Below are 57,671 nucleotides of genomic sequence, written 5' to 3' on the forward strand. Positions count from 1 at the left end.
ACGCCCGTGGTGGTCAGCCGGAGCAATTCTTCACGATCCCGCGCCGACAACGTGACCGGCCGCTTCAACTGGGAGGCCATGACAACAGCCTCCCATCCAAAGACTCCATAACTAAGCAGCGACACGCTACTAGTGGTGCGGCCCGGAATGTTGCCGGGGGAATTCGCGGTCAGACGGGCGCATCGTGGTGCCGCCCCCACGTCCTCATACCGGAGTCGTATGGGGGCGTGGGGGCGGTGCCGCGAGGCGCCCTGCTGAGCGTGAATTACCTCGCCAACATCCCGGGTCGCGCCACTAAAGCGCATAGACCCGGCGAGCAGTGCCCGAGAAGATCTCGGCCTGCTCGCCGGTCGACAGCTCGGAGACCAGCTCCCGAGCCGCACCGAGCCACTCCTCGTAGGTGGCCGCCAGCAGGCACACGGGCCAGTCCGAGCCGAACATCAGCCGCTCAGGCCCGAACGCGTCCAGCACGACCTCGAAGTACGGCCGCAGCTGAGCCACGTCCCACGACTTCCAGTCGGCCTCGGTGACCAGGCCGGACAGCTTGCACGTCACGTTCTCGTGCGCCGCCAGCGCCCTGATCAGCTCGGCCCACTCCCCCGGATCCGACCCGATCGCGGGCTTCGAGCAGTGGTCCACCACGAACTCGACCTGGGGCAACGCCGCCACGGTCCGGCGTGCGGCCGGCATCTGGTGCGGCAGCGTCAGCAGCTCGTAGACCAGGCCGTGAGCGCCCACCGCCGCGAGCCCGTTCCAGACGTCCTTGCGGCACAACCACTCCGGATCCGGCTCGCTCTGGACCTGGTGCCGGATCCCGCGCAGCCACGAACCGTCGGGCCGGTCCACCAACGCCGCCAGCTCGTCACCTACGGCGGGCGACGTCAGATCGGTCCAGCCCACCACCGCACCGACGACGCCCGAAGACGCGGCGATGGCCAGGAACTCCGGCGTCTCCTCCGCCACGCACACCGTCTGCACCAGCACCGATGCGGAGACCTCGGGTGCGGCGGCGACGAAGTCCGGTTCCAGGAACGACCGGCGGATCACGCCCATCGGCGGGTCGGTGATCCAGTCCTGGTCCCGGACGGACAGGTCCCACAGGTGGTGGTGAGCGTCGACGATCACGGCGTCGGCACCTCCGGGTCGATGAGGTTCAGGGTCTTCAGCTCGTTCCACAGGTCCTCGGGGACCGAGGCGGAGAAGTACGCGGCGTTGGCGGTCATCTGCTCCGCCGTCCGTGCGCCGACCACCACCGACACCACCGCGGGATGACCCAGCGCGAACTGGATCGCCGCCTCGGGCAGCGTCACGCCGTGCCGCCCGCACACCCCCGCGATCGCCCGCGCCCGCTCCACCAGCGCAGAGGGCGCTTCCTCGTAGTTGTACTTCGCGTCGGCGGCCACGACCGGCTTCGACAGCAGCCCGGAGTTGAAGACCCCGCACGCCACCACGGAAACACCCCGTTCGACGCAGGCGGGCAGGAACGAGACGAGCGAAGGCTGTTCCAGCAACGTGTACCGCCCGGCCAGCATCACCACGTCGATGTCGGTCTCGCGGACGAACCGCTCCGGCATCTCCCACTGGTTCATGCCGACGCCGATGGCACCCACGACCCCTTGAGACCTCAGCTCCTCCAGAGCCGGGTAGGCCTCACCGAAGGCCGCATCCCAGTGGTCGTCCGGGTCGTGGATGTAGACGATCTCCACCCGGTCGGTCCCGAGACGCTCCAAAGAGGACTCGATCGACCGCTTCACCCCGTCCGCCGAGTAGTCCCGCACCCGCCGGAAGTGCCGCGGCACCGCGAAACCCTCGTCGTCGAGACCTTCGCCGTCGAACGGCTCCAGCAACCGGCCGACCTTCGTGGAGATCACGTACTCGTCGCGCGGCCGCCCGGCCAGGGCAACCCCGATCCGACGTTCCGACAGCCCGAGCCCGTAGTGCGGCGCGCTGTCGAAGTAGCGGACGCCGTTCTGCCACGCGGCTTCCACCGCGCCGGACGCCACCTCGTCGGACACCTCCCGGTAGAGGTTGCCGATCGGCGCGCCGCCGAAGCCAAGACGAGAAACAGCAACCTTCACGGCAGCTCCCACACGAGTCGCACAGCGGGTTCGGCGCCGGAGTAGTCGTCCTCGACCTCCAGCAGTTCGGCCATCTGAGCCTGCCACGGAACGTTGGCGGGGTGCTCGGCCAGATGCGCGCGCATCACGCGGTAGTCATCCACCTCGACGAGGTGGAACAGCTCGCGCCCAGAACGCCAGATCCGCCACGACCACACCCCGGCCTCGCGCAACGCCAGGTCCAGTTCCGCCGGAATCGTCGCGTGGATGCGGTCGTAGTCTGCCTCGCGTCCCTCGCGAAGCCGGGTGTGCAGCGCAACGGTCTCCAACACTCACTCCTGCTTCTGCCCGGTGGCGAACCGCGTCACGATCAACGCCAGGATGATCACCGCACCGTACGAGGCCTTGATGTAGAAGCCGGACACACCCTGCAACCGCAGGATCTGCTCCACGAGCCCCAGCATCAGCACGCCGGACAACGCGCCGAACAGCGTGCCCTTGCCGCCCTGCAACGAGATCCCGCCGATCACCGCGGCGGCGAAGACCTGGAAGATCATGCCCTCGCCCTGCGTGGCGGCCACGGACCCCAGTCGTCCGGTCATCAGGATGCCCGCGATCACGGCCAGCACCGAACCGATGATCAGCACGGTCCACACCACGCGGTCGACCCGGATGCCGGCGGCCCGCGCCGCCTCCGAGTTGCCGCCGATCGCGTACAGCGAACGCCCGGCGCGCAGGTACTTCAGCACGAAGATGCCCGCCGCGTAGCAGACGATGCAGATCCACACCGCCGCCGGCAGCCCGAGCCACGTCGTGGAACCCAGGTACAGGAACGACTCCGGCACGTCGATCAGCGACTTGCCCTCGGTGATCGCGAGCTGCAGACCGCGCAGCATCGTCAGCATGCCCAGCGTCACCATGAACCCGGACAGCCCGACCTTGAGGATCAGGAACCCGTTCAGACCACCGATCGCGACGCCGATCAGCAGGCACAGCGGCAACGCCAGCCACGCCGCGAACCCGATGTCGAGGCCACCGGCCGACGACGGGATGATCAACGCGACCGCCAGCGCGGGCGCGAGACCGACCGTCGACTCCAGCGACAGGTCCATCTTGCCGACGATCAGGATCATCGCCTGGCCCAGCACCAGCAACGACAGCTCGCTCTGCTGGGTCAGCACGGCGATCAGGTTGTTCGGCGTGAGGAAGATCGGCGACAGGACCGCCCCGATGATCAGCAGGAGGATGATCACCGGGACCAGTGCGAGGTCCTGGTACCGAGCCAGCCGGAACTTCTGCTTCTCCGCGGGAGCGGACGCCGAGACCGGCGGAGTCATGGCCTTGGTCATGCTGTGCTCATTCCTTCGATCGCCGCAATGAGTTCCTGATCGCGCCAGCCGCGTGCGAACTCCCGCACGACCTGGCCGTGGAACAGCACCAGGACACGGTCGCAGACCCGCAGGTCGTCGAGCTCGTCCGAGACGACGATCGCGGCCTTGCCCCGGCGCGCCTGCGCGTCGACGACCCCGAGCAGTGACTCCTTCGACTTCACGTCGACGCCCGCGGTCGGGTTGATCAGCACCAGCACGGACGGGTCGCCGGCCAGAGCCCGCGCCATCACGACCTTCTGCTGGTTGCCGCCGGACAGGTCCGAGACCGGCTGGTCCGGACCGGCGGCCTTCACGTCGTAGGACGCGATCGCCGTGCTGCCCGCCGACCGCTGGGCCGCCGGCCACACGAACGCACCGGCCGTGCTCATCGTCGCGTTCTCCGCGATCGACAGGTCCAGCACGAGCCCCTGGTGGTGACGATCGCGTGGCACGCAACCGATTCCAGCTTTCAAAGCGGCCGGAACGTCCCCGCCGCGCACCGACGCGCCGTCCACCGAGATCGAGCCGGACGACGGCTTGCGCAGCCCGTAGACCGTCTCCGCGAACTCGTGCTTGCCCGACGACGCACTGCCCGCGAGGCCGATGACCTCACCACGTGTCGCCGACAACGAGATGTCCGAGAAGTGGTCCCCGCTCAGCGAGGACACGGTCAGCACCTCCTCGGCGGACGACGGCCTGTCGTCGCCGCTGGGCACGTTCAGCCCGCCGGCCTCGCCGGTCATCGCCTCGATCAGGTCGGGCTTCGACATCTCGGCCACCGGCGCGGTGACGATGTGCCGCGCGTCGCGGTAGACCGTCACCGTCTGGCAGACCTCGTAGACCTCCTGCAGGTGGTGGGAGATGAACAGGAACGTCACCCCCTTGTCCTGCAACGACCTCATGCGGTCGAACAGCCGCTCGATCGCCGGTCCGTCGAGCTGCGCGGTCGGTTCGTCGAGGATCACGAACCGCGAGCCGATCGACAACGCCCGCGCGATCTCGACCAACTGACGCTGTTCGACGGTCAGCGTGGACACCAGCGCGTCCGGATGCACCGCGACGTCGTAGGTCTCCAGCAGCGCGGAGGCCTCGGCACGCAGCTTCTTCCACTTGATCAGCCCGCCGCCGAGGTCCTGCCGGTTGATGAACAGGTTCTCGGCGACCGAAAGCTCCGGCACGACCGTCGACTTCTGGTACACGCACGCGACATGCCGGCGCCACGCGGCGCTGTCGGCGACGGGCGGCGCGGGTTCGCCGAAGAAGGTGACCTCGCCCGCGTCCGGCGTCTGCATGCCGGTGAGGATCGAGACCAAGGTCGACTTGCCCGCGCCGTTGCGACCGACGAGCGCGTGCGACTCACCGGCCCGGATCTCGATGCCCACGTCGTCCAACGCGAGCGTCCGCCCGAACGTCTTCGTGACGCCACGCGCGGCTGCTGCCAGATTGTCGGCACCGCCGACGGAAGCGAATTCGTTCATCAGATCTGGTTGCCCCAGAACGCCTTGTCGTCGACGTTCTCCTTGGTGATCAGCGGCGCGGGCAGCTGGTCCTCGAGACGGCCACCGCCGGTGTCCACGATGACGGAGTCGTGGTCGGTCTTGCCGGGAGAGAACGTCTTGCCCTCAACAGCGGCCTTGGCGTAGAAGAGCGCCCACTGCGCGTAGAGGTCGGCCGGCTGCGAGACGGTCGCGTCGATCTCGCCCTTGCGGATCGCCTCCAACTCCTGCGGGATGCCGTCGTTGGAGACGATGAAGATGTGCTTCGGGTCGGTCGGCGGGACGATGAGGTTCTTCTGCCGCAACACCTGCAGCGTCGGCGTGAGGAACGCGCCACCGGCCTGCATGTAGATGCCGTTGATGTCCGGGTGCTGGTTCAGACGGGTCTGCAGGGCCGCGGACGCCTTCGGGCCCTCCCAGTCGGTCGGCTCCTCGAACACCGTGATGCCGGGGTAGTTCTGCTTCATGCAGGCGGCGAACGCCTCGGAGCGGTCGCGGCCGTTGACCGACGCCAGCGCGCCCTGGAACTCGACGACCTTGCCCTTGCCCCCGAGCTTGTCGCCGAGGAACTTGCAGGCCTTCTCGCCGTACGCCTTGTTGTCCGCCCGGACGACCATGTAGGTCTTGCCCTTGTCGGGACGGGTGTCGACGGTGACGACGGGGATGTTCGCCTTCTCCAGCCGGTCCAGGGTGGACGCGATCGCACCGGTGTCCTGCGGCGCCATGATGATCGCCTTGGCGCCCAGCGACTGCAGCGACTGGGCGTTGGCCACCAGGTTCTCGACCTTGTTCTGCGAGTTGGTGGGGTTCAGCAGGTTGACGCCGAGGTCCTTGGCCTTGTCCGGGAAGTACTTGATGTAGGAGTTCCAGAAGTCGGTGTCGGCGCGGGGGTGGTCGGCGCCGATCGGGCCGACGCCGCCGGCACCGGTACCGGTGGCACCGCCGCCGCAGGCGGACAGTGTCAGTGCACCGGCGAGCGCGAGGCACACCGCGGCGGTGAGGTTGCGACGCTTCATCGTTGAATTGCCTTTCATGACTGCTGGGGACGCAAGCGCAGGCCGTGCATGCCACCGTCGACCGCGAGGATCGCGCCGGCGGTGGAACCCGAAAGCGGGCTCGCCAGGTAGGCGATGGCTCCCGCGACCTCATCGGCGGAGACGAGCCGGCCGTGCGGCTGGCGTGCCTCCAGCGCGGCTCGTTCGGCTGCCGGGTCGGGCGCCGAGTCGAGCAGACGGCCCACCCACGGGGTGTCCGCCGTGCCGGGTGCGACCGCGTTGACGCGAATGCCTTCACGGACGTGGTCGGCGGCCATCGCGAGCGTCAGCGAGTACACCGCGCCCTTGCTGGCCGAGTAGAGAGCGCGCTGCGGGAGCCCGGCCCAGGCAGCGATGGAGCAGGTGTTGACGATCGCCGCGGACGGCGAGTTCCGCAGGTGCGGCAGCGCGGCCCGCGAGACGCGGACCATGCCCAGCACGTTGACGTCGAGCACCTTCGCCCACTGGGCGTCGTCGTTGGCCGTGACGTCGCCCTGTGCGCCGATGCCGGCGTTGTTCACCACGACGTCGAGCCGTCCGAACCGCTCGACGACCTCGTCGATGGCGGCCTTGACGCTCTCGTCGTCCGACACGTCCGCGCGGATCCCGGTGAGCGGGTCCTTCACGTCCGGGTTGAGGTCCAGCGCCACAGCCGTGGCACCGCGCGACGCCAGCAGGTTCGCCGTCGCGAGGCCGATGCCGGACGCTCCGCCCGTGACGACGGCGACGAGCCCTTCGAAGTCAGTCATCCTCGCCCTCCAGTGCCGTCCACACAGGACCGTCGGGGTACACGTAGTCGGCCAGCGTCTGTTCCTTGAGCTGGGCGGAGAACCCCGGCTCGGCCGGCGCCAGGTAGCGGCCGCGTTCGACGACGGCCGGGTCCAGGAAGTGCTCGTGCAGGTGGTCGACCCACTCGATCACGCGCTCGCCGACCTCGCCGGAGACCGCGACGTAGTCGAAGAACGACAGGTGCCTGACCAGCTCGCACAGGCCGACGCCGCCGGCGTGCGGGCACACCGGGATGTCGAACTTCCTGGCCAGCAGCAGGATCGCGATGTTCTCGTTGACGCCCGCGACGCGGCAGGCGTCGAGCTGCAGCACGTCGATCGCGCCGGCCTGCAGCAACTGTTTGAAGATCACGCGGTTCTGCACGTGCTCGCCGGTGGCGACCCTGATCGGGGCCAGCGCGTCGGCGATCGCGCGGTGTGCCAGCACGTCGTCCGGGGAGGTGGGCTCCTCGATCCAGTACGGGTTGTACGGCGCCAGCTCGCGCATCCAGCGCACGGCCGTGCCGACGTCCCAGCGCTGGTTCGCGTCGACCGCCACGCGGGTGTCCTCGCCGACGACCTCGCGAGCGAGCTTCATCCGGCGGACGTCGTCGTCGAGGCTGCCGCCGACCTTGAGCTTGATCATGTCGAAGCCGTCGGCGAGGGCCTGGCGGGCGAGTCCGGCGAGCTTCTCGTCGGAGTAGCCGAGCCAGCCCGGTGACGTCGTGTAGGCCGGGTAGCCGTCGCGGGTGATGGTCTCCGCGCGCTCGGCCTTGCCGTGCTCGACCTCGCGCAGGATCCGCAACGCCTCGTCGGGCGTCAGCGCGTCGCTCAGGTACCGGAAGTCGACGAGGCTCACGATCTCCTCGGGCGTCATCCGGGCGAGGAACCGCCAGACCGGCAACCCGGCGCGGCGGGCGGCGAGGTCCCAGGCCGCGTTGACGACGGCGCCGATCGCCATGTGCGCGACGCCCTTTTCGGGGCCGAGCCAGCGGATCTGCGAGTCGCCGATGAGCTCGAAGTACAGCTCCGCCAGCGCTTTCGCGTCCTCCGGCACGTCCTTTCCGACGACGTGCGGTGCGAGCGCCTTGATACCGGCGGCCTGCACGTCGTTGCCGCGGCCGATGGTGAACGCGAGCCCGTGGCCCTCGGGTCCCTCGTCGGTCCGCAGCACCACGTACGCGGCGCTGTAGTCCGGGTCTGGGTTCATCGCGTCGGAGCCGTCGAGCTCGCGCGAGGTCGGGAACCGGATGTCGAGGACGTCCAGTGCGGTGATCTTCGGCATGGGCTCAGGCCTGTCCGAGGATCTGGCGCTGCCTGCCGAGGCCCTCGATCTCGAGCTCGACGACGTCACCGGCGCGCAGGTACGGCTTCGGCTCCGGCTGGCCGAGCGCCACTCCAGCGGGTGTACCTGTGTTGATGACGTCACCCGGACGAAGGACAAGGAACTGGCTGAGGTAGCGCACGATCTCGCCGACCGGGAAGATCATGTTCTTGGTGGACGAGTTCTGCTTGATCTCGCCGTTCACCCAGAGCCGCATCTCCAGACTCTGTGGGTCGGTGATCTCATCGGCAGGCACGAGGAAGGGGCCGAGCGGGTTGAACGTCTCGCAGTTCTTGCCCTTGTCCCACGTGCCGCCGCGCTCGATCTGGAACTCGCGCTCGGAGACGTCGTGCGACAGCACGTACGCGCCGACGCACGCCAGAGCGTCCTCCTCGGACTCCAGGTAGCGGGCGGTGCGCCCGATGACGACGCCGAGCTCGACCTCCCAGTCGGTCTTCACGGACCGGCGCGGGACGAGCACCTCGTCGTACGGGCCCACGATGGTGTCGGGGGTCTTGAGGAACATCACCGGCTCGCCCGGGATGTCCGCGCCGGTCTCCTCCGCGTGGTCGCGGTAGTTGAGGCCGATGCAGATGACCTTGCCTGGATGCGCGAGCGGTGCCCCGACGCGCACGCCCTCCGTGCTCAGCACCTCGAGCTCACCGCTTTCGAGGGCGGCGCGCACGCGGTTGACGCCGTCGTTCGCGAGGAACGACCCGTCGACGTCCGGGGTGATCGGCAGGAGGTCGTATGTGGTCCCGTCGTCGGTCCTGACTGCAGGACGCTCGTCACCGACCGGCCCCAGGCGCAAGAACTGCACGGCCGTTCCTCCTCTGCTCACACCTACGAAATACATCGGATGTATAGCCCTGCAATACCGCCTGCGTCTAGGGCTCAGCGAGAAGTCGTCCGATGAATAGCGGGAGTTGATCATGAATTTGCTGACCGCGGTACTCCTGGCGGGCGTCTTGCTAGCGCCGGTCGGCCCAGTCGAGACCGTAACCGTTTTCGTCGAGCTGACCTCGGCCGCAGCAGTCGAAGCGCGCTCCGCCGCGCAGGCGCGTTCAGCACGGGACCGGACCTCCGAGCACGTCTCCCGGGTCGTCTCCCGATCCGGTGGCCGCGAAGTCGCCCGAACGACCAACGCGGTGCCCGGCGTCGTGCTGTCGGCGGACAGGTCGCGCCTGGCGGCGCTGACGCGCATGCCCGAGGTGCGGGCGGTCCACCGGATGGTCCCCAAGCAGCTCTCCAACGCGCATGCCGTCCGGCTCACCCGGACGTCCGACGTGTGGAAGTCGCTCGGCAGGTTCGGCGACGGCGTGCGGATCGGCGTGATCGACACCGGCATCGACTACCGGCACGCGGACTTCGGCGGCGGCACCTTCCCGAACGCCAAGGTCGTCGGCGGGCACGACTTCGCGGGCGACGCCTACACCGGCACGACAGGGGCGATCCCGGAGCCGGACGCCGACCCGGTGGACTGCGACGGCCACGGCACGCACGTCGCCGGCACCGCGGCCGGGTACGGGGTCAACGCCGACGGCACCACCTACCGCGGTTCGTACTCCTCGATCGACCTGGACGCGATGAGGATCGGCCCCGGCACCGCCCCGAAAGCGCAGCTCTACGCGTTGAAGGTGTTCGGCTGCAAGGGCGGCACGAACCTCACCGCGCAGGCACTGGACTGGGCGCTCGACCCCAACGGTGACGGCGACTTCTCGGACAAGCTCGACGTGGTGAACCTGTCGCTGGGCAGCGACTTCGGTGCTCCGGACGACCCCGACTCGCTGTTCGTGCGCAAGCTCGTCGAGCACGGCGTGGTGGTGGTCGCGGCGGCCGGCAACGGCGGCGACTTCTACGACGTGTCCGGCTCGCCGGCCAACACCCCCGAGGCGATCTCCGTCGCGAACAGCCGCGACTCGTTCTCGATGCTGGACGGGCTGGAGGTCGCCGGCCAGCGGTACGCGGGCCAGTACAGCCAGAACTTCAAGGACTCCTTCGACCTCACCCTGCCCGTTGTGCGGCTTTCGTCCGCCGTGGACGGCTGCCAGCCGATCTCGGAGCCGCTGGCCGGGAAGATCGTCTGGCTGGAGTGGGACGACAGCGACGCCACCCGCGCCTGCGGTTCGGGTGCCCGCACCGACAACGCCTGGAAGGCCGGGGCGGCCGGGGTACTGCTGCCGACGACGTTGCCGGTGTTCGCGGCCGGGATCGCCGGAAACGCCCACATCCCGGCGTTCCAGCTGACGGCGCAGGCGTCGTCCGCGCTGCGACCGGCCCTGGAGGCCGGGACGCTGACGGCCCACCTGACCTCGGCGTTGAAGGTCGCGGTGCCCTCCGTCGAGCCGTCGATCGCGGACACGATCACGCCGTCGTCGTCGCGTTCGCGCTCGTCGATCGCGGTGGCCGCGCCGGGTGACACGATCTTCTCCGCCGCCTCCGGGACGGCCTCTGACGGCGTGTCGCTGGGCGGCACGTCGATGGCGTCACCGCACGTGGCGGGCATCGCCGCACTGCTGCGCGAGGTCCATCCGGAGTGGACGGTCGCCGAGGTCAAGGCGGCCCTGATGAACACCGCCTCCGGCGTGATCAGGGATGCGAAGGGCGTGCGCGAGGCGCCGATGCGGGTCGGCGCGGGCCGGGTGGACGGGCTCGCCGCCCTGTCGGCGGACGTGCTGGTGCTGGGCGACGCGTCGTTCGGCACGGTCGAGGCAGGCGATGCGGTGCGGATGAGCCGCACTCTCGAGCTGGTCAACAAGGGCTCCCAGACCGTCCGGCTGCGCACCGGCTACGAGCCGATCACCAGCGTGCCCGGCGTGTCCTTCCACGTCACCGAGCCCTCCGTCGTGCTGCGGCCGGGCGGTTCGGCCTCGGTGGCGGTGCAGCTGCGGATCTCCAACACCCGCGCACTGCGCAAGACGCCCGATCCCACGGTCTCGCTCGACGAGGGCCGCCAGTTCCTGGCGGAGGCGTCCGGCCTGGTGACGTTCACCGGCGACCGATCGCTGCGGGTGCCGGTCTACGCGGCGCCGAAGCCGGTGTCGCGCCTGACCGTGGCCGGTGACCGCGTCAGGGGGCACGGCCTCGACCAGCCCGGCTACCAGGCTCGGATGACCGTGCTGCAACTCGGCGCGAGCTCCGACCGCCTGCCCGACTGCGGTCCCGGTGTGCAGGACGACTGCGCCGTGAACCGCACCGCGCGCGGCGGCGACCTGCGGTACGTGGGCGCGACGGCCACCCCCGACCTGCTGGCGTTCGGCGTCGCGACGTGGAGCACCTGGGCGAACATCGGCAGCATCACCAAGCCGGAAGTGCGGTTCTCCGTGGGCGGCAAGGACTTCGTGACCACCGCCGAGAAGCAGACGAGCTCTGGGGGCGACGTGACGGCCGACGTCTGGCTCGCCCGGACGGTGGTGGCCGGCACCGAGGACGTCGTGGACGAGCAGCCGCTGAACGGCTTCGACGGCTCGTCCGACACGAACGTGTTCGACAGCGACGTCGTGGTGCTGCCGGTCGCGCGGTCGGCTCTGCCGTCCGGGCAGGTGACCTACACCGCCGGGGTGCAGAGCCGCTACACCGCGCCCGCCGACACCGACGACCTGGTCGACGTCGTCCCCGCGGCCACGTTCGACTACGGCCTGATCGTCCCCTCACTGTCCACAGTGGTACGTCCGGGTGATCCTGTTCCGGCCGGATCGCTGGTGCTCTTCCACCACAACGCAAGCGGTAACCGCGCTTTCGTGAGGTGATACCCGGTTGGGTGTGCCTCAGCCGATCGTCTCTCGGCAATACTCGGTCGCTATGGATCTGGTCGTGGGACTCGACGCTGGCGGCACGTCCACCAGGGCCCTGGTGCTCGGACTCGACGGCGCCCGCCTGGGTCAGGGCCTGGCGGGCGGCGCGAACCCGAACTCGCACCCGCCCGACGTGGCCGCCGCCCACATCGGCGAGGCGCTGGCGGAGGCGTTGGACGGCCTCGACTCCCGCAAGGTCCGCTCCGGCGTCCTCGGCATGGCGGGCGCCTCCCGCATGACCGACCCCGTCGTCTTGGACCTCTTCCAGGGAGCGTGGGAACGCGCGGGTCTGCACTGCCCGATGCGCGTGATCACCGACTGCGAGGCCGCCTTCGCCACCGGCACCTCCTCGGCCGACGGCACGGTTCTGGTGGCGGGCACCGGCTCCATCGCGGGCCGCATCTCCGGTCACCGCATGGTCGGCCAGTCCGGCGGCTACGGCTGGCTCATCGGCGACGACGGCTCGGCGTTCTGGCTGGGCCGCGAAGCCGTCCGCGCCACGTTGAAGCTGCTCGACCTGGACGCACCGCTGGAAGGCCTGGCCACCGCCGTGCTGACCGCCGCGGGCGCCCGCACCCGGAGCCAGCTGATCACCGCCGTCAACGCGGCGGCGCCCATCGAACTCGCTCAGTTCGCGCCTCTGGTGAGTTCCGCCTACCACCACGGCGATCCCGAGGCGCTGACGATCGTGGCCTCCGCCGCCCGCCTGCTCGCCGACACGGCCACGGCGGTCCGCGAGCCGTCCGACACCTCACCGATCGTGCTGGTCGGCAGCCTGATCAAGACCCCGGTCGGCACGCACCTGAAGCAGGAGCTGCTCACCCGCTGCAACGCTCAGGTGATCATGGCGACGGAGGGTGCGGCGGGCGCGGCCTGGCTCGCGGCGGTCGACGTGCTGGGGCCGGACGCGCCGAGGCCCACCGGGTCATGACGCCAGCAGCCGGCCCGAGTGCGGCGTCCGCTCGTGGTAGGCGCGCAGCAGGCCCGCGTGCACGTCGTCCACGTGTTCGGCGGCATCGGTGTTCCACACCAGCGTGATCCGCCGGTGCAGCGGGTTGCCGATGATCGGCTTGAGCAGCACGCCCGGCAGGTCGTGACCGGGGAAGAACCCCGCCACGGCACCGGTCGACCGCACCAGGTCGGCCGCGACGACCGGGTCGACGCCGAAGTGCGCGCACCTCGGCGTGAACCCGACGGCCTCGCAGGCCAGGTCGAGGTTCAGCCGCCCGCCGTGGTTCTCGTCCGGCACCACCCACTCCTCGCCGGCGAGTTCGGACAGCAGCACCTCGCTGCGGCCGGACAGCCGATGACCGACCGGGACGCCGATCAGCATGCGTTCCGTGATGACGCGGCGCAGGCCGACCGCCTCCGGGAACCGCAACGGGCTGCGCGGGAACTCCACCACCAGGGCCAGGTCCAGGTCGCCGGTGCGCACGAGCTCCAGCACGGTGTCGCCGCCGCGTTCGATGTGCGTGGTCTGCGGCAGGCTCGGCAGCACCTCCCTGACCACCCCGACCAGCAGCGCGGTCGGCGAGCCGGCCACACCACCGAGGCGGATGCCGGAGTCGCCGCGCCCGGCCAGCTTGTGCGAGGTGACGAGCAGGTCGTCGAACCGTTCGACCAGGTCCTGGGCCCGCAGCACGACGTGGCGGCCCAGCTCGGTCAGTTCGACGCCGTCGTTGCGGCGCAGGAACAACGGCCCGCCGAGACTCGCCTCGATCCTGCGCACCTGGGCGGTCAGGCCGGCCTGGGCGATCTTCATCTGGGAGGCGGCGCGGCTGATGCTGCCTGCCCGCGCCACCGTCAGCACCACGTGCAGATGCCTCAGCTCCATTCGCACTGAGGAAGCCTAGGACAGTTGCCCACCAACGAACACGGCCACGTGGGTGTCACCAGATGACGCTCCGTCGCCGTTGCAAGGGCGACTGCTCTGACAGGCCCATAACGCCGGAATTATCGGCACGTCACACCTGCCGCTGCGCGCGCGGACTGCTCCACGCTGCTGTTGACACCAAACGATCGCAGAGAGTGGGAGCGCCATGAGGAAAGCGTTGCGGCTGCGACGCCTTTCCCGTCCGCACGACGACCGGTACCTCTTCGTGCCGTTGGATCACAGCGTTTCGGACGGTCCGGTGGTGCCGCGGGACCGGTGGCAGGACCTCGTCCACGCCGTCGTGCTGGGCGGAGCAGACGCCATCATCGTCCACAAAGGACGAGTGCGCACCATCGATCCCGCCGTGCTGGGCGGATGCGCGTTGATCGTGCACCTGAGCGCGGGCACGGCGCACATGTCCGACGTCAACGCCAAGGTGCTCGTCGGCGAGGTCGACGAGGCGTTGCGGCTCGGTGCCGACGCGGTGAGCGTGCACGTCAACATCGGCTCCGACACGGAGTCCCGCCAGCTCACCGACCTCGGCACGGTCGCGGCCGCGTGCGACTCGTGGAACGTCCCGCTGGTCGTGATGGCCTACGCCCGCGGCCCGCGCATAGTCGACCCCAAGGACCCCGCCCTGCTGGCGCACGTCGTCAACATCGCGGCCGACCTCGGCGCGGACATCGTCAAGACCAACCTCGCCGACGACATGACCGAAGTCGTTGCCAGCTGCCCGATCCCGGTGATCGTCGCAGGTGGCCCCGCCTCCGCGCACAGCCTCGCCGGGCACGCCCGCGTGGCGATGGACGCGGGCTGCGCGGGCCTCGCCGTCGGACGGCGGGTCTTCACCTCGCCGGCGCCGATGCACCTGGTCGCGGAGCTGGCGTCGATCGTGCACGCGCCCACCGACGCAAGTCTCATCCACGCCTTGACCGCCACCTTGGAGAACCGGTGAAGTTCGCCTGGATCGACCTCAGAACCGTCCCGGAAGCGTACCGGACCGCCGTGATCGACGCGGCCGTGCACAGCCGGATCGCCGGAGTCGTCACGGACGACCCGTCGCTGCTGGACGGCCTGCCGCCGACGATCACCCGCGTGCTGATCGCCACGGAACCGGCTGACAGCCCCCACCTCGTCACCGTGGCGGTGCACGACCAGGACCAGCTCGACCGGCTGCTCTCGGGTTCCGCGTTCGTGACGGTCAGCGACGACCGCACGCTCAAACTCGCCTGCGCCGCGGCAGAACGGCTCGACCACACCGTCGTCGCGTTCACCGACCCGACCAAGATCCCGCTGGAGATCGTGATCGCGGCCGCCGACGGCGCACCCGGCAAGCTGGTCACCGTCGTCACCGACCTGGTCGAGGCCGCGATCGTCCTCGAATGCCTGGAACACGGCTCGGACGGCGTGCTGATGGCCCCGCGGGACGCGACCGACGTGTTCAAGCTGGCCCGGTTGCTGGAAACCACGTCCCCGCCGCTGACCCTGACCACGCTCACCGTGGAGGCGTTGACCCACAACGGCCTCGGCGACCGCGTCTGCGTCGACACCGCCTCGCACTTCCGCGAGGACGAGGGCATCCTCGTGGGCTCGTTCTCGTCGGGCTTCATCCTCTGCTGCAGCGAGACGCACCCGTTGCCGTACATGCCGACGCGGCCGTTCCGGGTCAACGCGGGCGCGCTGCACTCGTACGTCCTGGGCCCGGCGAACCGCACCAACTACCTGTCCGAACTGCGTTCCGGCAGCAAGGTCCTCGCCGTGGACGCCGACGGCCGCACCCGCGAACTCAGCGTCGGCAGGGCCAAGCTCGAGTCCCGCCCGATGCTCACCATCACCGCGCGCTCGCCGGAGAACGTCGTGGTCGACCTGATGGTGCAGGACGACTGGCACGTCCGCGTCCTCGCGCCCGGCGGCAAGGTCCGCAACGTGACCGAACTCCAGCCCGGCGACGAACTGCTCGGCTACATCGCCTCAGAGCAACGGCACGTGGGCCTCCCCATCGGCGAGTTCTGCAAGGAGTCCTGAAGTGCGTTCGTTCATCACCGAACTGTTGCACCGCCACGGTGACGAGGTGCCGATCCTCAGTCACCGCAGCACAGTCACCCACGGCCTACTGCGCGCCGACGTCACCGCTCACGCACTTCGTTTCGCCGCAGTCGGAATCGGCGACGGCAGCACGGTCGCCGTCCAGGTACCGCCGAGCTTCAGCCAGTTGGAGGCCGTGCTCGCGTTGTGGAGCCTCGGCGCGCAGGTGATCTCCATCGACCACCGCCTGCGCCCGGCCGAAGCCCACGTCCTGCACGAGCTGACGCGCCCGGAGTTCCTCGTTCACCCCGGCGGCACCCCTGCTCAGGGCTTCCAGGAGCGGTACGGACTGGTGGCCGAACGGGTCGAGGGCCTTCCGGCGGCTTCTCCACACCGGTTGGTCCAGTTCAGCTCCGGCTCGACCGGCCGCCCGAAGGTGATCGGCCGCAGCACGCCGTCACTCGTCGACGAGGTGGACCGCTTCTCCGCCGCCGACGGCATGGTGCGACGAGGCGAACGCCTGCTGCTGCTCAACTCCCCCGCACACAGCTTCGGCCTGATCGGTGGCCTGCTGCACTCTCTCGCGGCAGGCGCACACCTCGTGTTCGCCGCAAGCCCGACCGCAGAAGACATTCTCTCCTGCGCACGAACTCATGAGGTCGACTTCGTCACCGGCCTGCCGTTCCACTTCGACCTGCTGGCCTCCTCACCCGACCGCGACGCCTTGCGCACGGTCCGCGGCGCGTTCGCCGGCGGCGAGATGATGCCGCAGGACGTGGCCGACAGGTTCCTCGCCGCCTATGGCTTCCCGGTCGGCGAGTGCTTCGGCACCACCGAAACCGGCGGACTCACCATGGCCGTGTCCGGCACGGTCCGCCCGTCCGTCGGCAGGCCGATGTCCGGCATCACCGCGCGAGTGCGCAACGGCCTGGTTGAAGTGGCCCTGCCGGAAACCCCGTACCTGGCCGAGAACGACCCGGCACGCTTCTCCGGCGGCTGGTTCCGCACCGGCGACCGGGGCGAGTTCACCGCCGACGGCGAACTCCGCCTGCTCGGCCGAGCCGACTCGCTGGTCGTGGTGCGCGGCAACAAGGTCGACCTGACCGAGGTGGAACACGTCCTACGTGGACACCCGCAGGTGACCGAGGCCGTCGCGGTGGGACGGACGGAGATCCGGGCCTACGTGGGCACTGCCAGCAGCACGCTCACCGCACAGGCGCTGTCGGACTGGTGCACGGAACGGCTCGCGGAATTCAAGCTCCCACAACACATCCACGTCATGGACGTGTTGCCGAGGACGTCCAGCGGCAAGATCATCCGAAACATGGAACCGCTCCATGCGTCCTACCTTCAGGCACATTCGGCCGGAAACAATGGCACGAAATGACTTGCCGGGCCTAACTTTCCGGCATGCCCAAAAGATCCTCCAGCGTGGCGGGACGGGAGTTCGGTGCCGGTGTGCGCGCCGTCATCGCTCGTACCGGGCTCACCCACCGACAGCTGGCCGAACGCATCGGCTGGCAGGAAGCCAAACTCTCGGACATGACCCTCGGCAAGGGCGGCGTGTCCGAGGTCGAGGTCCAGATCCTGCTCGCCTACTGCCAGGCCACGGTCGAGGAACGCGAGTACCTGCTCGCTCTGTTCCGCGAATCGGGCAAGGCCTGGCTCCAGATGCCGGAAGACGGCCTGCCGGACCAGGTCCGCACGCTGATCGACCAGGAACGGGACGCGGAAGAGATCATCTGCTGGTCGATGATCGTCGTCCCCGGCCTGCTGCAAACACACGAATACGCTTACGTCGTCGCCGAGCACTCGACGGTGATCAAGGCGGAGGATGTGCCCAGGGTCGCCGCCGCAAGGGCCGCACGAGCGGACATCTTGGAGCCGGGCAAGAAGTTCACGTTCTTCGTGCACGAGCAGGCCTTGTTGCTACCAGCCGGCGGAACCGAGGTGTGGCGCGAGCAGTTGGCTCACCTGCTCAGGATGTCCGTGCGGAAGTACATCAGCCTGCGGATCATTCCTCGCGCTGCCGGAATGCACGCAGGCATATGCGGCGACTTCAGGGTGATGAAGTTCCCGAAGTACCCGTCCGTCGTCTACATCGACAGCATCAATTCCTGCCTGTTCTTCGACGACGCGGACACCGTCAAGGTGTACGAGGACATCCTGACGGCCCTCGCAGCCGTCGCCCTGGCTGAGGAAGAATCAAGGGCGGTGATCGACAACATCTTGGAGGGTCTCTGATGACCACCTGGCGGAAGAGCAGCTACAGCGCCAGCAGCGACAACTGCGTCGAGGTAGGCCGTGGCGTCGGCATCCGCGACAGCAAGGCCCCGAGCACTCACATCCCCGTTTCGCCGGCCGCCTGGTCGGCCTTCCTCAAGTCCGTCGTCTGAGGGTGCCGGAAACCGGGGTGGTCTGCTGGTAGCGCTCGCTTCAGCAGCCATCCCGAGACCAGGATGCAGACGATCTGCAACGGCCACGACAGCGCCACCCGGAGCGTGGCCAGCCAGAAGATCTGGGCGTCGAGCCACAGCGGCGTGAAGACCGCCACCCGCAGCGCGTACTGAGCGACCCACGGCCACGAGGCGATGGAGTAAGCGCGCAAAAGGGCAGGATCTCGGCGCCACCGGGTCTTCTGCCCGAGCAGCGTCCCCACCACCACGCCGAGCAACGGCCAGCGCACCGCGATGGAGCCTGCCCAGACCAGGGCCGAGGCCACGTTGGACAGCAGCTGGATGAGGAAGAAGTCCTCCACACGGCCCGTGTAGAGCGCGATCAAAGAAGCCGCCACCACGGCGAGGACCGAGAACACGACGGCACGGGGCTTCTCGCCTCGCACGAAGCGGAAGACGCCGATCGCGACGCCGCACAGGACGGCGACCAGGGCTCCCGCGCCGATCGAGTGACCCCAGAGCAGCCAGCCCGCGACGAACGCCAGAGGCGGCAGGGAGGCGTCGAGGGCGCCCCCTCGACCTCCCAGCAGTGATGCGAGCGACTCCTGGCGCACGTCGGTCATGGTTCCAGGGTGCCTTAGGCGAACCTAACTCAGGTAACGGACCCATATCGGGGATTGACCCCGGTGAACCAGGTCACTACCGTCTGGCGAAATCGTCTGGAAAGTTAACAGACAGGAGCGGACCTAATGCGTGCCGGAAGCCCACGACTGTTGCGGGAGATCAACGACCGCGCAGCCATCGAGGCTTTGCTGCGCAACGGGCCGCTGACCAGGTCGGAGTTGGAAGGTCTGATCGGCCTCTCCAAGCCGGCGACCGCACAGTTGCTCACGCGCCTGGAGGCCGGTGACTCCGTGGTCCGCAACGGACTGCGGGGTGGTGGCCGCGGGCCGCGTGCCCAGCTGTGGTCGGTCAACGGGGCGCTTGCGCACATCGCCGCTGTCGATCTCACCCCCGAGACGGTCGACATCGCGATCGCGGACATCTCCGGTGCCGTGCTCACCGAGCACAAGGCGCCGATGCCCGCGAAGCACGGCGTGCTGGAGGCGTTCGTCAGCGCGGTCGGCAAGGCCTGCGGGCAAGCAGGCCTGAGCGCCGACCAGTTGCTGCACGTCGTGGTGGGCTGTCCGGGAGCGGTGAACCCCGCGAACGGTGAGCTCGCCTACGCACCACACCTGCCCGGCTGGAGCGGTTTCGACATGCCCGGCCGGTTGCGGGAGCAGCTCGCGACGTCGGTGAGCGTCGAGAACGACGTCAACCTCGTCGCGCTGGAGGAGATGGTCGCCGGACGGGCCACCAGGGTGAACGACTTCGTCGTCATCTGGCCCGCGGATCTCGTCGGTGCCGCCGTCGTCGTCAACGGATCGCTGCTGCGCGGCGCTTCCGGAGGCGCGGGCGAGATCGACGGCCTGATGATCCCGGACCGCGCGGCGGCCGACACCGACACGGACCGCTCCGGCGGCACGTACGGCGAACTGCTCAGCAGCACGTCGATCTGCAAGCTCGCACGCGCCCACGGGCTCGCCGCGCGCAACGGCCACGGTGCCGTGCGCAAGGCGCTCGCCGCGGGTCCGGCGGGCCGTGAGTTCATGGTCGATCTCGCCAAGCGCATCGCCACCGGCGTGGCTAGCGTCGTCGCGGTGCTCGACCCGGAACTCATCCTCCTGTCCGGCGACATCGCGCAGGCAGGCGGAACCACGCTGAACGACCTCGTTGCCGCGGAACTGCGGCAACTGGTGGTGCCGCGAACACCGATCCAGCTGGCCTTGGTGACCGGGAAACCAGTGCGCAGCGGCGCACTGCACTCGGCGCTGGCCGTTGCCCGCGAACAGGTGTTCGGCCTCCCGGCAGCCACCACGGCTCCATTCCGCGGCCCAGTGGTCGCCGGGTCCCCACGTTGATCGAGAAGGAGTGCACATGCGCAAGCACACCCGTGCTGCCTTGCTCTGTGTCGCCGCAGCGCTGACCCTCACCGCATGTGCGGCGGGCAAGGGTGGCGGCGCGAGTTCCGATGCCGCCGCTGCTCCTGGCAAGGACGACAAGCTGACGCTCACGGTCTGGAGCAACTACTCCGACCGCGAGTTGGTGGAGGTCACGAAGGCCCTCAAGACCTTCAACAAGAAGTTCCCGAACATCGAGATCAAGCACGAGGGCTCGCAGGACGACGACAAGATCACCGCGGGCATCCGTTCGGGCAACACGCCGGACGTCGCGCTGTCGTTCACGACCGACAACATCGGCCAGTTCTGCTCCTCCGGCGCGTTCCAGCCGCTGAAGGCGTACATCGACCGCGACAAGGTCGACCTGAACCAGCTCTCCCCCGCGGTTCAGCAGTACACCGAGTACAAGGGCAACCGCTGTGCGATGCCCATGCTCACCGACGTGTACGCCATGTACTACAACAAGGACCTGCTGTCGGCGGCCGGCGTCACGAACGCGCCGAAGACGCTGGACGAGCTGTACGACGCGGCCGTGAAGGCGACCAAGAAGGCGCCGAACGGTGACATCGAGGTGGCGGGTTACCTGCCCACCATGGGCTTCTACGCCAACCGCCCGACCATCCTCGCGCCGACGTTCGGCGCGGAGTGGGAGAAGGACGGCAAGTCCGGCCTCGCGAGCTCGCCCGGCTTCACCGAGATGATGACGTTCCAGAAGAAGCTCGTCGACTTCTACGGTTACGACGCGCTCGAGCGGTTCCGCGCGGGTCTCGGCCAGGAGTACTCGGCCGACCACGCGTTCCACCAGGGCAAGATCGCGATCATGATCGACGGCGAGTACCGCACCGCCTTCCTCAAGGCGCAGGCGCCGCAGATCAAGTTCGGCACGGCTCCGTTCCCGACCTGGAAGCCCGCCGACTACGGCACCGCGTTCACCACCGGCACGATCATGGGCATTCCCAAGGGCGCCAAGAACGCCGGCGCCGCGTGGGAGCTGATCAAGCACCTGACGTTCGACACCGACACGATCGTCGACCTGTCCAACGCCATCAAGAACGTCCCGAGCACCAAGGCCGCCATGGAGAGCCCCAAGCTCGAGGTGGACGAGCAGTTCAAGACGTTCATCGACCTGGCCAAGAGCGACAAGCTCAAGGGCAACCCGGTCACCCCCATCGGTGACGCGCACATCAAGGCCGTCACCGACTTCTCGGTCTCCTACCAGTCCGGCAAGGTCCCGGACCTGGCGGCAGGCCTCAAGGAAGTCGACAAGAACATCGACGACCAGATCGCCAAGAGCGGCAAGTAGGGATTCGCCAAGATGACCGCCACGCTCGGCGCGCGGCCCGCCCCCGGCAAGGGGCGGGCACGTGCCCGCCACCGTCTCGCCGTGCTCGGGTTCATGGCCCCGGCACTCATCGGCTTCGTCCTGTTCTTCGTCTACCCGTTGGTCGCCACGGTCATCTTCAGCTTCACGAAGTACGACCTGATCAACCCGCCGGAGTTCAACGGACTCGCCAACTACGAGTTCATGTTCAAGGATCCCTTGCTCACCAAGGCGATCGCGAACACCTTGTGGTTCGTCGTCGTGCTCACGATCGCGCGGACGGTGTTCGCGCTGGGCGTGGCATCGGTCATCGCACGTCTCAAGTCGGGCGTCGGGCTGATCCGGACGCTCTGCTACCTGCCCTCACTGGCACCGCCGGTGGCCGCGACACTCGTGTTCTTCATGGTGATGCGTCCCAACGGCGGCCCGCTGGACAGCGTGCTCGGCTGGTTCGGGGTCGACGCACCGCTGTTCTTCTCGGACCCGGCGTGGGCCAAGCCCGGCATCACCGCGATCATGCTGTGGATCTCCGGCGACCTGATGATCATCATCCTCGCCGCGATCCTCGACGTGCCGCAGGAGCAGTACGAGGCCGCCGAGCTCGACGGCGCAGGCCCGATCCGGCGCTGGTGGCACGTCACGCTTCCGACGATCTCCCCGGTGCTGCTCTTCGGCATCGTGAACTCGGTGATCCTCGCTCTGCAGCTCTTCACACAGGCGGTCGTCGCGGGGTCGGCCGGCTCGGGAGCGGCGGACGCGACGGGATCGACCAAGTACCTCGGTTTCCCGGACAACTCCACGCTGACGTTCCCGGTTTACCTGTACACGCAAGGCTTCCGCTACTTCGACATGGGCTACGCGGCCGCCATGGCCACGGTCCTGTTCATCATCTCGTTCGCCGTGACCATCGTTCTGGTGCAGCGGATGCGCAAGAACTCCACCGCTGAGGAAGGGGGTCCGGGAGCATGACCGCCACGCTGACCAAACCACCGGTCGACGTCCCCGCGGAACCGGAGCAGCCGCGCCGCAAGCGCGACGTCGCAGGCATCCTGAACTGGGTCGCGACGCATGCGATCGGGCTCGCGCTCGGCCTGATGTTCGCCACGCCCGTCGTGTTCGTCTTCCTCACCGCGGTGATGTCGGACGACCAGGCGTTCACCTCGAACCTCTGGCCGCGCGAATGGCACTGGGAGAACTTCGTCGAGGTCTTCGACAAGGCCCCGCTGTTCCAGTACCTGATCAACAGCCTCACGTACTCGCTGCTCGCGACCCTGGGCATGCTGATCTCGTCGATCCCGGCCGCCTACGCGCTCGCGAAGCTCAAGTGGCGCGGCCGCAACGTGGCCTTCATCCTCGTCATCGGCGCGATGATGCTGCCGCCGCAGGTCGTGGCCGTGCCGCTGTACGACACCTGGTCCTCGCTGGGCCTGACCGGCACGCTGGTGCCGCTGATCGCGCCGTACTTCCTGTTCGACGCGTTCAGCATCTTCCTGCTGCGCCAGTTCATGCTCACCATCCCGCAGTCCTACGTGGACGCGGCACGGGTGGACGGGTGCTCGGAGTTCCAGGCGCTGGTCCGGATCATCATCCCGATGGCGAAGCCCGGCATCGCGGCCACCGCGCTGTTCTGCTTCCTCTTCACCTGGAACGACTACTTCGGCCCGTTGCTCTACACCGGCGAGGTCAAGGACCAGTGGACGTTGTCGCTCGCGCTGGCGACGTTCAAGGGCATGCACATCGTCCAGTGGAACTCCTCGATGGCCGTCACGTTCCTGACGATGATCCCGGCCGTCGTCCTCTTCGTCTTCGCCCAGAAGTCGTTCGTCAAGGGCATCACTTTCACAGGAGTCAAGGGATGAAACTCACCGTCGTCGGTGGCGGGTCCACCTACACACCGGAGCTGATCGACGGCATCGCCGGCCGTCGCACCAGCCTGGCGGTGGACGAGATCGTCCTGGTCGACCCGGACGAGCACCGCCTCTCACTGATCGGCCCGTTCAGCCAGCGGCTGCTGGAGCACGCGGGTCACCCGGCGAAGGTGCGCACCACCACGTCGCTCGAAGAAGGCATCGAGGGCGCGTCCGCGGTTCTGCTGCAGCTGCGAGTCGGCGGGCAGAAGGCGCGCGCCTCGGACGAGACGTTCCCGCTCACCTGCGGGTGCGTCGGCCAGGAGACCACCGGCGCGGGAGGCCTCGCCAAGGCCCTGCGGACCGTGCCGGTGGTCCTGGACATCGCCGAGAAGGTGCGCAGGATCGCGGGCCCCGACACGTGGATCGTGAACTTCACGAACCCGGTCGGCATCGTGACGCGCGCGCTGCTGCAGGAGGGCCACAAGGCGATCGGCCTGTGCAACGTGGCGATCACGTTCCAGCGCTGGACGTCGGCCCTGCTCGGCGTCGATCCGTCCACCGTGGAGCTGGAGCACGTCGGCCTGAACCACCTCACGTGGGAACGCGGCGTGTACGTGGACGGCGTCGACCGCCTGCCGGAGCTGCTCGCCGACCACGTCGAGGGGCTGGCGGAGCACATCGGCATCGACGGTGGGCTGATGCGGCGCCTGAACATGGTGCCGTCGTACTACCTGAACTACTTCTACAACCACGACGCCGTCGTGAAGAAGCAGCTCACCGAACCGCCGCGCGCCGAGGTCGTGGCCGCGGTCGAGAAGGAGCTGCTCGACATCTACGGCGACCCGTCGGTCGTGACGAAGCCGGAGCAGCTGTCGCAGCGCGGCGGCGCGTACTACTCCGAGGCGGCCGTGCAGCTGGTGCACGCGCTGACCGGCGGCGAAGGCGCTGAGAAGCACGTGGTGAACGTGCAGAACAACGGCTCGCTGCCCTTCCTGCCCGACGACGCCGTGATCGAGGTGTCGTCCACTGTGGACGCGAACGGCGGCAGGGCGCTGCCCGTGCGTCCGGTGGAACCGTCCATCTCCGGCCTGATCTCGCACGTCACCGCGTACGAGTACCTGGCGCTGGAAGCGGCCAGGCACGGTGGCCGCGACCGAGTGGCGAACGCGCTGCTCGCACACCCGCTGATCGGCCAGCACGCCATCGCGGACCAGCTGGCCGACGAGCTGATCGCGCAGAACCGCGACCTGCTGCCGTGGGTGAAGGGAAACTGACAACGATGTCCGACCGGGTGCTCGCCATCGATGGCGGGAACAGCAAGACCGCCGTGCTGCTGGTCGACGCGGACGGCAAGGTGCTCGCGCAGGTGCGCGGGCCCGGTGCCCCGCCTCAGACCGTGGGCATGAAGCGCGGACTCGACGTGTTCGAGGGACTGGCACGCGAGGCCGCGGCTCAGGCGGGACTGTCCCCCGACGAGCCGATCGCCTCGCACACGTCCGCCTACCTCGCGGGTGCGGACCTGCCCCGCGAGGAGGAGGACCTGACGCGGGCGATCACCGAGCGGGGCTGGTCGGCCACGACGTTCGTCGGCAACGACACCTTCGCGTTGCTGAGGGCAGGTACCGCCGCCGCCGGGGGTGTGGCGGTCGTCTGCGGTGCGGGCATCAACGCGGTGGGCGTGGCCAGGGACGGCCGGACCCACCGCTTTCCCGCCCTGGGCGCCATCTCCGGCGACTGGGGTGGCGGCGGACAACTCGGCAACGACGCGCTCTGGCACGCGGTGCGCGCGGAGGACGGCCGGGGGAAGCCGACCTTGCTGCTGGACGCGCTCCTCGCGCACTACGGCGAGAAGTCCATCTTCAAGGTGGTCGAGAAGATCCACTTCGAGGAGATCGAACTGGACCCGCACGCCCTGTGCCCGTTGGTGTTCGAGGTGGCCGCACAGGGTGATTCCGTTGCCCTGGAACAGGTCGACCGCCTGATCGAGGAGATCGTGGTGCTCGCCACGGTCTCCATGCGCAAGCTCGACCTGATGAACGAACCCGTGGACGTGGTGCTGGGCGGCGGGGTGCTGACGCACACCGGCGACACGGTGGTCGGCCCGGTTCGTCAGCAGATCCTGGAAGCCGCACCGCTCGCCCAGGTCCGCCTGGTCGACGTGCCACCCGTGGTGGGTGCGGCGCTCCTCGGCCTCGACCACATCGGGGCCTCGCCGAGCGCGGAGCTGAGGCTGCGCTCGGCCTACACCGACCACGTCCCGGCAGCCGTCCTCGACGTCGCGGCGAGCGGCTAGTCCACCAGACCCCGTCTCAGGGGGTAGATCGGCGGCGGCGCCCCCTGAGACGGTCCCAGTCCCACTGCTCGGGGCGAATCGGCGGCGGTGTCCCGAGCAGTGGTCCCACCCCTTTCCGGGGGGCAAGTCCGGCGGCGGCGCCCCTCGGAAAGGCCCAACGACCCCCGCAGCGACCTCACGCGCCGAGGTCGTTGCGGGGGTTTTCGGCGTTCAGGGCACGAGGGGGCATCACCGTCGTCCCGACCACGCTTTCCCGGGGCGACTCGACCTCCGGGGTGACCACGGGGTTGGAGTGCGGGGGTGGCGTGACCACGAGGTGACCGCCGGCTCCGGGCGACGCGGGACCGCTCAGGGCGACCCAGGCCAGCACCAGTGCTGTGAGAAGCGCGACACCCAGGGAGACGACCGGAAGCGGCAAACCAGAACGCACCCGGCAAAACTAGCGATCCAATGGGACGAATTCCCCGGATCACCCTCCAGCTTCCCTCTATCGAGTGGTAAAAGAATCGTCACCCATAGCGACAAAACCTACGATGCCGTAACCGACGGTGGCGTAACCAAGGGTTCGTTGTGCATGCTAACTAGTCGCCTTCGGACGGGAGCCCGCAGGCGGCCGGCAGGCGAGGTCGTACGAACAAGGGGGATGTTGTGCTGCTGCGATGGAACAGTCTCGTGTCCGTGGGGGACAGCTTCACCGAGGGAATGGACGACCCGGGCCCCGGCGACACCTACCTGGGCTGGGCGGACCGCCTGGCGGCCATGATCGCCCAGCAGGCGCCTGAGTTCAGGTACGCCAACCTCGCGGTCAGGGGCAAGATGCTGCAGGAGATCATCGACGACCAGGTGTCGCTCGCGATCTCGCTCAAGCCGGACCTGGTGACGTTCTGCGGCGGTGGCAACGACATCATGCTGCCCAACAGCGACCCGGACGCACTCGCCGAGGTCTACGAGGTGGCCGTGGCCGACCTCAGGTCCGCGGGCTGCGACGTCGTGATCTTCACCGGGTTCGACACGCGCTCGACGCCGCTGCTGCGGAGCATCCGCGGCAAGGTCGCCATCTACAACACGCACCTGTGGTCGATCGCCGAGCGCTACCACTGCCGGATGGTCGACCTGTGGGCCATGCACCCGCTGCACGACCGTCGCGCGTGGAGCGCGGACCGGCTGCACCTCTCGCCGGAGGGGCACCAGCGCGTCGCCCTCAAGGCCGCCGAGGTGCTCGGGCTGATCGACGACCAGTCGTGGAACGAGCCGTGGCCCGCGTTGCAGCAGACGGACTGGGTCACCCAGCGCAAGGCGGACCTCAAGTGGGCGCGCGAGCACGTGGTGCCGTGGATCGGCCGCACGATCAGGGGTGAGTCGATGGGCGACGGCATGGCGCCCAAGCGGCCGGACCTGCTGCCGATAGCGCGCTGCAGCGACGAAAGCCACGTCACCAACTGAGACGAAAAGCGGAAGGCCCGACCGGCACTCTCCCCCGAATGCCGGTCAGGCCCTCCAGATGCAGGCGCCTTACCCCCTCGGTAATCCCCCACTCGGCGGCCTGCTGCTCCAACATCCCATGCTTTGGGACCAGACGACTAAACGTCCGCTAAACCTCTGACGACAGCGAGTCCAGCAGGGTGCGGACCTCGACCGCGCGAGCAGAGTTGACCTGCGCGTACAGGCGCAGCGCCTCCGCCAGTTCCGCAGCCGCGGCAGCCCATTCCGCCCGCCGGAGCAACACGCTGCCGAGCACGTGCCGGCCGAAGCCCTCGAGGTACGTCACCTCGGCGACGGCGGCCTGGTCGACGACCTGGCGGGCCAGCAGCTCGGACTGGTCCAGCGCACCCGCTTCCAGGTGCAGCTCCGCCAGGTTGGCGAGACCGCGGATCAACGCGACGTCGTCACCCGAACGCCGGTACACCTCGACGGCGTGGGCCTGGTGCCGCAGAGCGACTTCCACGTGGCCACGCGCCTGTTCAACCTGTGCCACGTTGTTCAGGCCGTGCGCCTCACCGACGACGTCACCGGACTGCTGGGCGAGCTGCACGGACTCCCAGAAGTGCAGCAGTGCCTCGTCGTGCTGCTGCATCCGGAACAGGACGTCGGCGAGCTGGGCGAGCGTCAGCACGAGGTACTGGCGCTCGCCCAGCTCCACCGCGATCCGGTGCGCGCGGCGAGCGTCCGGCAGCAGGACGGGACGTCCCAGCCGGGCGTTCGTCGTGTAGGTCGCGTCCAGCATGAGGACCTGGCCGAGGCGGCTCCCCGTCACCTCGGCCGCGGCCAGGCCGAACCCGACCAGCGCCACCCACTCCCCGGTGAGTGCGCGCACGGTCGCGTAGTGGTGCAGCAGCCGGACCAGCTGCCACACCTGGTCGTGCAGGCCCTGTTCGGCGGACGCGTGCACGACCGCGACGATGTTGGGCCACTCCTGGTCGAACCAGTCGACCGGGTCGCTGAACGCCGGCAACGCCGTGGAACCGTTGTCCGCCAAGGCGAAGTCCAGGCCGTCACGGGCCGGGCGGATGGCCCGGCGCACGTGGTCGCAGGCCACGAGGTAGTAGTTCACCAGGCGCCGCAACGAGTCCAGGTCGGCGTGGCCTGCTCCCCGGACGTACAGGCGCACCAGTTCGTGCATCGTGAAGCCGTCCGGCCACGGTTCGACCAGCAGGTTCACCCCGACGAGCTGGGCCAGCCGCGACCGGGCCGACTCGACCTGGATTCGGGTCAGCGCGGCGACGGCGTGCGGCGACATCCACCGGCCGGGTGCCAGGCCCACGGACTGGAAGACCTCGTCCAGCTCGGAAGGCAGGTCGCGGGTCGAGAGGTCCAGCGCCCGCGACACCCCCACGCCCGCCTGCGGCAGGTCGAGGCCGCGCATCCGGTGCCCGTCGTCGGCCAGCTCCCCCACGAGCTCCTCGACCGTCCACTCCGGACTGATCACGAGCTTCGCGGCGGCCACCCGCAGCGCGAGCGGCAACCCTCCGCACAGCTCGGCGAGCTTCTGCGAGGCCACCCGGTCCTCCCGCGACAACGGCCTGCCCAGCACGTCGTCCACCAGCGCACGCGCCGAAGGGTCGTCCAGTGGGCCGAGCTTGCGCACGCGGGCGCTGTTGGTGACGACGAGTCGTTCCATCTGCGACCGCGACGTCACCAGCACCACCGAACCCGAACCGGGCGGCAGCAGCGGCTGGACCTGGTCGAACGCCGTCGCGTCGTCCAGCACCACCAGCACGCGGCGGCGGTTGAGCAGCGAGCGGTACAGCCCGACCCGGTCCTCGACGCCGACCGGCACGCCGTCCGCCGGCACGCCCATCGCCACCAGGAACCGGGTCAGCACCTCACCCGGCTCGGTGTCCCCCAGCGACGCGAACAGCACGCCGTGCGGGAACAGCTCGGAGTTCTCGTGCCCCCACGTGATCGCGAGAGCGCTCTTGCCGACACCGGGCGCACCGGTCAGCACGGCGACCGACGTCGCCAGCAGGTTCCGCTTCCCCACCACGGTGTCGAGCCACATCATGTCGTCGTCCCGGCCGAACAGCCGCGACGCCGAAGCGGGCAGCAACGCGGGTGCCACGATCCCGGCGCGCGGTGCGACGGGACGCGACTCGACCGGGCCGATCACGCTCAACGACGGGTCGTCGCGCAACACCTGCTCGTGCAACGCGCGCAACTGCGGACCGGGGTCGATGCCCAGCTCGTCCACGGCACGGCGCTGGAACCGCTGGTAGGCGTCCAGCGCGTCAGCACGCTGCCCGGCCCGGTACAGCGCGCGCATGCTGTGGGCGACCAGGCGTTCCCGGAACGGGTACTCGGTGCACAGCCCGCGCAGCTCGCCCACCAGTTCCAGGTGGCGGCCGAGCTCGAGCTCGGCGTCGATGCGTTCCTCCAGCGCGGACAGCCGCAGCTCTTCCAGGTCGGACGTCATCGGGTCGCCCGGCACGTCCGCGAGCACCGGCCCGCGCCACAGTCCCAGGGCCTCGCGCAGCAAGCCCGCCCTGATGGCGGCGGGCTTGCCGCGAGAAGACGCCACGAGCTGCTTGGCACGGTGCAGGTCGAGACGCCACGGATCCACGGCCAGCTGGTAGCCCGTCGGCGTGGTGCGGATGATCGCGGACCCCGCGGGATCGGACTCCTCCAGCACCTTGCGCAGCCGCGACACATAGCCGTGCACGATCGTCCGCGCGGTGGCCGGAGGCGTGTCCGTCCACAGCGCGTCGACGATCTGGTCGATCGAGACGGGTCGGTTCGCCTCGACGACCAGCATGGCCAGCAACCCGCGCATGCCACGGCGGCCCAGCTCGACGAGCCGCCCGTCCGCGAGCACCTGAAGTGGACCGAGCACGCCGAACTCGAGTCCGGTTTTGCTCCGCATGCCCCTCCTCAGGTGCGCTGACCTCGTCACTTCAAGAGGTGCGCAAGCCCGAGTCTCAGATACAAGTACGGCCCAAGTTCGCGGGACGCTACTGTTCACACGTGCCGCGAGACAGGAATTCCGTGGTTGACCGCGGCGCCGGGTGCCTTCTCGGCGGCGCTCTCGGTGATGCGCTCGGTGCGCCCGTGCAATATCTCGGCCTGGCCGACATCCAGCGCGAGCACGGTCCCGAGGGCGTCATGGGGCCACCCAAGCCCGCGTTGTTCACCGACGACACCCAGCTGACGCTGTTCACCGCCGACGGCTACCTGCGCGCCTGGGTGCGCGGGAAGCGCACCGGCGAGTGGGAACCGTCCCAAATGGTCTGGCACAGCTATCGACGCTGGCTGATCACCCAGCAGCAACCGGCCCCCGAACGCGGGGCGATCGGCCTTCTCGCCGACGAACGGCTGTACGAGAGCCGCTCGCCGGGCCTCACGTGCCTGCGCGCGCTGGCCGCCGAGACACCGTCCACTCCGGAGAACCCGCACAACGAGTCGTCCGGCTGCAACGGCGTCACCCGCACCGCCCCGGCGGGCTTCGCACCGTCCGCGCAGATCGCGTACGACCTGGGTTGCCGGTTCGCCGCGTTGACCCACGGCGGCACGGGCGGCTGGGTGTCCGGCGGAGCACTGGCGTTGCTGGTCCACCTCCTGGCCGTGAAGGCCAGGCCGTTGCGCGAGGCGATCGACCAGGTGATCGGCCGCGTGCTGCGCGACGACACGTACACCGCCACGGTGCTGACACGCGCCGTGGTGCTGGCCGACGAACACGACGGTTCGTCGTCCGTGCGCGTCGACCGGCTGGGCAGCGGCTGGACCGGCCCCGAGGCGCTGGCGATCGCGGTCTACACCGTGCTGACGCATCCGAAGCCGTCCCAGTTCGTGGACGCGATGCGCGCCGCCGCGAACCACTCCGGCGGCAGCGACGCCACAGCGGCGTTGACGGGCAACGTGCTCGGAGCGTTGCACGGCACCGATGCGCTGCCCCGCGACTGGCTGATGGGCCTGGAGATGGTGGACGTCCTGGACGCGATGGGCCGCGACCTGGGCTCGTCCGCGGTGAACCTGGACTTCAACGAGGACCGCTACGCCTGAGCAAGCCAAGCGCGCGCTTTTGCGAGCTCGCGCTGGTCGTCCGTTCGCCTCTTCGTCGTGATTCGGCGAAGCCCAATCAGGGCGAAGCGGCGGGCGGACGACCAGCTTCCCGGCGAACGAGCCGGAGTCTGCGAAGCAGCGACCAATGAACACAGAGAAGGCCTGCCGTGGTGCGCTCCCGAATTCGCGCCACAGCAGGCCTTCTCGCACGAGTAGTTGGTCGACAGCAGGCCGGGTCTTGCCCCGAGCGCGAGCTCCGATCCAGCTCTTGATCAACGAAATCATGCCCCGGAGTCAAGGCTCCGTTGGGCAAGCATGTTAACAGATGTGTACGGGAAGTCCAGGACTCGAGTACACCCGACGATCTTCGTCGACGATGAAGACCGCGCAGTCCTCCTGCGCGGCAGCCCACTCGATCCCGGCCCTGCCCAGCGCAAACGCTGCTGTGGCAGTGGTATCCGCGATCGCGAGGTCGTCGGAGAAAACCGTGACCGAGACGATCCCGGAAACCGGCTGACCGGTACGCCCGTCCAGGATGTGCTGCCCGCGTTCGTACAACGCTGACGTGGCAACGGCTCCGTCCCGCACACCGAGCACGACACTCAGCTGATCGGCAAGATCGGGATGCCGAACGCCGACGCGCCAAGGCTTTCCGGGTTCTGGTTCGCCGGCCGTCACGACGTCACCGCCGGCGTTGACGCAGAACGACGTGGCTCCACCCTCGCGCAGCATGTCCGCCGCCCGTTGCACGGCCCAGCCCTTCACGACCGCGCACGGGTCGAGCCCGCGGCCCGGCACCCGTGCCGTGAACGCGCCGCCCGTCGACTGCTCGTACCAGTCGCACAGAGAGAGGACCTCGACCAGGTCCGGGGTGAGCTCTTCCCTGGTGAGCTCACCCCGGTCCAGCCGGGAGACCTCGCTGCCGGGCTTGAACGGCGAGAACCGGTCGTCCGCCTCGCGCAGCCAGGCGAACGCGCGATCGGCCAGTGCGGCGTCGCCGTCACGCAGGTCCACCGAGATCGGCAGCCCCATGATGTGCTCGACGCGCCGCACCGCCACCGCTACTGCGCCCCGTCGATGGCGGCCTGCAGCGACTGCTTGTAGCCCTCGGAGGTCGCGGTCGCGCCGGACACCGTGTCGATGTCCGCGCTCTGCGCCTTCAGGGCCGACTCCCGCAGCAACGGCAGCGCCATCCTGGTCGGGTTGCTGTTGGGCGCGCGCAACGCCTTCACGTCGACGATCTTGGTGCCCTGCAACGTCACCTGCACCTGCACGGTGCCCTCGGACGTGTTCACCGCGGGCCCGGACACGCTGCGGTTCTGGGCCTGCTGCTGGGTCGTCTGCTGCTGCTGGGTGGTCTTGGGCGCGGCCCCGGTCGTCTTCGGTGCGGCGCCGGTGGCCTTCGGCGCCGTGGTCTGCGGTGCCGCTTGCTGCTGCGTCTGTTCCTGGGCCGGCGGCGCGGCGACCTCGCTGAGCTCGCCCTCGTGCGCGGCACCCGGCGAGTAGATCCAGACCGGGACGAGGCCGGCCACGCTCAGCGCCAGAACGGGAATTGCCCTCTTCACGTCGTCGGACCCTCTCAGTTGGCCAGCGCGAAGCGCTCGGCGTGGATCTGGTTGCTGGGCACTCCCAGTTCGTCGAGGCTGGTGATCACCGCGTCCGTCATGCCGCCGGGGCCGCAGATGAACACGTCGCGGTCCTGCACGTCCGGCACGAGCGCGACGATGTTCTCCGGGCCGAGCAACGGGCCGTTCGCGGTGATGGACTTCGAGGAACCGGTGACCAGGCGCAGCACGGCGCCCTTCGCCCGCGCGAGACCTTCGAGCTCACGCAGCAGCACGGCTTCACGCGGGTCGCTGACCCGGTAGAGCACCACGACGTGGCCCTTGATCTCCTCCAGCAGCGCGCGGACCGGCGTGACGCCGACACCGCCCGCGACGAGCAGCGCGTTGGGCTTGGTCTGGTGCATGGTCGTGAAGGCGCCGTACGGGCCCTCGGCGAACACGCGGGTGCCGACCTTGACGTTGCGGATGTCCGCGCTGCCGGTTCCCAGGGCCTTCGCGGTGAGACGCAGATACTTGCCGTTCGGCGCCGCGGACAGCGAGAACGGGTTGGCCTGCCACCAGCGGTCCTTGGTCAGGAAGCGCCAGAGGAAGAACTGGCCGGCCTTGGCGCCGAGCTGGTCGAGGTCCCTGCCCTCGATGTAGACCGACACGACGTTGGGCGACTCGGGCACCACGGCGGCGACGCGGAACTGGTGCTTCCAGTTGCGGTAGGCCGGGAGCGCCACGCGTCCGATCAGGACGGAGCCGAGCGCGAACGCCCAGAGGCCCCACCAGTAGCCGGTCGCGAGCGCGGACTTGCGGAACGTGCTGCCCACCGCGACCTGGTGCGAGAACGCCAGGAAGATCGCGACGTAGGTGTACAGGTGAATGAAGTGCCAGGTCTCGTAGGCGAGCCGGCGCCGCGCGAAGCGGGCCGAGACGATGCCGACGACCATGATGATCGCCCACGCCACCAGCGCGCGGAGGATGCCCTCCAGCTCGGTCGCCTGCCTGATGACCTCGGCGACCGGGCCGTCGGGACCCGCGTTGCCCAGGGCGATGAAGACCAGGTGACCGACCAGCGTGAAGAAGATCGTGAAGCCGACCCAGCGGTGCCACGAGGTGAGCTTGTCCATGCCCAGGCGCCGGTCGAGCCACGGCAGCCGCGCCACCAGGAGCAGCTGGAACGCCATGGCGAGCGCGCCGTACAGGCCGGCGAGCCGGCCGAAGTTGACCAGCTTGTTCGAGCCGACGCCCGCCGCGTTGAACAGGTACGTCACGAAGGCCGCGTTGGCGAGGAGGAACACGTAGAGGCCGGCTTTGGCCAGCACCTTGTGCGGCGTCGCACGGCCGGCCGAAGCCGGTCGCACGGGGGGCTGCAGGGTGGTCGTCACGGCGGGCTCCTCGGTCAGGCGGTCTCTGTCGGTCGGTTTCGATCCTCAGCGTTCGAGCTGTGGCTCCGCTTTGCCCGCGCTGTCGACTTCCTGTCGATCGAGCGGGCGAGCCACAAGGTGACGCACCATGAGCACGTGGACAAGGGGAACTCGGTTCGATTGCTCGTCGTAGACGACGAGCCGCACATCGCTGACCTGGTCGCGACGGTGGCCCGGTACGAGGGCTGGCAGGCCGCGACCGCGCTCAACGGCGAAGAGGCCCTGAGAGAGGCCGCCGAGTTCCAGCCGGACATCGTCGTGCTCGACCTCATGCTGCCTGACCTGGACGGATTCACCGTTCTTGATCGGATGCGAGCGGCCGGTGCGATGGTTCCCGTGGTCTTCCTGACGGCCCGTGACGGCACCGCGGACCGGGTGGCGGGGCTCACCCGAGGCGGCGACGACTACCTCGTGAAACCTTTTTCGGTCGAGGAGCTGATGGCCCGGCTTCGGGCCGTGCTGCGCCGCTCGACGGGTCCGTCGTGGAAGCGGTCGGTGCTGAAGGTCTCCGATCTGGTGATGGACGAGGACACGCGTGAAGTCCGTCGCGGGGGCAAGCTCGTTACTTTGACGCCGACCGAGTACGAGCTGCTGCGGTACCTGATGCGGCGCTCGCCGGCCGTGCTGACCAAGGCGCAGATCCTCGACCACGTGTGGGAGTACGACTTCGGCGGCCGTTCGAACGTGGTCGAGCTCGTCATCTCCCACCTGCGCCGCAAGCTCGACGACGGCCGTGAGCCGTTGATCCACACCGTGCGCGGTGTGGGGTACGTGCTCCGCCGAGCAGCTGAGTGAGCCCGGTGATGAAGCTCAAGCCCGTCCGCGACTGGCGGCTCGGCACCCGCCTCGCCCTGGCCCTGGGCGCGCTGGCGCTGACGGTGTTCGTGATCGTCGGATGGGTCATGGTCACGTCGATGAAGGACTTCCTCGACCGCCGGCTCGACGACCAGATGGTGATCAGCCAGACGGGCGCGGTCAAGGAGATCGAGTACTACGGCAAGGTCACCAAGCTCCCGCCGGACTGGTTCGCCGTCGTCTACAAGATCGACAACGGGGAGCTGCGCCCCCAGCCGGGCAGCCAGCAGCCGGCGGACCGCGAGGAGTTCGACGCCCTCGCGAAGAAGGCGCTGACCGCCGACGAGTTCCAGACCGAGTACCTGCGCGACGAGGGCAAGTTCCGGCTGCGGGCCTGCCAGGTCGTCAAGGGCGAGTGGGTCCTGGTCAGCGCCGCCCCGATGCAGGACCGGGACGGCACGATCTCCCAGCTGGTCACGGTCGGCGTGATCGCGTTCCTCGCCGCCCTGGTCGCGCTGGTGGTGGGCGGTCAGGCGTTGATCCGCAAGGGCATGCAGCCGCTGTCGGACATGGCCGACACCGCGCACGACATCTCGTCGCACGACCTGACCGACTCCGGTGACCTCGCCGTGCGCGTGGACGGACGGGGCGGCGGCGTCGAGGTCGAGGAGCTGCGCGAGGCGTTCAACAAGATGCTCGCGCACATCGACACTTCGCTGGTCGCACGCACGGCCGCAGAGCAACGCCTGCGCCGGTTCATCGCCGACGCCTCACACGAACTGAGGACGCCTCTCACGTCGTTGCGCGGTTACGCGGACCTCTTCAAGTACGCGGCGGCCAACGAGCCGGGCGAACGCGAGAAGCACCTGGAGAAGCTGCGGTCGGAGGCGTCACGCATGAGCGTGCTGCTCGACGACCTGTTGTTGCTGGCACGCCTGGACTCCGCGGCGACGGAACCACCGCTGCGCCCGGAGGAGCTGGACCTGTCGGTGATCGCGGAGGCAGCAGCGGACGCGTTCCGCGCGGGCAGGCCGTCGCACGTGCTGGACGTCGACGCCGACACGGTGACCATGACCGCGGACCCGACGCGGTTGCGGCAGGTCCTCGACAACCTGCTGACCAACGCGGCCGTGCACACGCCCGCGGGCACGACGGTGGCGTTGAAGGTGACGGCCGAGAACGGCTGGGCGGTGATCAGGGTGAGCGACAGCGGACCCGGCATCCCGGCGGCGGACCAGGCGAGAATCTTCGACAGGTTCTACCGGGTGGACGACTCGCGGACCCGTCAGCGCGGCGGCAGCGGGCTGGGGCTGGCCGTGGTCCAGTCGCTGGTGGAGGCGCACGGCGGCACGATCGAGCTGACCAGCAGGCCGGGGTCGACGGTGTTCACGATCCGCCTCCCCCGGCACCTGAGCTAGCTACTCAGCCTGGGACGAGGTGGCCCACAGGTCGATGCCCGACTCGACGGCGTGCTTGTCGATCTCGGCGAGCTCGTCGTCGGTCAGCGGCGGCGCCTGCAGGGCCGCGAGGTTCTGCTCCAGCTGCCCGACCGAGGACGCGCCGATCAGCGCCGACGTGACGCGCGGGTCGCGGATCGTCCAGGTCAGCGCCAGCTGCGCGAGCGACTGGCCACGGGACTTCGCGATCTCGTCGAGCGACCGGATGCGGGCGAGGTTCTGGTCGGTGAGCAGGTCCGTCGACAGCGACTTGCCCTGCGAGGCGCGCGAGCCCTCGGGAACGCCGTTGAGGTAGCGGTCGGTCAGCATGCCCTGCGCGAGCGGCGAGAACGCGATGCAGCCCGCGCCGACCTCCTCCAGCGTGTCCAGCAGCTCCGGTTCGATCCAGCGGTTGAGCATCGAGTACGACGGCTGGTGGATCAGCAGCGGCACACCGGCGGACCGCAGCAGCTCGGCGGCCTCGCGGGTCTTCGTGGGCGAGTACGACGAGATGCCGGCGTAGAGCGCTTTGCCCTGCTGGACCGCGGACACGAGCGCGCCCATGGTCTCCTCGAGCGGCGTCTCCGGGTCGAACCGATGGGAGTAGAAGATGTCGACGTAGTCGAGACCCATCCGGGTCAGCGACTGGTCGAGCGAACTGAGCAGGTACTTGCGGCTGCCCCACTCCCCGTACGGCCCGGCCCACATGTCGTAGCCGGCTTTCGTGGAAATGACGAGCTCGTCGCGGTACGGCCTGAGATCATCCTTCAGGATCTGCCCGAACGTGATCTCCGCCGAACCGTAGGGCGGACCGTAGTTGTTGGCGAGGTCGAAGTGCGTGACACCGAGGTCGAACGCCCTCCGCGCGATTCCCCGGCCCAGCTCGTAGGGCCGGTCACCGCCGAAGTTGTGCCAAAGACCGAGCGAGATGGCGGGCAGCTTGAGACCGCTGCGTCCCGTCCGCCGGTAGGTCATCTGGTCGTAGCGCGCGCTATCCGCGAGGTAGGACATGGGTCCCACAATGTCACGTCCCAGTAGGACAGAGCAGGACATGATCCGCGCCGCCGAGGCCGGCGAGGTCGTGGATCTGCGGCGGCGCGGCGACAACGTGCTGCGCGCCACGGTGATCCGTGACCTGTTGCGTTCGGGCGACGTCGACCCGCGCGGGATCCTGGTGATCGGCGCACGCGTCACCGGTGTCCTCGACCTCGACTTCATCAGCACGTCGACGGCGCTGCAGCTGGACAGATGCGTCTTCGAGGAGAAACTCTCGTTGCACGACACCGAGCTGCCCGCGCTGTCGCTCGACGGGTCCACCCTGCCCGCGCTGTACGCGGAGAACCTGCGCACCCGCTACCTCACGATGGACGACGTCCGCTGCGCCGGGATCGTCGATCTCGAGAACGCACACGTCGACGGCACTCTCCTGTTCGAGGACAGCAGCCTCGGGCTGGTGTACGCGAAGGGCCTGCGCGTCACCCGGAACGTGAAGGCCACCGGCCTCCTCGCCACCGAGGTCCGGCTCGACGGCTGCGACATCGGTGGTGAGCTGCACCTGCAGCGGGCGGTGATCGTCAACGGTTCCGAGACGGCCCTGGTCCTCAACAACGCGAACGTCGGCGGGGACATCCGCCTCGACGGCAGCTTCGTCAAGGCGACCGGCGAGGACTGCGGAGTGCTGATGCTCGACGGGAGCGCCGGTGCCCTGCACATGAAGGGTGCGGTGGTGCGCACCGCCGCGCACTGCGGGATCTGCCTCGACGGCAGCCGGTTCCAGGCCGACGTGCGGCTCAACGACGGCATCGACGTGCGCTCGGCACGCGCCCCGCTCGGAACGATTCGGATGGTCGACACCCGGATCGGCGGCAGCCTCCTCGTCCAGGGGACGATTCGCAACGACGACGGCCCCGCCGTGATCGTGCAGAAGACGGCGATCGGGGCGACGCTGAACGCCAGCCACACGGTGTTCGAGGCCAACGCCCAGCGGCCCGCGGTGGAGATCGACGACACCGACGTGAGCGGGAACCTGGTCCTCTGGCCGGAGAAGCTGGTCAACCACGGCGACAGCTACGAGCTCAGCCTGTCCGGCACCGAGGTCGGCGATCTGCTCATCTCCAACGTCCCCAAGCTCGTGCAGGCCGGCGTCTTCAACGTGACGGTGAACGGCCTGACGTACCCGGAACCTCCCGACGACACCGACGCGTGGCTCACCATGCTGCGAAAGCACAACTTCAGGTACGAAGCCCAGCCCTACCAACAGCTCGCCGCCGTCCACCGGGCCGCAGGTCACGAACACACGGCGCGCAAGGTCCTGATCGCCCAGCAACGGGACCTCCGCCACCGCGGCGACCCCGGCAACCGGGTGTGGCACTGGTTCCTGGGCGTCACGCTCGGCTACGGCTACAAACCGTCGCGGGCGGTGATTGGCCTACTCGTCACGTTCCTGCTGGCGCTTTGTCTCGTGTGGACGACCAACGCCTATAACGGCCTGACACCGGCCAAAGACCGCCCCGCGGACTCCTGTTCACCTGTGAACAGGATCAGTCTTGCGGCGGATCTCGCGATCCCGCTCGTGAAGCTGGGTGGCACACCCAGATGCGAACTGGCGAACGGCCCAGCCGGGCAGTGGGCGACCGGAGCAGGCTGGGTGGTGCAGATCCTGGGTTGGTCGTTCGCCACGCTCAGCGTCGCGGGCTTTACCGGACTCGTTCGCAAGAACTGAGGAAGCGCCGCCCCGAAATGAGACGAGGGTCCGCCCACCTGGGCGAACCCTCTTCCCCAATAGAGCCGGCGAGGGGAATCGAACCCCTAACCTTTCGCTTACAAGGCGAGTGCTCTGCCAATTGAGCTACGCCGGCCGGCCTGTGTTCGCGAACATCGTAAGCGCCCGTTGCGGGTGCTACCTGCGGCGAACGGTCTGCTCTCAGTGTGATCGGATTGCTCCGACAGGAGTCAGACCAACCAACCGAGTGGATCAATGCGTCCCCGTGACCGCCTTGACCAGGTCAGGAGGGTAACCAACAGACAGTGATCATGTCCTCCTTTTCGGGTCGCCCGATCGGAGGTGGCAGACGACACAGCAACAGTCGAAGGCCCTGTCACGATCACACGACGGAGGTGCCCAAGATTTCCACGAACAGCCTGCACGGCCCCGCTCTGCCCGATGACACCACGGTTCACCTGGTACTCGATCTCGCCCTCAAGATCGGTGAGGTCCAAATGGCCAGTGGGGCCGGTGCGGCCGATGTGACAGCCACGATTCTCTCGGTCACCGAGAGCTATGGACTCCCGCACACCGAAGTAGACGTGATCTACACCTCCATCAGCGTGTCGTGTCATCGCGGCACGGAGGCGTTGCCGATCACGTCGATTCGCGTCGTCCGGCAGCGCGGTCTCGACTACACGCGACTAGCCGATGTCGAACAGCTCGTGCGCAACCTCGGCCCGATCGAGGAAGCGCATGCCCGGCTCGAAGACATCACGAACGCCAAGCACCCGTACCCGCGGTGGGTCGCCACCGCCGCGTGGGGCGGAATGGCGGGCGCGGTCGCGTTCCTCGTGGGCGGCGGGCTGGTGCTCGCGCTCACCGCCGCGGTCATCACGGCGGTGGTCGACCGGGTCGGCCGCATCCTCAACCGCCGCAACCTGCCGTTCTTCTTCCAGCAGCTCGTCGGCGGCGCGCTCGGTACCGGCGCCGCGCTGGCGATCTACTCGACCGGGCTGCTGCCGGTGCGGCCGAGTCTGCTCGTGGCCGTCGGGATCGTCGTGCTGCTGTCCGGGCTCGCCCTGGTCAGCACCGTGCAGGACGCGATCTCCGGCTACAACGTCACCGCCGCCGGCCGCACGGTCGAGACCGTGCTGCTCAGCGCGGGCCTGATCGCGGGCGTCGCGCTGGCGATCCGCTCGGCCGTCCACTTCGGACTGGACATCCGGCTCAGCGACCCGTTGCCCGCCCTGATCTCCGCGGTGCCGATGCAGTTCGCGGCCGGCGCGGCGACCAGTGCGTTCTTCGCCCTCGCCTGTTACGCACGGCCCCGCGCGCTCGTCGCCGCCGCCATCTCCGGCGCGATCGGCACGGCCGCGTACGGCCTCATGACGAGCCTCGGCCTCGACGCGCTGCTGAGCTCCGCCGTGGCCGCCGCGATCACCGGGTTCGGCGGCGCCACGATGACCCGCCGGTTGCGCATCCCGACGCTCGTCGTCGTCCAGGCCGGTGTCGTGCCGCTGCTGCCCGGCTGGACCACGTACCGGGGCCTGTTCCAGCTCACCGCCGAGGGCGATCCGGCCGGTCTGAGCACGCTGGTATTCGCAAGTGGCATTGCTCTCGCTCTGGCCGGAGGTGTCGTGTTTGGCGAGTACCTGGCACAGCCGGTGCGCACCGGCTTGGGACGTCTGGAACGCAAATTCGCTGGTCCGCGCATGTCCGGGCCGCTCAAACCCACCAAGCGTCGTTTGGAGTGAAACTCGCTGTGACGGGGGTTACACGACACGCCGACTGCACGCGTCCCCACTAGCCTCTTTTTCGTGAGCATGGACATTGGCGAGAACGGGGCGGAATTCGTAGTCGTGGCCAACCGGTTGCCGGTTGACCTGGAGCGCTTGCCTGACGGCACCGAGCGGTGGAAACACAGCCCGGGCGGGCTCGTGAGCGCGCTCGAACCGTTCCTGCGCTCACACAGCGGCGCCTGGGTCGGCTGGCCCGGCGTCGCGGACGCAGAGGTGGCGCCGTTCGAAGACGACGGCCTGCTGCTGCACCCCGTCGAGCTGTCCTCCAAAGAGGTCGAGGACTACTACGAGGGCTTCTCCAACGGCACCCTCTGGCCGCTCTACCACGACGTCGTGGCGCAGCCCGCGTTCCACCGCCACTGGTGGAACACCTACGTGAAGGTCAACCAGCGGTTCGCCGACGCGACGGCCAAGGTCGCCGCCCAGGGCGCGACGGTGTGGGTGCAGGACTACCAGCTGCAGCTCGTCCCGGCGATGCTGCGCGAGCAGCGGCCCGACCTCAAGATCGGCTTCTTCCTGCACATCCCGTTCCCGCCGGTCGAGCTGTTCATGCAGCTCCCGTGGCGCACGGAGATCATCCGCGGCCTGCTCGGCGCCGACCTGGTGGGCTTCCACCGGCCCGGCGGCGCGCAGAACTTCCTCTGGCTGGCCCGCCGGCTCGTCGGCCTGGAGCCCAGCCGCGGCACCGTGGGCGTCCGGACCCGGCCGGGTGTCGTGCAGGTCGGCGACCGCACCGTGCGCGTCGGCGCGTTCCCCATCTCGATCGACAGCGCGGGCCTCGACGCGGTGGCCCGGCGCAAGGACACCCAGGCCCGTGCGAGGCAGATTCGAGAGGATCTCGGCAACCCGAAGCGCATCCTGCTGGGCGTGGACCGCCTCGACTACACGAAGGGTATCGACGTCAGGATCCGCGCTCTGTACGAGCTGATCGCGGACGGACGCGTGGACCCGGAGGACGTCGCGATGATCCAGCTCGCGACGCCCAGTCGAGAGCGGGTCGACCACTACAAGACGATGCGCCAGGACATCGAGCAGTCGGTCGGCCGCATCAACGGCGAGTTCGGGCGGGTCGGCAAGCCCGTCGTGCACTACCTGCACCAGTCGGTGAACCGCGAGGAGCTCGTCGCGTTCATGAGCGCGGCGGACGTCATGGTCGTCACGCCCGTTCGGGACGGAATGAACCTCGTGTGCAAGGAGTACGTGGCCTGCCGATATGATCTTGGTGGAGCTCTGGTGCTCAGCGAGTTCGCCGGCGCTGCCGCAGAACTGACCAGTGCGTTCCTGGTGAACCCCCATGATCTGGACGGTGTCAAGAACGCATTGCAGGCCGCCCTCGACATCGATCCCGCAGAAGGCCGCCGTAGGATGCGCGCGCTGCGCCGTCAGGTCCTCACCCACGACGTTGACCGTTGGGCAAGGTCGTTCCTGGAGGCGTTGGGCACGCAGACCTCGGTCTGAATCCTTTCAGATCCCATGACCCATCGAGTGCTCCAGGAGGGGCGTTGACCGCCGAGGCCCTCCCCGCCGAACTGCGCCGTGCCATCGTGCAGCTGGCCAGGACCCCGCGACTGCTGGTCGCAAGCGACTACGACGGAACACTCGCGCCGATCGTGAGCGACCCCGAGCAGGCACGCCCGCTGCCGGAGTCGGTGAACGCGCTGCGTTCACTGGCGTCGCTGCACGAGACGACATCGGCCGTGATCTCGGGTCGCGCGCTGCGCGACCTGGCCACCCTTTCCCGCCTGCCGGGCGAGGTCCACCTGGTGGGCTCGCACGGCTCCGAGTTCGACGTCGGCTTCGTCCACGCGCTGGACGCGAACGCCAAGGCGTTGCTGCGGCGCATCGAGGCCGACCTCGAAGAGATCGTCGAAGGCCAGGAGGGCGTGCAGCTCGAGGTGAAGCCCGCCTCGATCGCCGTGCACGTCCGCCGCGCCGCGAGCGAGGCCATCGGCGCCGCGGTGCTCGACGCCGTGCGCTCCGGCCCGTGCACCTGGGAAGGTGTGCAGGTCACCGAGGGCAAGGCCGTCATCGAGCTCGCCGTCGTCGAGACCAACAAGGGCCACGCCCTCGACATCCTGCGGCACCAGGTCGGCGCCACCGCGGCGATCTTCCTGGGTGACGACGTGACGGACGAGAAGGCGTTCGAGCGCCTGCACGGCCCGGACCTCGGCATCCGCGTGGGTCCCGGTGAGTCGCTGGCCCAGCACTACGTGGCCGACCCCGCCGACGTGGCGACGGTGCTGGCGTTCCTCCTGGAGGAGCGCCGCGCGTGGCTGCACGGCGACCAGGCCGTGCCGATCGAGCGCCTGACCATGCTCGCGAACGAGCGGTCCGTGGCTCTCGTGACGCCGGACGCCAAGGTCAACTGGCTGTGCCACCCCGAGCCGGACTCCGCGGCGATCTTCGCGGACCTGCTCGGCGGTCCCGCCGCCGGCCACTTCTCGATCAAGCCGGAGCACGGGTCGCTGCCGCTGGGCCAGCGCTACCTGCCGGGCACGATGATCGTCGAGACCCGCTGGTCGCGGCTCCTGGTGTCGGACTACCTGGAGCACGACCTGGCCTCGCACCGCACGGACCTCGTCCGGCGGATCTCCGGCTCGACCAACGCGGTGATCACGTTCGCGCCGCGGCCCGAGTTCGGGCAGGTGCCGGTGCGGCTGCTGCGCGAGCGCGACGGCCTGCGCATCGTCGGCACGTCGGACCCGATGGTGCTGCGTTCCCCCGGTGTCGACTGGGAGATCACCTCGGACGGCATGCAGGAGACTGCACGCGCCGTGGTCCGGCCGCGTGAGGGCGCGCCGGTGTTGCTGGAGCTGCGTTGCGGCACCGACGACATCTCCGAGCACGCCCAGCCCGAGTCCGTGCGCCGTGACCGCGCCGCGGGCTACTGGTCGGACTGGGCGGCCGGTCTCCGGTTGCCGACCGTGCAGACGGACCTGGTGCTGCGTTCGGCACTGACGCTGCGCGGCCTGGTCCACAAGGACTCCGGCTCGATCATGGCGGCGGCCACCACGTCGCTGCCCGAGGAGCTCGGCGGCGTCCGGAACTGGGACTACCGCTACTGCTGGCTGCGCGACGGCGCGATGACCGCCGCCGCACTGGTGTCGGTGGGCTCGTACGCGGAGGCCGACGGCTTCCTGGCGTGGCTGCACGGCGTCCTGGAGACCATCCCGGGCCCGGAGCGGCTGCACCCGCTGTACACGCTGCACGGCACCCAACTGGGCGCCGAGGCCGTCATCGAGTCGCTGCCCGGCTACGCGGGCTCTCGTCCGGTCCGCGTGGGCAACCTCGCGAACCAGCAGGTGCAGCTCGACGTGTTCGGCCCGGTCGTCGACCTGGTCGTGCAGCTGGCCACCGCGCGGGGTTCGTTGTCGGACGCCGACTGGACGATGGTCCAGGCGATGGCCGAGGCCGTCTCCCGCCGCTGGCACGAGCCCGACCACGGCATCTGGGAGGAGCGGCACGCGCCGCGCCACCACGTGTACTCCAAGGTCATGTGCTGGCTGACCATCGACCGCGCGATCAAGCTCGGCGAACAGTTCGGCCGCGAGCTGGACCCGTCGTGGGTGCCGCTGCGCGACACCATCTCCACCGACGTGCTGAAGAACGGCTGGAACGACGAGGTCCAGTCCTTCACCACGGCCTACGACGGCGACGACCTCGACGCCGCCTCGTTGTTCGTGGGTCTGTCGGGTCTCATCGACCCGGCCGACGAGCGCTTCCAGTCGACGGTGACGGCCATCGAGGCGGAGCTGCGGTCCGGCTCGACCGTGTACCGCTACCACCGCGACGACGGCCTGCCGGGCGACGAGGGCGGCTTCCACCTCTGCGCCGCCTGGATGATCGAGTCGTACCTGCTGACCGGTCGCCGCACCGAGGCCGAGGAACTCTTCACGCAGATGGTGGACGCGGCCGGTCCCACCGGCCTGCTGCCCGAGGAGTACGACCCGGTCGCCGAGCGCTCGCTGGGCAACCACCCGCAGGCGTACTCGCACCTGGGCCTGATCCGCTGCGCCCAGCTGCTCTCGCAGTGATCTAAGAGGTTCTGCTGTTGCCGCCGCGGTCCTGTCTCAGGGCCGCGGCGGTACTTTTTCGATGATCTCCGCGGTACCCGGCGAGCCGCCGAGCAACGTGATCACGTCGCCGCGGATGAGGTGCGCCCACGCCGGCGGCACGAACGGCCTCAGCCGCACCGTGGCGCGTTCACCAGGCCCCAGCAGCGGCTTGGACTCGATCCACAGCGCGGCCACCCGCTGGTGCTTGCCCGTGACGTCCCACAGCGGACGTTCTCCCCTGGCCCGCAACGGTTCCGCGTCGACGGCCAGCGTCAGCTCCACCCGCAGCACGCCTTGGATCGACTCCACGCACCGCCACTGGAACCACGCGTCGTCCTGGTCCATCTCGGTCGCCGCCTCGGCCAGCAGGGCCCAGTAGCGCGGCGTCTGCCAGGTGTGGCCGTCGAACTCCCCCAGCAGCTGGAGGACCAGCTCCCACTCCTCGAGTTCCAGGTAGTCGAGCAGGTCGGCGCTCCGCACCTCCGAGGGCACCAAGGCCGCTGCGAACCGCAGCAACTCACCGATCTCGCTGTCGTGTCTCCCCAACACCCGCGTATTCGATCACGGCCTGCGCGACCACCCGCGCCCGGCCGCTCAGGAGCTTCGGCGTCCTCATCCGGCGAGCCTGTTCCGGCGGGCGTGTGCGATCGCCCGGCGCCGCCTCACGCCTGTCCACGGCACGATCACGCAGGTCCCCCGCACGCGCCGCCTGGCACGACAACCCCGCGCCTCCGCAGGCATCGCGCACGACGACGCGTCACTTACCTGACCGCGTCACCTCGCAAGGCCGCCGTGCGTCGCCCGCGCCACCGCGTCCCTTTGGCGCGGCAGCGAGTCAGCCGTCGTCACCCTCGCTGTCGCTGCTCTTGTCGTCACCCTTGCTGCTGCGCCTGCGGTTCAGCCCCAGCAACTCCAGCGCCGACACCAGGTCGTTCGCCACCAGCGCCCGCACCCCGTCCGGCAGCGGCCCGTGGTCCGGCGGCACCAGCGCCTTCTTGAACCCGAGCCGCGCGGCCTCGCTGAGCCGCTTGCCGACGCCGTTCACGCGCCGGATCTCACCGGCCAGCCCGACCTCACCGAGCACCACCAGGTCGGCCGGCAGGGCGATCTCGCGTTCGGCCGACGCCACCGCCAGCACCACGGCGAGGTCGGCGGCCGGTTCGACCAGGCGCATGCCACCCACGGTCGCGGTGAAGACGTCCTTCTGGAACAGGTTGACCTTGCCGCGCTTCTCCAGCACGGCCAGCGCCATGGAGATCCGGGCCGAGTCGAGCCCGCTCACCGCACGCCGGGGGGCCGGCAGGTTCGTCTTGGCCACCAACGCCTGCACCTCGCCGAGCATCGGCCGCTTGCCCTCGACGATCACCGTGACGCAGGTCCCCTCGACGGCCTTCTCGCGCCGCGTGAGGAAGAGCCCCGACGGGTCCGGCACGCACGCGATGCCGTCGTCGCGCAGCTCGAAGCAGCCCACCTCGTCGGCCGCGCCGTAGCGGTTCTTGATGCCTCGCAACAGCCGCAGACTGGAGTGGCGATCTCCCTCGAACTGCAGCACCACGTCGACCAGGTGCTCCAGAACCCGGGGCCCCGCAACGGATCCGTCCTTCGTGACGTGTCCAACCAGGACAACCGGAAGACCGCGTTCCTTGGCCATCGCGATCAGTCCTGATGCGACGGTGCGCACCTGCGTGACGCCGCCGGGCACGCCCTCGACGCTCACCGTCGACATGGTCTGGATGGAGTCGACGATCAGCATCGACGGCTTCACCTGGTCGACCTGCCCGAGCAACGCGCTGAGCTCGCTCTCGGCCGCCAGGTACATCTCGGGGTGGAGGTTGCCGGTGCGTTCGGCGCGCAGCCGCACCTGCCCCGCCGACTCCTCACCCGTGACGTAGAGGCAACGCCCGTGCGACTCGGCCCACCGGTGCGCCGTCTCCAGCAACAACGTCGACTTGCCCACGCCGGGCTCACCGGCGAGCAGCACGACGGCACCCGGCACCAGTCCGCCGCCGAGCACCCGGTCGAACTCGCTGACGCCCGTCGAGAGCGCCCTCGCCGACTCGATGTCGACCTCGCCGATCGGCCGGGCGGCCGACGTGGGCGCGCCCGCCACCACCCGCGTCACCGACGCGGTGCCTCGTTCCTCGATGCTGCCCCAGGCCTGGCACTCGGGGCAGCGGCCGAACCACTTCGCCACCTCGTGCCCGCACTCGGCACAACGGAAGATCGGCCGCGCTGTCTTCGCCACAGATCGAACGTTAGAGCACAGCACCGACAGAAACTCGCGCCGCAGGTCAGAGGGCGATCGACAAAACTTCCAAGATTTTTCGGCGGGTTTGTCGATCCGGCGGGAGGCCCGTTCGACGCATCAGTGGAAGGACACGACACACCTGGAGGACACAGTGAGCACCGCAACCGTTTCCGCGACGCAGACCCGCAAGTTCGCCCTCGGCCGCTACGCCACCGTCGTCACCCGCGTGCTGACCGGCCTGCTGTTCGCCACGACCGGCCTGAACGGCTTCATCATGTTCATGCCCGCCCCGGACCCCAGCACGATGGCACCCGAAGGTGTGGCCTTCAGCGCCGCGCTCTACGCGACCGGGTACATGTTGCAGCTCGCGTCCGGCGTCCAGCTGCTCTCCGGGCTCCTGCTGATCATCGGCCGGTTCGTGCCGCTGGCACTGGCGATGCTGGCCCCGATGGTCGTGAACATCTTCCTGTTCCACGTCTTCCTGGAGCCCAGCGGCATGGTCATGGCGCTGCTCGTGGTCGCCGCCGAGATCGGCCTGGCGTGGGCCTACCGCGACAAGTTCCGCCCGATGCTGCAGGCCTCCTGACCCCGAACACCAAAACGCCGCCCCCTGAAGCCAGGAGGCGGCGTTTCATGTTGTCGCGAGTTCGCGCTGGTCATCCGTTCGCCTCTTCGTCTCGATTCGGCGAAGCCCAATCGGGGCGAAGCGGCGGGCGGATGACCAGCTTCCCGGCGAACGAGCCGGAGTCTGCGAAGCAGCGACCAGAAACTCAGTGGCCGCCGGACTCGTGGTTCTCGCTCGTGCGCTTGTGGTCGGACGGCGCCACGGGCACCTCGAGGGTCAGCGAGCCGGCCTTCTCGAAGAGGAACGTGATCTTGATGGTCTGGGCCGCCACGACCTCGCGGTTCAGCTTCTTGAGCGTGCAGCGGATCTGCAGCACCTCGAGGTCCGGGTCCACTGCCGTCGGCGCGGCGGAGGAGTTCGACGGACGGCCGGTCGACGACGCGCCCGACGAGGGAGCACCGGAGGACGGCGTACCGGTCGACGACGCGCCCGAGGACGGCGTGCCCGAGGACGGCGTGCCCGAGTTCGAGGACGGGGTACCGGCGTTGGACGACGGCGTGCCCGCGTTCGACGACGGGACACCCGAGGTCGGCACGACCGACGAGGACGAAGCGGCGGAGGACGAAGGCGTGGAGGTCTTCGTCGGCGCCTTCGAGGCGTCGTACTCGGCCCGCAGCGCGTACTGCGCCGGCAGGTCCTTCGAGCCGACGATCTCGGCCTCGGCCTCGGAGGCGTCCGTCTTGATCGACAGCAGCTTGTCCGGGGTGGACCCCGTGTTCGCGATGACGAAGGTCAGCGGTGCGTCCTCGCCGTCCTTGTACCGGTTGCCGTCCGCGGGGAAGGCGAGCATGGCGTTGCGCACCGCGATCGGGCCGGCGTTGCCGCTCGCACCGTCGACGGCGGCCACCTGGGTGTCGGTCTGGGTGACCTGACCGGCGCTGCAGCCGACCGCCACCAGGCCGAGGCCAGCGGCCAGCGCTGCCGTCACGATAAACCGGCGAGACACTCCTGAATTCACGGCTCCAGCGTCCTTCCTAGGGAACAACCACCAGGCAAGGAGCCTAACCGGGACCCGAATCGAGGACGCGACGGGCTGCCAGTCGATCTTCGATGGGACGTACCTTGCACGCGAACAGGTGGTTTGTCAACCCCCCGCATGGCCCTGACCAGCACTAACGGATCTTCGAGCAGCAATCGGAGGGTTGCTGGACGTGTTAGGATGGAGGCATCGAAAGGGGCAGAGGACACATGGTTTTCAAGGTCGGAGAGACCGTCGTCTACCCGCACCACGGTGCCGCTCTCATCGAAGCAATCGAGACCCGCGTGATCAAGGGCGAGGAGAAGAAGTACCTCGTTCTCAAGGTAGCGCAGGGCGACCTCACCGTTCGGGTTCCCGCTGACAACGCCGAAATCGTAGGCGTGCGTGACGTTGTCGGCCAGGAAGGGCTCGACAAGGTTTTCGAGGTCTTGCGTGCTCCCCACACCGAGGAGCCGACCAACTGGTCTCGGCGGTACAAGGCCAACCTTGAGAAGCTCGCCTCCGGCGACGTGAACAAGGTTGCGGAAGTGGTGCGCGACCTCTGGCGGCGCGAGAAGGATCGCGGGCTTTCCGCCGGCGAGAAGCGGATGCTGGCGAAGGCGCGGCAGATACTGGTCAGCGAGCTCGCGCTGGCCGAGGGCACCGACGAGGACAAGGCCGAGGTTCTCCTCGACGAAGTTCTCGCCACCGCCTCGTAATTTTCACCAAGAGCATCGGACGTAAGTCGCGAACATGAGTGTTGTCGCGCTCGTGCCCGCGGCAGGGCGAGGTGAGCGTCTGGGCTACGGGATGCCCAAGGCGCTCGTGCCGGTCAACGGTGTACCGCTGTTGACGCGTGCCGTGCAGGGTCTGTTCGCATCAGGCCAGGTTCAGCACGTGGTCATCGCCGCCCCTCCGTCCGATGTGGATCAAGTGCACACCGCAACCGCCTCGCTGGCCCCGGCCGGCGGGGCGGTGCACGTGCTTTCAGGGGGCTCCGAACGCACCGACTCGGTGCGCCTCGCCCTCGACCACGCGCTCCGCGTGATCCCGGACACCTCGATCGTGCTGGTCCACGACGCCGCTCGTGCCTTCACCCCTCCCGAGGTCATCGCCGGTGTCGTCGCCGCCGTGCGCGGCGGGTACGACGCCGTCATCCCCGTGCTCCCGGTCGCCGACACGATCAAGCAGGTGGACGAGGCCGGAGTGGTCGTCTCCACACCTGATCGAGCAGCGCTGCGGGTCGTGCAGACCCCGCAGGGTTTCCGCGCAGAGACTCTCAGAGCCGCCTATCGCTCCGGTATCGCCGCGACTGACGACGCAGGTCTCGTCGAGAAGAACGGTGTCCCGGTCCACACGGTTCCCGGTCACCCCCACGCCATGAAGATCACCACCCCGTTCGACCTCGCGGTCGCGGAAGCACTGTTCAGCGGAGGCCAGGAGTGAGGATCGGCCAGGGCGTCGACGTCCACCCGATCGAAGCGGGTCGTGAGTGCTGGATCGCCGGCCTGCTGTGGGAAGGCGTCGACGGGTGTGCAGGTCACTCCGACGGCGACGTGGCCTCCCACGCGCTGTGCGACGCACTGCTGTCCGCGGCGGGCCTGGGCGACCTGGGCGCCGTCTTCGGCACGTCGGACCCGCGCTGGTCGGGCGCGCACGGCGTGGTCCTGCTCACGGAGGTGCGCCGCCTCGTCGAGGAGGCCGGCTTTCGTGTGGGAAACGCCACAGTGCAGGTCATCGGCAACCAGCCGCGCATCGGCAAGCGCCGCGAAGAGGCCCAGCAAGCCCTTTCCGACGCGGTCGGCGGCCCGGTCTCGGTGGCCGGCACCACCACGGACGGCCTCGGTCTCACCGGGCGGAACGAGGGCATCGCGGCGATCGCGACAGCCCTGCTGTTCCCCGTGACCTGACGAACGAGGACAACCGAACCGGTGCCCGGCCCCTAACTGGGCTGCCTCTGCGCGGGCACCTTCAGCACGGCCGTGCCGCCGTCGAGGTCCACCCGGCTGCGCGGCGGCGCGTGGTCGCCCTCGTCGTCGCGCAGCTGCCGTTCCTCCTTGCGGAACTCCAGTTCGTCGCGCTTGCCCGCCTCGAACGTGGCGCCGAGCTCGCCGATCCCGGCCGTCGCCATCGGCGTTCCCCTCCTGCCGCGGAAGAACCTCTCGACGACGGCGAGGAGGAACAACGCCGCCACCAGAGCGGGTAACGACATCGCGAAGAGGAACCCCAGGCTCATACCTACCCAACTCCCCGCACGGCGGTGTGGTTCCCGCCACTACCATGCGCCTCGTGCCCAAGTACGACGTGTGCCTCTCCTTCGCCGGCGAAGACCGCCCCTACGTCGACGAGGTGGCCCGCCACCTCACCGAACTGGGCGTGACCCGCTTCTACGACACCGACGAGCAAGCCGACCTCTGGGGCAAGAACCTCATCGAGCACCTCGACCAGATCTACCGCCACGACTCGCGCTTCTGCGTGATGTTCGTGTCGGAGCACTACGCCAGGAAGATGTGGACCAAGCACGAGCGGCAGTCCGCGTTCGACCGCGCGCTGATCTCCGACACCGAGTACGTGCTGCCGGTCCGGTTCGACGACACCGACCTCCCGGCGCTGCGGGTGGGCACCGGCTACCTCGACCTGCGCCGCCTCACCCCGCACGAGCTGGCCGTGATGATCGCGAAGAAGGTCGGGACCGCGGTCGCCGCGCCGCCGGCGGGCTGGGAGTACCAGCTGTTCTCCGACACCGTGGGGCTGCACATGCGCAACCTCAAGGACAAGCGGATCAGCCACGAGATGGGCTTCGCCGCGGCCGGGCGGACGATCACCACGGACACCGACGCGCTGGACTACTTCACGGCCCGCGCGCGGACGTTCGACGGGATCATCAACAGCATCTCGGACCTGCTCTCGCCGGGCAAGCAGCAGTGGGCGTTCGGACCGGCGGGCCGGCCGGGCGACAAGGACAAGATCCGCCTGCTGGCGAACCGCTTCGTGGAGCAGTACGAGAACCTGCTCGACTGGGCCGCCGACCTGCGCGGCACCACGACGCCGGACCGGTTCACCGCCCTCTACGCCACCGCCGCACAGCTCGCCGACCAGCCGCTCAAGCAGATCGAGCAGTTCGTCGAGGAGTTCGCGGCCGCCAGCGACCGCGGTGCGGGCGACCTGGAGCTCACCCTCGCCTACGACAGGCTGCCCCTCGAGGCTGAGCTCGAAAAGGTCCAGACCACCTAGCCGTTCTGCACGTAGAGTCGGGGGCGTGACGATCCGCGCCGCGCTCTTCGACTTCTCCGGCACGCTGTTCCGACTCGAGCACCCCGAGCTCGAGTCCAACGGTGCCCTGATGCGTGCCCTCACGGCCCCGGTCGGCATCGCCGACGGCATGGACCCCGAACTCGCGGACGCCTGGCACCGCCGCGACCTCGACCCCGACGTCCACCGCTGGGTCCACGTCAGGGTCCTGCAGGACGCGCTGGTGGCCGATGCCGAGGCGTTCTACGACCAGCTGCTGGTCCCGGAGTCGTGGGTGCCCTACCCGGACACCAAGGCCACGCTGGAGCACCTGAAGGACGTCCCCGTCGCCGTCGTCAGCAACATCGGCTGGGACATCCGCAGCGTCTTCGAGCTGCACGGCCTGACGCACCTCGTGGACGAGTTCGTGCTCTCCTACGAAGAAGGCGTCATCAAGCCGGACCCGAAGATCTTCACCACCGCGTGCGAACGGCTCGGCGTCGATCCCCGCGCCGCCGTGATGGTCGGTGACAGCGAGGAGGCGGACGGCGGGGCGGAGGCGATCGGTTGCTCCTTCCGGCTCGTCAACCCGGTTCCGACGAGTGACCGCCCGGACGCTCTTTTGGATGTGGCCCGTACCATTCCCGTGTGAGCCTCCACATCTACGACACGGCGAGCCGGTCCATGCGGGAGTTCCACCCGCAGGTCAACGGAACGGCGTCGATCTACGTGTGTGGGGCGACCGTGCAGGGCGTGCCGCACATCGGGCACGTGCGCAGCGGCCTGAACTTCGACGTCCTGCGCCGCTGGCTGGCCCGCGACGGCGCTGACGTCACGCTGGTCCGCAACGTCACCGACATCGACGACAAGATCCTCGCCAAGGCCGCCGAGCACGACCGGCCGTGGTGGGAGTGGGCGTACACGCACGAGCGCGCCTTCGAGGACGCCTACGACGCGCTGGGCTGCCTGCCGCCGTCGTACGCGCCGCGCGCCACCGGGCACGTCACGCAGATGGTCGAGCTGATGCAGCGGCTGATCGACAAGGGCCACGCCTACGACGTCGACGGCGACGTCTACTTCGACGTGCGCTCGTTCCCCGAGTACGGCGCGCTGTCCGGGCAGAGGCTCGACGGCGTGGAACAGGGTGAGACGGCGGTGCGCGGCAAGCGCGACCCGCGCGACTTCACGCTGTGGAAGGCCGCGAAGCCCGGTGAGCCGTCCTGGCCGACGCCGTGGGGCGACGGCAGGCCCGGCTGGCACCTGGAGTGCTCGGCGATGGCCACGACGTACCTCGGCGGCACGTTCGACATCCACGGCGGCGGGCTCGACCTGATCTTCCCGCACCACGAGAACGAGCAGGCCCAGTCGCGCGCGGCCGGTGACGGCTTCGCGAACTACTGGATGCACAACTACTGGGTGACGCTGGCCGGCGAGAAGATGGCCAAGTCGCTCGGCAACACCGTCTCCATCCCCGCGATGCTGGACAAGGTCCGCGCGCAGGAGCTGCGGTACTACCTGGTGGCGCCGCACTACCGCTCGCACATCGAGTACTCCGAGGGCGCGCTGGACGAGGCGGTGTCGGCGTACGGCCGGATCGAGTCGTTCCTGCGGCGTGTCGTCGAGCGGCTCGGACCAATCGAGCTGCGCGGCGACATGTGCCCGGACTTCGTCGTGGCGATGGACAACGACCTGAACACGCCCCAAGCCGTGGCGGCACTGCACAACAAGGTGCGCCAGGGCAACACCGCACTCGCCGACGGCGACCACGAGACGGCCCGTGCGGCCGCCGAGTGCGTGCGCCGGATGGCTGACATCCTCGGCGTCGACCCGTTGTCGCCGAAGTGGAACGACGCGTCGTCTGCCGACCTCGGCATGCGACAGGCGTTGACCACCCTGGTCGACCGACTTCTCGTCGAACGCCAGGAAGCCCGCAAGAGCAGGGATTTCGCGCGCTCTGACGCACTGCGCGACCAGCTGCACGACGCGGGCATAGCCGTCGAGGACACCCCCGACGGTCCGCAGTGGACTTTGAAGGACGACTGACTTCCGTGGCTGGCAATTCCAAGCGCAAGGGCGCGATGCGCAATCCGGGCTCGAAGAAGGGCGCGGTCGTCGGCTCCGGCGGGCAGAAGTCCAAGGGCCTGACCGGCAAGGGCCCGACGCCGAAGGCGACCGAGCGCCCGTACCACCCCGCCTACAAGCGGGCCAAGGTGGCGGCGAAGATCGACGCGAGCAAGACCCACCGCCGGCAGACGAAGGAGAAGGCCACCGCGGAGACCGTGGCGGGCCGCAACCCCGTCGTCGAGTGCCTGCGCGCGGGCACTCCCGCGACGGCGCTGTACGTGGCTCTGGGCATCGACGCGGACGACCGCGTGGCCGAGGCCGTGCGCCTGGCCGCCGAGCGGGGAATCTCCGTGCTGGAGGTGTCCCGCGGTGAGCTCGACCGGATCACCGGCGGCGCGATGCACCAGGGTCTCGGCCTGCAGGTGCCGCCGTTCGAGTACGCGACCCCGGACGAGCTGCTCGAACTGGCTCAGCACTCCAGCGCGCCACCGTTGCTGGTGGCGCTCGACGGCGTGACGGACCCGCGCAACCTGGGTGCCGTGGTGCGGTCCGCCGCGGCGTTCGGCGCGCAGGGCGTCGTGGTGCCGCAGCGCCGCAGCGCGTCGATGACGGCGGTCGCCTGGCGCACCAGCGCGGGCACGGCCGCCCAGATCCCGATCGCGATGGCCACGAACCTCACCCGCACGCTGCGCGACTGGGCGGAGGCGGGCCTGATGATCGTGGGCCTCGACGCGGACGGTGACGTCGACGTCGACGGTCTCGACCTCGCGACGAGCCCGCTCGTCGTCGTGGTGGGCTCGGAAGGCCGTGGTCTCGGTCGTCTGGTCAAGGAGACCTGCGACCAGACCGTGTCGATCCCGATGGCCAACCGCGTCGAGTCGCTCAACGCGTCCGTCGCGGCCGGTGTCGTGCTGGCCGAGGTCGCCCGCCGCCGCCGCATCGCGGCCAAGGGCTGAAAAACCCTACTGACGGGGCTTGTCCGACGGTTGTCTGACGTTATCGGCCGGCGCACGACGCTAAGCGCGTTCATTGCCGACGTTAGTGATCGTTTTCCCGCCTGCGAAACCGGTTTCGTCACGCAGGCGGGGAAACGAGATCTCCACACTTGCCAGAACTGCATCACTGATCAGGATGACAAACCGCGTGGCCTATTTCGCGCCACTCCCGGGCGCGGGTACCTTCATCTCGATCGCAATTCGCCTGTCCGGCGGCGCAGGAGTCGTGGCTGGTTGGACCGGTTGGCGGAGCTGCGGACATCCGTTTGGCACCAGCTGACACTCAACGTGACCATTTGGGGTCCAATCAGGCGACACCCAGGTCAACTGTCAAGAAGATCAGGACCACGTTTCGCTATTGTAACTACTTTAGGTTACTGCTCTGCTCCGTTTAGGTACACACTGTGGTAGGACAGACGTTGAACGGTCAGGCAGCTTCTACCGTGATTGTCGATAGGAATTGATTACCACCGGCGGGGGCGACGTGACTCGGCGTAGGACGAATCGGGACGTCCCGATTCGCCGCGCGCGGGCGGCGGCCCCGCGAGGTACCGCATGACGGCCCGCGGCACCCTGCGCGAGCTCGTGGGTTTGCGCGAGTTCCGCGCCATGTGGATCGGATCGACCGTTTCGACCGCCGGTGACCAACTCGCCGCAGTCGCACTATCACTGCTCGTATTCGAGCGAACACGATCCGTTGCCGCGACTGCCCTCACGTGGTCGCTGACGCTCTTCCCGCCGTTGATTTCGGGCCCGTTGCTCGGCTGGGTCGCCGACCGGTTCCCGCGACGCACGGTAATGGTGACGACGGCCTGGTTGCAGGCGGCGTTCATGGCCGCGATGGCCATTCCCGGCATGCCGCTGTGGGCGATGATCGTGCTGCTGGTGGTGGTCCTGGCGATCTCCTCGCCGTACCTCGCCGCCCAGGAGGCGAGCCTCCCGCACGTGCTGCCACCCCAGCGCTACGACGACGGGGTGGCGCTGTTCGGCACGTCCGTCGACATAGCCCAGATGGCAGGCCTCGCGGCCGCCGGCTTCCTCGTCGCGCACACCAGCCCGGGCCTGGCGCTGGCGGTCAACGCCGTCACGTTCGCCGCTCTGGCGATCCTGGTGCAGACGTCCGTGAAGCACCGTCCGGCCGCGGACCCGCTGGGCCGCAAGAAGAAGGACGACGAGGAACAACCCCGCGGCGTGCTGACGCTGATGGTGTCCGAGCCGCGTCTGAGGACCCTGCTGGGCGTCCGTCTGCTGGCGGGCCTGGCAATGGTCCCGGAAGGCCTCGCGATCCCCCTGGCGGCCAGTCTGAACGCGGTCTGGGCGGTCGGCCTGATCCTCGCCATCGAACCCGCCGCGAACGTGCTGGGCGTGGCGCTGCTCTTCCGCCTCGTCCGGGATCCGGCGAAGCGAGAACGTCTCATCGGTCCGCTGGCGATCCTGTCGCTGGCGCCGTTGATCCTGTTCGCTTTCAACCCGAACCTGACCTGGACGATCGTTTTGCTGGTGTTCGCCGGTATAGGCGGGGCTTATCACACACCCGCTCGTTCGGCGTGGATGAGGCTCCTACCGGACCAGTACCGCGGAAGGGCTTATGGCATTGGGCGCGCGGCGTTGCGTTCGAGCCAGGGCGGCGGAATGGCGCTGGCCGGTGTCGTCGCCAGTTCCATCGGATCGGTGACGGCCACGATCGCGGGAGCGGGCGGAATCGGACTGCTGCTGGCGACGCAGGCGACCTTCGCGTGGAGACGTGCTCGAGGCCGCGACGACACGAAGGCGGTGGCAATCTGAAACAGAACGGTCACCAATAGCGATATCCGTCTTGAGGCACCATGATGATCGAGGTGCGAGATTGAAGCCGGGTAGAGGAAGGGTGGCGTTCAGAAGTCTCGGTTGCACATGGAAGGACACCTCCTCGTTGCGAAGAGCGGCAGCGTGGTGGTCTACGACCTGGTCAGCGGCGGCTTAGCTCATGAAGTGCCATGAGCGTAGGGGGTCGTGGTGAAGAACAGTTTGACTGATCGCAGGCGATCGCGGGCACTCGGCTTGACTCCGATTCGCAACTGGGACCTTTGGACCGTTGCGCCTAGTGCGATCGCATACTTTTTCGTGCTCGAAGCGGCCGTAGCCGTAGCCGCCATTTGGCTTCTGACGAGGCTCACCGCGGTCTCGACCGACGACTGGCTCCGCTTCGGCGCGCTCATCGCCGCGATCACCATCCATCTGACCGTGGTGCGCAGAGCCGAAGAGGCGCGCCGCAACGAGGCCTCGGGCCCGCACATCGACCTGACCTCTGTCTGGACCTTCGCCGCCGCGGTGGCACTCCCAGGCGGCCTGGCCGTGATCGCCACGATCTGGATGCGCATCCTGATCCAGCCGATCGCCCGACGTCAGCCGTACCGCTTCGTCTTCGGCACCGCCTCCATGCTCGCCTCCACACTCCTGTCCTGGGCCTTGGTGCACCTGTCAGGTGTGTCCCTGGCAGCCACCGGCAACGTCCCGACGGACCTGAGCCTCGTCCTGATCCTCGCGATAGCCGCAGTCGTCTACTGGTTCGTCCAGGTGATGACGGTCGCGGCCGCCTTCAAGATCGTGACGCCGAACTCGAAGGTCCTGGACTTCCTGGGCTCCAAGGTCGACAACATGCTCGAAATGAGCACCCTCGGCGCCGGCGCCATGCTCGGAATGCTGATG

The 57,671-nt window shown here is 68.9% G+C and carries 52 protein-coding genes and 1 tRNA gene (1 of these 53 running past the window's edge); 31 read left to right on the forward strand and 22 right to left on the reverse strand.

Features of this window, described 5'->3' with window-relative positions:
- Positions 1-294: 294 nt before the first annotated feature.
- From DFR72_RS33800 to DFR72_RS33840, 9 genes are read right to left on the reverse strand one after another with little or no spacing between them, the layout of a single operon-like run.
- Positions 295-1,125, reverse strand: coding sequence for an amidohydrolase family protein (locus DFR72_RS33800; protein WP_090070030.1), 831 nt, complete (start codon positions 1,123-1,125; stop codon positions 295-297).
- A complete protein-coding gene (locus DFR72_RS33805; RefSeq protein ID WP_211335633.1) occupies positions 1,122-2,078 on the reverse strand; it encodes an aldo/keto reductase in 957 nt (318 codons plus the stop codon). Before DFR72_RS33805 ends, DFR72_RS33800 begins: the two co-directional genes overlap by 4 nt.
- Positions 2,075-2,386 (reverse strand): L-rhamnose mutarotase, encoded by a 312-nt coding sequence (locus tag DFR72_RS33810; RefSeq protein WP_090070097.1) that lies wholly within the window; start codon positions 2,384-2,386, stop codon positions 2,075-2,077. The genes DFR72_RS33805 and DFR72_RS33810 overlap by 4 nt, the downstream gene beginning before the upstream one ends.
- 3 nt (positions 2,387-2,389) lie before the next feature.
- Positions 2,390-3,406, reverse strand: a complete 1,017-nt coding sequence (locus tag DFR72_RS33815) for an ABC transporter permease (protein ID WP_211335634.1) — start codon at positions 3,404-3,406, stop codon at positions 2,390-2,392.
- The gene (locus DFR72_RS33820; RefSeq protein WP_090070027.1) at positions 3,403-4,905 is read right to left on the reverse strand and encodes a sugar ABC transporter ATP-binding protein; all 1,503 of its coding nucleotides are present in this window, start codon (positions 4,903-4,905) and stop codon (positions 3,403-3,405) included. The genes DFR72_RS33815 and DFR72_RS33820 overlap by 4 nt, the downstream gene beginning before the upstream one ends.
- Positions 4,905-5,939 (reverse strand): sugar ABC transporter substrate-binding protein, encoded by a 1,035-nt coding sequence (locus DFR72_RS33825; RefSeq protein WP_090070026.1) that lies wholly within the window; start codon positions 5,937-5,939, stop codon positions 4,905-4,907. Before DFR72_RS33825 ends, DFR72_RS33820 begins: the two co-directional genes overlap by 1 nt.
- A 14-nt stretch (positions 5,940-5,953) precedes the next feature.
- The gene (locus tag DFR72_RS33830) at positions 5,954-6,706 is read right to left on the reverse strand and encodes an SDR family NAD(P)-dependent oxidoreductase (RefSeq protein WP_090070024.1); all 753 of its coding nucleotides are present in this window, start codon (positions 6,704-6,706) and stop codon (positions 5,954-5,956) included.
- Entirely contained in the window at positions 6,699-8,009 is a 1,311-nt protein-coding gene (locus tag DFR72_RS33835; protein ID WP_090070023.1) for an enolase C-terminal domain-like protein, read from the reverse strand. Before DFR72_RS33835 ends, DFR72_RS33830 begins: the two co-directional genes overlap by 8 nt.
- A 4-nt stretch (positions 8,010-8,013) precedes the next feature.
- Complete coding sequence (locus DFR72_RS33840) at positions 8,014-8,868, reverse strand: fumarylacetoacetate hydrolase family protein (protein ID WP_090070021.1); 855 nt, start codon at positions 8,866-8,868, stop codon at positions 8,014-8,016.
- A gap of 112 nt (positions 8,869-8,980) precedes the next feature.
- Here DFR72_RS33840 and DFR72_RS33845 point away from each other — a divergent pair, with 112 nt between their 5' ends.
- Together DFR72_RS33845 and DFR72_RS33850 are read left to right on the forward strand one after the other, a co-directional pair.
- Entirely contained in the window at positions 8,981-11,797 is a 2,817-nt protein-coding gene (locus tag DFR72_RS33845; RefSeq protein ID WP_090070020.1) for a S8 family peptidase, read from the forward strand.
- 64 nt (positions 11,798-11,861) lie between these two features.
- Complete coding sequence (locus tag DFR72_RS33850; RefSeq protein WP_342768699.1) at positions 11,862-12,773, forward strand: N-acetylglucosamine kinase; 912 nt, start codon at positions 11,862-11,864, stop codon at positions 12,771-12,773.
- On the opposite strand, the gene DFR72_RS33855 is transcribed toward DFR72_RS33850, so the two are convergent.
- Positions 12,768-13,676, reverse strand: a complete 909-nt coding sequence (locus DFR72_RS33855; protein WP_090070017.1) for a LysR family transcriptional regulator — start codon at positions 13,674-13,676, stop codon at positions 12,768-12,770. The two genes, DFR72_RS33850 and DFR72_RS33855, sit on opposite strands and share 6 nt — an antisense overlap.
- Before the next feature lie 205 nt (positions 13,677-13,881).
- Between DFR72_RS33855 and DFR72_RS33860 the strand changes: the two genes are divergently transcribed.
- The 5 genes from DFR72_RS33860 to DFR72_RS33880 are packed head-to-tail and all read left to right on the forward strand — an operon-like array spanning position 13,882 to position 18,136.
- Complete coding sequence (locus tag DFR72_RS33860) at positions 13,882-14,670, forward strand: 2-amino-3,7-dideoxy-D-threo-hept-6-ulosonate synthase (RefSeq protein WP_090070015.1); 789 nt, start codon at positions 13,882-13,884, stop codon at positions 14,668-14,670.
- Entirely contained in the window at positions 14,667-15,740 is a 1,074-nt protein-coding gene (locus tag DFR72_RS33865) for a 3-dehydroquinate synthase II family protein (RefSeq protein ID WP_090070014.1), read from the forward strand. Before DFR72_RS33860 ends, DFR72_RS33865 begins: the two co-directional genes overlap by 4 nt.
- 1 nt (position 15,741) lies before the next feature.
- A complete protein-coding gene (locus DFR72_RS33870) occupies positions 15,742-17,127 on the forward strand; it encodes a class I adenylate-forming enzyme family protein (RefSeq protein WP_090070012.1) in 1,386 nt (461 codons plus the stop codon).
- 23 nt (positions 17,128-17,150) lie between these two features.
- Entirely contained in the window at positions 17,151-17,984 is an 834-nt protein-coding gene (locus DFR72_RS33875) for a helix-turn-helix domain-containing protein (RefSeq protein ID WP_090070010.1), read from the forward strand.
- A complete protein-coding gene (locus DFR72_RS33880) occupies positions 17,984-18,136 on the forward strand; it encodes a DUF397 domain-containing protein (protein WP_090070009.1) in 153 nt (50 codons plus the stop codon). The genes DFR72_RS33875 and DFR72_RS33880 overlap by 1 nt, the downstream gene beginning before the upstream one ends.
- On the opposite strand, the gene DFR72_RS33885 is transcribed toward DFR72_RS33880, so the two are convergent.
- Entirely contained in the window at positions 18,082-18,759 is a 678-nt protein-coding gene (locus tag DFR72_RS33885) for a DUF3159 domain-containing protein (RefSeq protein ID WP_090070007.1), read from the reverse strand. The genes DFR72_RS33880 and DFR72_RS33885 overlap by 55 nt on opposite strands.
- A gap of 126 nt (positions 18,760-18,885) precedes the next feature.
- On the opposite strand from DFR72_RS33885, the gene DFR72_RS33890 reads away from it, so the two are divergent.
- The 6 genes from DFR72_RS33890 to DFR72_RS33915 are packed head-to-tail and all read left to right on the forward strand — an operon-like array spanning position 18,886 to position 25,600.
- On the forward strand, positions 18,886-20,097 hold the full coding sequence (locus tag DFR72_RS33890) for an ROK family protein (RefSeq protein ID WP_090070005.1): 1,212 nt from the start codon (positions 18,886-18,888) through the stop codon (positions 20,095-20,097).
- A 16-nt stretch (positions 20,098-20,113) separates the two neighbouring features.
- A complete protein-coding gene (locus DFR72_RS33895) occupies positions 20,114-21,439 on the forward strand; it encodes an ABC transporter substrate-binding protein (RefSeq protein WP_090070093.1) in 1,326 nt (441 codons plus the stop codon).
- Between the two features lie 12 nt (positions 21,440-21,451).
- Entirely contained in the window at positions 21,452-22,426 is a 975-nt protein-coding gene (locus tag DFR72_RS33900; protein ID WP_090070004.1) for a carbohydrate ABC transporter permease, read from the forward strand.
- Entirely contained in the window at positions 22,423-23,316 is an 894-nt protein-coding gene (locus DFR72_RS33905) for a carbohydrate ABC transporter permease (RefSeq protein WP_090070003.1), read from the forward strand. The genes DFR72_RS33900 and DFR72_RS33905 overlap by 4 nt, the downstream gene beginning before the upstream one ends.
- A complete protein-coding gene (locus DFR72_RS33910) occupies positions 23,313-24,581 on the forward strand; it encodes a 6-phospho-beta-glucosidase (protein WP_090070001.1) in 1,269 nt (422 codons plus the stop codon). The genes DFR72_RS33905 and DFR72_RS33910 overlap by 4 nt, the downstream gene beginning before the upstream one ends.
- A 5-nt stretch (positions 24,582-24,586) precedes the next feature.
- A complete protein-coding gene (locus DFR72_RS33915; protein WP_090070000.1) occupies positions 24,587-25,600 on the forward strand; it encodes an N-acetylglucosamine kinase in 1,014 nt (337 codons plus the stop codon).
- A 175-nt stretch (positions 25,601-25,775) separates the two neighbouring features.
- Here DFR72_RS33915 and DFR72_RS33920 read toward each other — a convergent pair whose 3' ends face one another.
- Positions 25,776-26,030, reverse strand: a complete 255-nt coding sequence (locus DFR72_RS33920; RefSeq protein WP_143086891.1) for a hypothetical protein — start codon at positions 26,028-26,030, stop codon at positions 25,776-25,778.
- 218 nt (positions 26,031-26,248) lie between these two features.
- Between DFR72_RS33920 and DFR72_RS33925 the strand changes: the two genes are divergently transcribed.
- Positions 26,249-27,043: an SGNH/GDSL hydrolase family protein gene (locus tag DFR72_RS33925; RefSeq protein ID WP_425459928.1), complete on the forward strand. Its 795-nt coding sequence runs from the start codon at positions 26,249-26,251 to the stop codon at positions 27,041-27,043.
- Positions 27,044-27,191: 148 nt separating this feature from the next.
- Here the strand turns inward: DFR72_RS33925 and DFR72_RS33930 are convergent, their stop codons facing one another.
- Positions 27,192-29,957, reverse strand: a complete 2,766-nt coding sequence (locus DFR72_RS33930) for an AfsR/SARP family transcriptional regulator (protein WP_090069996.1) — start codon at positions 29,955-29,957, stop codon at positions 27,192-27,194.
- A gap of 122 nt (positions 29,958-30,079) precedes the next feature.
- Here DFR72_RS33930 and DFR72_RS33935 point away from each other — a divergent pair, with 122 nt between their 5' ends.
- Complete coding sequence (locus tag DFR72_RS33935) at positions 30,080-31,093, forward strand: ADP-ribosylglycohydrolase family protein (protein ID WP_342768700.1); 1,014 nt, start codon at positions 30,080-30,082, stop codon at positions 31,091-31,093.
- A gap of 318 nt (positions 31,094-31,411) precedes the next feature.
- Here the strand turns inward: DFR72_RS33935 and DFR72_RS33940 are convergent, their stop codons facing one another.
- The 3 genes from DFR72_RS33940 to DFR72_RS33950 are packed head-to-tail and all read right to left on the reverse strand — an operon-like array spanning position 31,412 to position 34,031.
- Complete coding sequence (locus tag DFR72_RS33940; RefSeq protein WP_245983732.1) at positions 31,412-32,152, reverse strand: FAD:protein FMN transferase; 741 nt, start codon at positions 32,150-32,152, stop codon at positions 31,412-31,414.
- A gap of 2 nt (positions 32,153-32,154) precedes the next feature.
- A complete protein-coding gene (locus DFR72_RS33945; protein ID WP_090069993.1) occupies positions 32,155-32,658 on the reverse strand; it encodes an FMN-binding protein in 504 nt (167 codons plus the stop codon).
- Positions 32,659-32,672: 14 nt separating this feature from the next.
- A complete protein-coding gene (locus tag DFR72_RS33950) occupies positions 32,673-34,031 on the reverse strand; it encodes a ferredoxin reductase family protein (RefSeq protein ID WP_245983733.1) in 1,359 nt (452 codons plus the stop codon).
- A gap of 135 nt (positions 34,032-34,166) precedes the next feature.
- Between DFR72_RS33950 and DFR72_RS33955 the strand changes: the two genes are divergently transcribed.
- Positions 34,167-34,865 carry a response regulator transcription factor gene (locus tag DFR72_RS33955; RefSeq protein WP_211335635.1) on the forward strand — a complete coding sequence of 233 codons (699 nt, stop codon included), beginning with the start codon at positions 34,167-34,169 and terminating at the stop codon, positions 34,863-34,865.
- An 8-nt stretch (positions 34,866-34,873) separates the two neighbouring features.
- Positions 34,874-36,283, forward strand: a complete 1,410-nt coding sequence (locus DFR72_RS33960; RefSeq protein ID WP_090070087.1) for a sensor histidine kinase — start codon at positions 34,874-34,876, stop codon at positions 36,281-36,283.
- On the opposite strand, the gene mgrA is transcribed toward DFR72_RS33960, so the two are convergent.
- Positions 36,284-37,312 carry an L-glyceraldehyde 3-phosphate reductase gene (mgrA, locus tag DFR72_RS33965; protein ID WP_090069990.1) on the reverse strand — a complete coding sequence of 343 codons (1,029 nt, stop codon included), beginning with the start codon at positions 37,310-37,312 and terminating at the stop codon, positions 36,284-36,286.
- A 40-nt stretch (positions 37,313-37,352) separates the two neighbouring features.
- Between mgrA and DFR72_RS33970 the strand changes: the two genes are divergently transcribed.
- On the forward strand, positions 37,353-39,023 hold the full coding sequence (locus DFR72_RS33970) for a hypothetical protein (RefSeq protein ID WP_090069988.1): 1,671 nt from the start codon (positions 37,353-37,355) through the stop codon (positions 39,021-39,023).
- A 63-nt stretch (positions 39,024-39,086) separates the two neighbouring features.
- Here the strand turns inward: DFR72_RS33970 and DFR72_RS33975 are convergent.
- Positions 39,087-39,159, reverse strand: a tRNA-Thr gene (locus DFR72_RS33975).
- Between the two features lie 259 nt (positions 39,160-39,418).
- Here DFR72_RS33975 and DFR72_RS33980 point away from each other — a divergent pair.
- The 3 genes from DFR72_RS33980 (at position 39,419) to otsB (ending at position 44,841) form a co-directional block, all read left to right on the forward strand.
- On the forward strand, positions 39,419-40,762 hold the full coding sequence (locus DFR72_RS33980) for a threonine/serine exporter family protein (protein WP_245983734.1): 1,344 nt from the start codon (positions 39,419-39,421) through the stop codon (positions 40,760-40,762).
- 69 nt (positions 40,763-40,831) lie between these two features.
- Positions 40,832-42,265, forward strand: a complete 1,434-nt coding sequence (locus tag DFR72_RS33985; protein WP_090069987.1) for an alpha,alpha-trehalose-phosphate synthase (UDP-forming) — start codon at positions 40,832-40,834, stop codon at positions 42,263-42,265.
- A 44-nt stretch (positions 42,266-42,309) separates the two neighbouring features.
- A complete protein-coding gene (otsB, locus tag DFR72_RS33990; RefSeq protein WP_090069985.1) occupies positions 42,310-44,841 on the forward strand; it encodes a trehalose-phosphatase in 2,532 nt (843 codons plus the stop codon).
- 36 nt (positions 44,842-44,877) lie between these two features.
- On the opposite strand, the gene DFR72_RS33995 is transcribed toward otsB, so the two are convergent.
- Positions 44,878-45,411 (reverse strand): hypothetical protein, encoded by a 534-nt coding sequence (locus tag DFR72_RS33995; protein WP_090069984.1) that lies wholly within the window; start codon positions 45,409-45,411, stop codon positions 44,878-44,880.
- A gap of 286 nt (positions 45,412-45,697) precedes the next feature.
- On the reverse strand, positions 45,698-47,107 hold the full coding sequence (gene radA, locus DFR72_RS34000; protein ID WP_245983735.1) for a DNA repair protein RadA: 1,410 nt from the start codon (positions 47,105-47,107) through the stop codon (positions 45,698-45,700).
- A 154-nt stretch (positions 47,108-47,261) separates the two neighbouring features.
- On the opposite strand from radA, the gene DFR72_RS34005 reads away from it, so the two are divergent.
- On the forward strand, positions 47,262-47,696 hold the full coding sequence (locus tag DFR72_RS34005; protein WP_090070082.1) for a hypothetical protein: 435 nt from the start codon (positions 47,262-47,264) through the stop codon (positions 47,694-47,696).
- A 184-nt stretch (positions 47,697-47,880) separates the two neighbouring features.
- On the opposite strand, the gene DFR72_RS34010 is transcribed toward DFR72_RS34005, so the two are convergent.
- Complete coding sequence (locus tag DFR72_RS34010) at positions 47,881-48,663, reverse strand: hypothetical protein (RefSeq protein WP_090069982.1); 783 nt, start codon at positions 48,661-48,663, stop codon at positions 47,881-47,883.
- 260 nt (positions 48,664-48,923) lie between these two features.
- On the opposite strand from DFR72_RS34010, the gene DFR72_RS34015 reads away from it, so the two are divergent.
- Genes DFR72_RS34015 through ispF form a run of 3 tightly spaced genes read left to right on the forward strand, consistent with a single transcriptional unit; the run spans position 48,924 to position 50,603 of the window.
- On the forward strand, positions 48,924-49,412 hold the full coding sequence (locus tag DFR72_RS34015) for a CarD family transcriptional regulator (protein WP_012782996.1): 489 nt from the start codon (positions 48,924-48,926) through the stop codon (positions 49,410-49,412).
- Positions 49,413-49,446: 34 nt separating this feature from the next.
- Positions 49,447-50,139, forward strand: coding sequence for a 2-C-methyl-D-erythritol 4-phosphate cytidylyltransferase (gene ispD, locus DFR72_RS34020; protein WP_090069981.1), 693 nt, complete (start codon positions 49,447-49,449; stop codon positions 50,137-50,139).
- Complete coding sequence (gene ispF, locus DFR72_RS34025; protein ID WP_090069979.1) at positions 50,136-50,603, forward strand: 2-C-methyl-D-erythritol 2,4-cyclodiphosphate synthase; 468 nt, start codon at positions 50,136-50,138, stop codon at positions 50,601-50,603. The genes ispD and ispF overlap by 4 nt, the downstream gene beginning before the upstream one ends.
- 32 nt (positions 50,604-50,635) lie before the next feature.
- Here ispF and DFR72_RS34030 read toward each other — a convergent pair whose 3' ends face one another.
- The gene (locus DFR72_RS34030) at positions 50,636-50,929 is read right to left on the reverse strand and encodes a DUF6191 domain-containing protein (RefSeq protein WP_211335636.1); all 294 of its coding nucleotides are present in this window, start codon (positions 50,927-50,929) and stop codon (positions 50,636-50,638) included.
- Between the two features lie 53 nt (positions 50,930-50,982).
- Here DFR72_RS34030 and DFR72_RS34035 point away from each other — a divergent pair, with 53 nt between their 5' ends.
- From DFR72_RS34035 to DFR72_RS34060, 6 genes are all read left to right on the forward strand, one after another.
- Positions 50,983-51,927, forward strand: coding sequence for a toll/interleukin-1 receptor domain-containing protein (locus tag DFR72_RS34035; protein ID WP_170176534.1), 945 nt, complete (start codon positions 50,983-50,985; stop codon positions 51,925-51,927).
- Positions 51,928-51,952: 25 nt separating this feature from the next.
- Entirely contained in the window at positions 51,953-52,576 is a 624-nt protein-coding gene (locus tag DFR72_RS34040; protein ID WP_090069977.1) for an HAD family hydrolase, read from the forward strand.
- Positions 52,573-53,967: a cysteine--tRNA ligase gene (cysS, locus tag DFR72_RS34045; protein WP_090069975.1), complete on the forward strand. Its 1,395-nt coding sequence runs from the start codon at positions 52,573-52,575 to the stop codon at positions 53,965-53,967. Before DFR72_RS34040 ends, cysS begins: the two co-directional genes overlap by 4 nt.
- Positions 53,968-53,972: 5 nt before the next feature.
- The gene (gene rlmB, locus DFR72_RS34050; RefSeq protein WP_090069974.1) at positions 53,973-54,944 is read left to right on the forward strand and encodes a 23S rRNA (guanosine(2251)-2'-O)-methyltransferase RlmB; all 972 of its coding nucleotides are present in this window, start codon (positions 53,973-53,975) and stop codon (positions 54,942-54,944) included.
- 594 nt (positions 54,945-55,538) lie between these two features.
- Positions 55,539-56,768 (forward strand): MFS transporter, encoded by a 1,230-nt coding sequence (locus DFR72_RS34055; protein ID WP_090069972.1) that lies wholly within the window; start codon positions 55,539-55,541, stop codon positions 56,766-56,768.
- Positions 56,769-57,086: 318 nt separating this feature from the next.
- Positions 57,087-57,671 carry the 5' end (the start) of a GGDEF domain-containing protein gene (locus DFR72_RS34060; RefSeq protein ID WP_245983736.1) on the forward strand. The gene runs 774 nt beyond the window's last position, so the window shows 585 of its 1,359 coding nt (coding positions 1-585); its start codon is at positions 57,087-57,089; the stop codon falls past the right edge of the window.

The organism is Lentzea flaviverrucosa, from assembly GCF_003350445.1.
In the GTDB taxonomy this organism is placed as follows: domain Bacteria; phylum Actinomycetota; class Actinomycetes; order Mycobacteriales; family Pseudonocardiaceae; genus Lentzea; species Lentzea californiensis.

Bases quoted from the DNA above. Each gene is read 5' to 3' on its own strand.
- DFR72_RS33815 (WP_211335634.1), bottom strand. From the start codon at position 3,406: ATGACCAAGGCCATGACTCCGCCGGTCTCGGCGTCCGCTCCCGCGGAG.
- DFR72_RS33820 (WP_090070027.1), bottom strand. From the start codon at position 4,905: ATGAACGAATTCGCTTCCGTCGGCGGTGCCGACAATCTGGCAGCAGCC.
- DFR72_RS33825 (WP_090070026.1), bottom strand. From the start codon at position 5,939: ATGAAGCGTCGCAACCTCACCGCCGCGGTGTGCCTCGCGCTCGCCGGT.
- DFR72_RS33830 (WP_090070024.1), bottom strand. From the start codon at position 6,706: ATGACTGACTTCGAAGGGCTCGTCGCCGTCGTCACGGGCGGAGCGTCC.
- DFR72_RS33835 (WP_090070023.1), bottom strand. From the start codon at position 8,009: ATGCCGAAGATCACCGCACTGGACGTCCTCGACATCCGGTTCCCGACC.
- DFR72_RS33845 (WP_090070020.1), top strand. From the start codon at position 8,981: ATGAATTTGCTGACCGCGGTACTCCTGGCGGGCGTCTTGCTAGCGCCG.
- DFR72_RS33855 (WP_090070017.1), bottom strand. From the start codon at position 13,676: ATGGAGCTGAGGCATCTGCACGTGGTGCTGACGGTGGCGCGGGCAGGC.
- DFR72_RS33860 (WP_090070015.1), top strand. From the start codon at position 13,882: ATGAGGAAAGCGTTGCGGCTGCGACGCCTTTCCCGTCCGCACGACGAC.
- DFR72_RS33875 (WP_090070010.1), top strand. From the start codon at position 17,151: ATGCCCAAAAGATCCTCCAGCGTGGCGGGACGGGAGTTCGGTGCCGGT.
- DFR72_RS33880 (WP_090070009.1), top strand. From the start codon at position 17,984: ATGACCACCTGGCGGAAGAGCAGCTACAGCGCCAGCAGCGACAACTGC.
- DFR72_RS33885 (WP_090070007.1), bottom strand. From the start codon at position 18,759: ATGACCGACGTGCGCCAGGAGTCGCTCGCATCACTGCTGGGAGGTCGA.
- DFR72_RS33890 (WP_090070005.1), top strand. From the start codon at position 18,886: ATGCGTGCCGGAAGCCCACGACTGTTGCGGGAGATCAACGACCGCGCA.
- DFR72_RS33895 (WP_090070093.1), top strand. From the start codon at position 20,114: ATGCGCAAGCACACCCGTGCTGCCTTGCTCTGTGTCGCCGCAGCGCTG.
- DFR72_RS33900 (WP_090070004.1), top strand. From the start codon at position 21,452: ATGACCGCCACGCTCGGCGCGCGGCCCGCCCCCGGCAAGGGGCGGGCA.
- DFR72_RS33905 (WP_090070003.1), top strand. From the start codon at position 22,423: ATGACCGCCACGCTGACCAAACCACCGGTCGACGTCCCCGCGGAACCG.
- DFR72_RS33910 (WP_090070001.1), top strand. From the start codon at position 23,313: ATGAAACTCACCGTCGTCGGTGGCGGGTCCACCTACACACCGGAGCTG.
- DFR72_RS33915 (WP_090070000.1), top strand. From the start codon at position 24,587: ATGTCCGACCGGGTGCTCGCCATCGATGGCGGGAACAGCAAGACCGCC.
- DFR72_RS33930 (WP_090069996.1), bottom strand. From the start codon at position 29,957: ATGCGGAGCAAAACCGGACTCGAGTTCGGCGTGCTCGGTCCACTTCAG.
- DFR72_RS33960 (WP_090070087.1), top strand. From the start codon at position 34,874: ATGAAGCTCAAGCCCGTCCGCGACTGGCGGCTCGGCACCCGCCTCGCC.
- mgrA (WP_090069990.1), bottom strand. From the start codon at position 37,312: ATGTCCTACCTCGCGGATAGCGCGCGCTACGACCAGATGACCTACCGG.
- DFR72_RS33970 (WP_090069988.1), top strand. From the start codon at position 37,353: ATGATCCGCGCCGCCGAGGCCGGCGAGGTCGTGGATCTGCGGCGGCGC.
- DFR72_RS33985 (WP_090069987.1), top strand. From the start codon at position 40,832: ATGGACATTGGCGAGAACGGGGCGGAATTCGTAGTCGTGGCCAACCGG.
- DFR72_RS34015 (WP_012782996.1), top strand. From the start codon at position 48,924: ATGGTTTTCAAGGTCGGAGAGACCGTCGTCTACCCGCACCACGGTGCC.
- ispD (WP_090069981.1), top strand. From the start codon at position 49,447: ATGAGTGTTGTCGCGCTCGTGCCCGCGGCAGGGCGAGGTGAGCGTCTG.
- DFR72_RS34030 (WP_211335636.1), bottom strand. From the start codon at position 50,929: ATGAGCCTGGGGTTCCTCTTCGCGATGTCGTTACCCGCTCTGGTGGCG.
- DFR72_RS34055 (WP_090069972.1), top strand. From the start codon at position 55,539: ATGACGGCCCGCGGCACCCTGCGCGAGCTCGTGGGTTTGCGCGAGTTC.